The sequence below is a fragment of the Planococcus halocryophilus genome (assembly GCF_022489025.1).
GTDB classification, from domain to species: domain Bacteria; phylum Bacillota; class Bacilli; order Bacillales_A; family Planococcaceae; genus Planococcus; species Planococcus halocryophilus_A.
Genome location: NZ_JAKVTG010000020.1, coordinates 1 through 55,018 on the forward strand (window position 1 = coordinate 1; position 55,018 = coordinate 55,018).

The window sequence follows — 55,018 nt, forward strand, 5'->3', positions numbered from 1 at the left end:
CAATTCGCCTGATAACATGTACAAGAAGTTCGCCGCAAAGCTTAAATCTGTTTTCGGTGCAATCGGTTCTTGGCCGTTACGAATGCGACCGAAAGCCGTTACCAAAGTTGAAATTTTTGCTTGGATTTTGATGGCTTTGCGGTAGTTTGCTTCCGGTTCCATCACTTCAGCTTCTTCGTCAAACAAGCCAAGCATGGATACGGCTGTACGAAGTGCCGCCATTGGGTGCACGTTTTTGATGTCGTATGTTTTAAAGTGATCTAACACAGCTTGTGGAACGGCCATGTTGTCCGCCAATTGTTGCTTCAATTCCGCTAATTCAGCTGCTTTCGGCAAACGTTGATGCCATAACAGGTAAATCACTTCTTCAAAGCTAGCATTTACGGCTAAATCATCGATATCATAGCCGACATATGTAAGTGTGTCATCAATGATCGAACTGATCGCGGATTGTGTTGCTACTACACCTTCTAAACCTTTTGTTGTTGTCAACTAAATCTCTCCTTTTTGAATCTGTAATAGTAAAGCGTTTACATTTTGAAATAAATACTTATGTCCTTATGAAACAAATTATGTAAGAGAAATAAATGTGTCTAATTTGTGCTATTTGTTTACTGTAACTTATATTTGTGGAAATTTTTAAAAAATTGACTGTTATTATATATTCTTTGACTAAAACAGCGAAATTGATGGTTGAAACAGAATATAAATCTTACTCACTGATTTTATTGGCTAAAGAGCGGGATTGAGGTAAATACACTATTTTAAAATTAAAAAAATATTTTTTTAAGGTAATTTCTTCCTAGAGACTACTGGGTTTTTCTCAAGAATTTAGGTTAGATGAATTTTATATTTTCAAAAAACTAATTGTTTTATTTTGGATATGCCTGTATTCTCTTTAGAATCACCTCTGGAATTAGCTGGGGGATTTAGACAAGGGAGGATATACGATGACAAAAACAAAAAACAGGTGGTTGATTGCTCTTGCAGCAATTGCGATCCAATTATCAATCGGAGCAGCTTATGCTTATAGCGTTTACACGACACCAATCAGCAATGAAATGGGTTGGACAGCTAAAGAAATTACATATGCATTTACAATTATGATGGCACTTGGCGGCATTTCGGCTGCGTTTTTCGGAGGCTTTGTCGAAAAGAATGGGCCACGCAAGTCCGCGATTTTAGCTGCGTTTTTATTTGGTTTTGGTCAGGCGGGTGCAGGATTTGCTATTCAACTCGACTCGTTAGTCATGTTTTTACTAACATATGGTTTGCTAAGCGGACTAGGTTTAGGGATAGGCTACATCGCACCAATTTCTACGCTTGTCAAATGGTTCCCAGATCGTAGAGGCTTGGCAACAGGAATGGCTGTAATGGGTTTTGGGGCAGGAGCACTTATTACTGCACCAGTAGCTGCTAATTTAATTGGGTTATTCGGAGTCAGTTCGACTTTTTACATGCTAGGAATTAGTTATTTTATTTTAATTTTAATAGGTGCATCGTATATCGCACCACCTCCAGCAAGCTGGATGCCACAAGGTATGCAACAAGCAATCGATTCTGGGAAAAAAGTAATGAAAAAAGATTTAGCACAATTGACAGCTAAAGAAGCCGTGAAAACTCGTCGCTTCTGGATGGTCTGGTCGATGATGTTAATCAATGTTAGTGCCGGTATTATGATTATTTCTGTGGCATCACCCATGTCACAAGAACTGATTGGTTTATCAGCAGCTGGTGCTGCAACTTTAGTGGGGGTTATGGGGATTTTTAACGGCGGAGGAAGATTAGGATGGGCTGCAATTTCTGATTATATTGGCCGTCCAACCGTTTTTACTATTTTCTTTGGACTCCAAATTATTGCTTTTACGATGCTTCCAAACATCACGAATGTCTTGATTTTCCAAGTGTTAATACTAGTTATTGTAAGTTGTTATGGTGGTGGATTTTCCAATCTACCAGCATTTGTAGGAGATCTTTTTGGAACAAAACAGTTAGGTGCAATTCATGGGTTTCTATTAACGACTTGGTCATTAGGCGGCATTATTGGACCTGCAATCGTATCGCAAATTCGCGAGCGCACCAATAGTTATGAACCAGTGTTTTATGTTTTTATCGTACTAGTATCTATTGCTTTCCTGATATCATTGTTGATCCGTTGGGACATAAAACGAATTGAAGGAAACTTGAAATCTGAGAATGTTAAAGATGTATCTCCAAATGGTTTAAATTTGCAAAGTGACAATAATTAATAGTGAAAAATGAGTGTTTCTATTAGTTGAAAATGATTTAAAAGATACAGCTTATTATTTTTTATTTTGATTCTTTATTCCTGTTTCCATAATGTGATAAAAGGTAATAAGGACCGTTTTTAAAATCGTATAGTAGTGTGCTAAATGAAAAAATCATTCCTTCAATTTTGAGGGAATGATTTTTTTGTGAGAAAACTATTGGTTTTTTGTCATAGCAAAAATCAAATGCCTGCCACATTTTCGATCTTGACGGTAAGAAAATCCATCAGAATTTAAAAACGTACATGTAGAATCAATGCGAATTTGACTAGAAGGAATTCCGGCAAGTTCGCATTGTCTTTTTACAGTAGCCTGGTTGTCGATATGGTATTTATTCGTAGACGAATTAAAATACATAAACTCACTAGCGTATCCTAAATCTTCAAACTTTAAATAAACATCTCGGTCGACTTCAAACTGTTGTTGACTAATAGATGCGCCTATTTGAATCTCTAAATCAGTTGGATTGCATTGTTCTACGGAAATTATGTGCTTAAGAAGTTTAAGTGTAATTTCTTTCACAGTGCCTTGCCATCCGGAATGAATGACACCAATTAATCCCGTTTTTTTATCGTGAATAATAACAGGAGCACAATCGGCTGCAAAGCTACACAACAAAACTCCCGTATCAAAAGTATACAAACCATCCGTATCAGACATGGCGGTTTCGACTGTATATGCGCCACTTCCTTTATGTTGTTTAGTGACGCGTCGGAAGTTAGCGCTATGTGTTTGTTGTGTGCAAATAAAATCACCAAGTGATACATCTAGGGATTCTGCTAATTTTTTTCGGTTTGATAAAATTATCTCTGTGTTTTCGCAAGCATGCAAAGCCATATTATTGTTTTCAGGAGCAGATAGGTCTTTTAATGTCATGCCAGATACAAAATTTTTGTTGTTCCTATAAAGTTTTACTTTCAATGTCATCACCTTTTTAAATATAAAATAAGCTAAAACAGATGTACAGCAATATGAAATAGTTTAAAGATAAAAAAAGACAGCCCAGCTGCACTATAGAGCGGGACTGTCTAGTTGCTATTAAATTGACGTTGTAGACTGTGCAAGAGCTTCAACAGCTGTTATAAATTCAAAGCCTAGATCTTTCGCAACAGCTTCATATGTCACGTAACCATTAGCTGTGTTAACACCAAGCATTAATGCTGGATTTTCTGCAATAGCTTTGTGCACGCCTTTATTAGCCATTTGAAGTGCATATCCAACAGTAACGTTTGTTAACGCAATTGTTGAAGTGCGTGGAACTGCTCCAGGCATATTAGCTACAGCGTAATGAACCACACCGTGTTTAACGTAAGTTGGGTTATCATGAGTCGTAATGCGGTCAGTAGTTTCAAAAATTCCACCTTGATCGATAGCAATATCTACAATGACAGTTCCAGGGTTCATGGCTTTAACCATGTCTTCAGTTACTAGTTTAGGTGCTTTTGCTCCAGGGATTAACACAGCCCCAATAACCAAATCAGACTCTTTGACCGCTTCTGCGATATTGAATGGATTGGAAATCAATGTCGTGACATCATTTCCGAAAATATCATCCAATTGGCGAAGACGCTCAGGACTCAAATCAATGATTGTTACTTGTGCGCCAAGACCAATAGCCATTTTCGCTGCATTTGTTCCAGCAACTCCACCGCCAATAATGGTCACTTTACTGCGTTGTACACCAGGTACGCCGGATAAAAGAACACCTTTTCCGCCGTAAATTTTCTCGAGAAACTGAGCGCCGACTTGTGAAGCCATTCTACCAGCAACCTCACTCATTGGTGTTAATAATGGAAGTGTACGATTAACTGAAACAGTTTCATAAGCAATTGCCGTTACTTTATTGTCTACAAGTGCTTGTGTCAAAGCAGGTTCAGCTGCAAGGTGCAAGTACGTAAACAATAGTAAGTCTTGACGGAAGTATTGGTATTCAGAAGAAACAGGCTCTTTTACTTTCATAACCATTTGAGCAGACCAAGCTTCTGCAGCTGTCTCCACAATTTTAGCGCCTGTAGCTATATAATCAATGTCCGTAAAACTAGATCCAAGACCTGCACCTGTTTCGATGATAACTTGATGACCAGCTCTTACAAAAGCATCGACACCGGCTGGCGTAATGGCCACTCGGTTTTCGTTATTTTTAACTTCTTTAGGAATTCCAATAATCATTGATGTGTCCCCCTTAAAACGAATGTGAAGATATCCATAAGTATAAAGGAAAGCCTACTATACTGCATTGGGTAGAAAGAAGAAAGATGAGCATTCCTTTTGTGAAATTTCACAAAAGGTTATTTATTCTTCATTTTTCGTGCCATTAAATCAAGGTAAATACCTAGTTTTTCGTGAACATTCGTCAAATCAATCTCACCAATTTCTGCTACGCGCTTCATTCTATAATGCAAGGTATTGGTATGGACAAATAATTTCTTCGCTGCCTCGTTCATATTACTGTCTTGTTGAATAAAGACTTCTAATGTCTTTAAGAAATTCGATTTGTGCTGTTTGTCATAAGCTCTAATCTTGCTGATTGCCGGATGTTCATCAGGCAATTGTTGTTGGATCAAATCGATATACAAAAAAGCACCTAGTTGGCTATAATGGAATACATTTTCGAGCTCTTCAGGAAAAACCTTTTTCAGTTCGAGCACTTTTTGCGCTTCTTGATAACTCGTCATAGCTTTGCTGAAGTCACTATACCCTTTGCCAGAACTGCCTTTAACACCCAAAATAGAAAAGCGGTTCGCTATTTCAGAAGTAAAGTATGTGATGAAACTGTCGAAAGCTGTAGCATCAGACTGGGATGGGTGGGGAGAGGCAATTAAAATCAATTCATTGTCCATCAATACAAGAAAATGATTGGTTATTTTTTGGCTAGTCGTAATTAAATAGGAAATTTGCTCTTCCATTGCTTGTGTAATATCTTGTTCAAAATAAAACACAAGTACAGTGAAATGATTTGGTATTTTGAGATGAAGTTCATGAACTTGTTCATAAATTTCATCTCGATTTTTAAATTGACCTGTTAAAAGCTGCCACAAAAACTCTTGATAGTTTTCTTCTTTCCGTTTACGATTTTGTTGAATTTTAGCCATTAAAGGGATCGCGACAACAGCTGCATCTTTCAGATGCTCTAATTGTAGGTGACTTAATTTTTTTGGACCTTCGACTACCCAAATATAGCCTAAAATTTCATTGTTTTTTCGGATGGCTATCGCTACACGATCACGAAGTCCGATATCGTCAATATGCGGAATGCGCAAAGCGCTATCTGATTGTATTAGTTTTGGAATAATGCCTTCTTTCCAAAGGCGATTGATGACTTTCTCAGGAACTCGCTGTGAAATGATGGTTCCGATTCGCGCAGGGTCTGCATCAACCCCATGAGAACTATAAGCATTTAAACGGTGATTAGTATCTTCTATTGTTGCAGGGCATCCTAAATGTTCTTGAATACTGTCAACAAGTTCTTTTAAATCGAAAAATGGTTTTTTAAATGGATTTTTATGCGATATTTCTTCCATAGAGCAGCTCCTTTAGCGATTATGCTGATCTTAACCGTAGTATTGGTTTCTATCACCAGTATAACGAAAAATAGCATCTTCCTCTAGGGTATTATAAGAGGAAGGTGCTATGGATCCGATGGACAAATAAGAAAATCAAAGAGAATCGCTGTATACGTGTAGAAAGAATTATTTTTTTGTAAGGACACCACTTTCTACCAAATTGTTTAAAGCGCTATTATTTTTGAATCTGAAATACACACTCAAGCGATTTAAGTCTTTTTGTGTCCATTTAGAGTAAGAGACATTGAGTTCATATTCTTGTTCAAGTTTCCTAATTAATGTTTTGGCAAACTCAATTTGTTTTAAGGTCAACGGCTTTTCTTCCGTTTTTGCTTTATTAGCTGTTAGCTGCTTAGTTACTTCTAAAGGGGGACTTATCGTTTTATGAATTTTATCCGTATAGTGTCCATTTGTTATCCAAGCAAGATCTTCTCGAGTTAAGTTAAACCATTCACCTTCAAGTTGTTTATCTAAAAAATATTCATGAAAAGCAAGCTCTGTTTGATGATGATCTGCAGACTTAATAAGGAAAATTAGTTTGTTTTCAAAAGGAAGCTTTACATTAAAAACATTCTTCCGTTTGTCGATGTGTTTAGTCTTGCCAATTTTAAAGGAACCAGTCATGTATTCTTGGACGAAATACACATAGCCTGGTGCTTTTCCGGTAAGTGTAGGAAGCTGTATAATATAATCCAATTCTTGTTGGTTGGGTTCGAATAAGAATATTTTATCCGTATTGATTTTTTTAACTGAAGCTTTTGTGGAATGAACATTTGGGGAAGCAACAAATTTACTAAAAATTTTTTTGAACATTTCAAAACCTCCTTATGCTATTTAAAAAATTATTACTTTCTTTTAATTATAGTACAAATCAGATGGAATAAGAGGATAGAAGTTCAAAAAATGTAAATTAAATTCCTAACATGGATGAGGATGGAAATATGTGAGTTAATGTTATTTATTATTTGCGATAAGTTAAATTAAGATAGGAAGGGTTAAATGAATAAACGCTAGGAAATGATAGTTACAAATTCAGTTTTGAAGAATTTCTAACGTAGTCTCATTACTTACTTTTATTTTTGTAATCGTTTTTTGTTTAACTAATTGGATTCGTTACCTGAAAAATATGCAAAGCTAGCCTACAAAAGACCTGAGCATTTTTTCTAATATAAATTAAATAGTAGGCAATTCAATTTTGTCTAGAATCTGATTTATTTGTCTTTCAGTAAATAAACTTCATAAAAAGACTGATTATTCAGATAAAAAGAACAAAATATCTAAAAAATATGATATTATTTTAGTGAAGGGCTTTAAAGAGTGCACAAGCATAGTACGAAAAGAGGTGAGAATAAATTAGTCTGTCACGTTGATATACACATAATTGAGACTGCACTCTTTATTTACTATCTGTTGATAAGTTGATTTTGAAAGTCCTCATGTTAATAAGAAACCTCTACACTCGTCTTGTTGTTTAATACAACTAATTTTGGAAGAGAGGGATTTATATGGCTGAAGGTAGAAATCGCGCACGAATCCAACGTTTTGGAAGTCATTTAAGTGGCATGATCATGCCGAACATTGGCGCATTTATCGCTTGGGGTCTTATCACTGCACTGTTTATTCCTGCTGGTTGGTGGCCTTATGCACCGCTCGCTGCACTTGTTGGGCCGATGATTATTTATCTACTACCATTACTAATCGGTTTTACCGGTGGACGACTTGTTTATGATTTTCGTGGCGGTGTTCTTGGAGCAACGGCCACAATGGGGGTCATCGTTGGATCAGATATTCCAATGTTTCTCGGTGCCATGATTATGGGGCCGCTCGCTGGATATCTCATGAAAAAAATTGACCAACTCTTTTTAGACAAAATTCGTGCTGGATTTGAAATGCTTTATAACACTTTTTCTGCCGGGATATTAGGCGCAATATTGGCAGGGATTGCAGTTCTTGGTGTTGGTCCAATTGTAAATTCATTAGTCAACAGCTTAGCAAATGGAGTAGAATTTACAGTCAATAATGGACTGTTACCATTAGCCAGTATTGTTATCGAACCAGCAAAAATACTGTTCCTTAATAATGCGATCAATCACGGATTTTTAAGCCCGCTTGGTGTAGAACAAGCAGCAACTAACGGAAAATCAATTTTGTTCTTGCTGGAAACGAATCCTGGACCCGGGTTAGGGATTTTGTTAGCCTTTACTATTTTTGGTAAAGGTATTTCTAAAAGTTCAGCACCTGGTGCTATCATCATTCAATTTCTCGGTGGTATTCATGAAATTTACTTCCCGTTCGTTTTGATGAAACCGTTATTAGTATTAGCGGTTATCGGTGGTGGGATGAGCGGAGTTTTCACTTTTGTTTTACTTGATGCCGGCCTCGTTGCAACACCAGCTCCTGGTAGTATCTTTGCCTTGCTCGCGCTAACTCCACAAGGTAACTATTTAGGCGTGGTTCTTGGCGTTTTAATTGCTGCAGCTGTTTCTTTCACCATTGCATCGATTATTTTAAAAACAACAAAAGACGTTGAAGAAGATTTAACGGTCGCAACTGGCAAAATGGAAGAAATGAAAGGTAAAAAAAGCTCTGCTAGTGAATTTTTAACTCCAGGTGCAGCAACAACATCTGATGGTGATGTGTTGCACGAAGCAGGAGTAGTAACATCAGCTCCTGGTATAAAAGCGACTGAAGATGTGCGTCGTGTCGTATTCGCTTGTGATGCAGGAATGGGTTCAAGTGCTATGGGAGCGTCCATATTGAAAAACAAATTCAAGAAAGAAAATATTGATATTCCAGTTACCAATACCGCTATAAGTCAGTTACCCGAAGACGCTGATATTGTAGTCACTCACAAAGATTTGACGCCACGGGCAAAAGAAAAATTGCCACAAGCGGAACATATTTCTGTAGAAAACTTTATGAATAGCCCGGAATACGATAAATTGGCGCAGCGTCTAAAAAAATAAATGCTAAAACGAGCAAAATTTAATAGGGGTGATCGAAATGGCAAAAGCAGTCTTGGACCGTGAAAATATTAAATTAAATGTTTCAATCGCTACGATGGAGGAAGGCATCCGGTTTACTGGTGGGATATTAGTAGACAATGGTTATGTGGATGCAGGTTATATTGACAAAATGTTAGAGCGGGAAGAAATGGCATCTACTTTTATGGGGAATAGCCTAGCTATTCCTCACGGTACAGAAGAAGCGAAAGCTAATGTTCTGCAGACGGGCATTTCAGTAGTCACAGTACCAGAAGGAGTGGATTTCGGTAACGGCAATATGGCAAAAATATTGATCGGCATTGCTGGTAAAAACAATGAACATCTTGATATTCTTTCGAATATTGCTATCGTATGTTCTGAAGAGGAAAATATCGATAAAATCCTTAATGCTCGTACAGAAGAAGAAATTATGGCTTTGTTTAGCGATGTGGGATAAGTTTAATTTATTCTTTTAGTGAAAATAATGACCTCCTTTAACTGAGGCCAAACTTTTTCAGATATTTCGATTTGGTAATAGTTTGTTCACATTTACTTTGTATACTGAAACTACAAAAGTTTATGGAGGATGATGAAGATGAGTGGGACCTTATGTTGTACAGTCGGAAAAATCCAAAAAGCTAGCGAAATCGTTGAAAATCTGAAAAAGCAGGGCATTAAAGCAGAGGTATGCAAAAAATCTAAAATGTTATAAGAATTTAAAAACCTCGTTTGCCAACAAGGCAAACGAGGTTTTTAAATGAAGAGCGATTTAATAACTGAGTGCTTTTTCATACATCCATCTTTTCAAGTTGCCGATTGAGTTAAAAGAGATGGCTTCGCCTGTTTCCTTATGTTCCGCTTTTACGATGACATCGAATTCATTAGGGGTAAACAACCAACCGTCCTCCACTAATGCACGTGTCATCTTTACAATCATGCTTGAGCCTCTTATAGAATTTAGGTTCATTTTGACCATCTCCTTTTCTCGGGGGTTAAAGTATAGTATATTCTATTTGTCTGAATTATCAAACTATATTTCGGAGGTAGAGTTAAACTCCATTGTTTTTCAATTCTATTCCCGTCGATTCAAAAATCCAAACGTTTAAATTTAAATTTTTTAAAAAAAACGTAGCCCCAATTACTGACAACGTTTTAGATGTGTGCCAATAGTAAAGCACTATTTTCATTTTGAAAACTAATTTTTCAATTATCTATACGTGCGAGTATGTCGCTGTTTTTGCCTAATTGATTAACAATAACTCTCACGGCTTTTTCTATATATTCATCTTTGCCGGTTTTTAACGCAGTAGGCGTGAAGCTTCTGCGTTTCATCATTTCATAATAGCCATACATACCTTCTTCTAACGATATGCCTTTTTCTACTAAAAATGAAGAGTTTAAAATTTTTTGCAAAGCAGCTTCATCTTGTTCGATAATTAAAGAAGGAATAAGTGGGTTAAAATCACCATCACTTATGCCATTTTCATAAAATGAATGGAGTATTATGAGTCGCTCATTTGCTACGTTTATTTGCCGTTCATAATAATTTGGACATTCTGACTTTAACTCATTTAAATATATTTCTGAAGCATACACGGTTGAAAAAACGGATTGTTCAAAGACAGCTGGCAATCGTCGAATGTATGGATAGCGCGCGTTATTGATAAATTGATTAGATCTTGTTAAATAGTCAATATAAATTTCAGTTACTTCTTGGATGATGTCTTCTTTAGATGCGAAAAAATTATACAATGATGCACGACTAATGCCCATTAAACGTGCCAAATCTTGAATAGTTAATGAGATAAATCCTTCAGTGCGAACAGTGTCCATGATTTTTTCTGCATAAGAACGTCGCATCATTTGACGTTCTTCAGGTGAAATTTTCCGCATATAAACACCCCCATCTTGTGAAAATTATAACACAAGAAAAGCCTGTAGAGATGGATATTTTCGCTATTTTGTTTAATCTATGAGGTACTTTGGGTAAACAGTTAAGATGTATTTAATAAATGAATACTTTTTAGATAACACACCTCAAATATTGAAATGGAGTTGATCTCAAATGACAAAAACAGCAATTATTACTGGAGCCAGTAGTGGGATTGGACAAGCAACGGCAAAAGAGCTTGCATCAAAAGGGTATCATGTCATGTTAGCCGCTAGACGAGAAGATCGTTTAGTGGAATTAAAAAAAGAAATCGAAGATGCTGGCGGTTCAGCACAATACAAAGTGACGGATGTAACGTCTGCAGATGAGATGAAGTCTCTTGCAGAAGCTGCGTTAGAAAAAACCGGCAATATTGACGTTCTGGTAAATAATGCAGGTTTGATGCCACTGTCGTTTATGAATAAGTTGAAAATAGATGAATGGGATCAAATGGTCGATGTGAATATTAAAGGGGTTCTTTATGGAATTGCTGCTGTTTTACCGATTATGGAAAAGCAGAAGTTCGGTCATATTCTAAACGTTTCTTCTGTAGCTGGTCACCAAGTCTTTAAAGGAAGTGCGGTATACAGTGGTACAAAATATGCTGTTCGTGCTATTTCAGAAGGCTTACGCCAAGAAATCGATCCAGCAAATGAAATCCGCGTGACCATCGTATCACCAGGAGCGGTAGAGACAGAACTGACAAATACCATTACAGATGAAGATGTATTAAATAGCTTTAAAGAAGGTGGCAAGATGACGATGCTACAAGCACAGGATATTGCGAATGCGATTTCTTATGCGGTAGAGCAGCCGTCGCATGTTGATGTCAATGAGATATTAATTCGTCCAAGACAACAGCCTTAAACTATAAAGAATGGAGCGATCAGATGAAAACCGATTATTCGAAAATTTATATAGATGGTGAATGGACTACCGGATCTAGTGATAGTCAGATGAAAAATACCAATCCATTCACAGGGGAAGAGCTAGTTACAACGCAAGCTGCTGATAAAAGCGATTTAGATAAAGCTTATAAAGCAGCAGCAAAAGCACAAGTAGCATGGTCGAAAGAATTGCCACAAAAGAAACAAGAAGTATTGGAAAAAGCATTAGAAGTCATGCAAGAAAACAAAGAATTGATTATCGATTGGCTTGTTAAAGAAGCTGGTAGCACAGTGTTTAAAGCAACTGCTGAATTTGGCGTCTCGGTTAATATTCTCAAAGAAGCAACGACTTTCCCTTTCCGAATGGAAGGCAAAATACTTCCTTCCCGACAAGCAGGTAAAGAAAATCGAGTTTATCGCAATTCGATTGGTGTCATTGGCATCATCAGTCCATGGAATTTCCCATTCCATTTGGCGATTCGTTCGATTGCACCTGCAATTGCAACAGGTAATGCAGTAGTTATCAAACCGGCAACGGATACTCCTGTAACGGGTGGACTGTTATTTGCAAGTATTTTTGAAGCAGCTGGATTGCCTAAAGGCTTATTAAATGTAGTTGTTGGCCGTGGTTCTGAAATAGGCGACGATATTGTAACGCATCCAATTCCCCGATTAATTTCTTTTACTGGTTCAACGCCTGTAGGAAAACACATCGGAGAGTTAGCTGGAGGCGCATTAAAGAAAACTGCGTTAGAGCTTGGCGGTAATAATAACTTTATTGTTCTAGATGACGCTAATGTTGATCAAGCGGTTGATTCTGCTTTATTCGGTAAATTTTATCATCAAGGTCAAATTTGTATGTCTATCAACCGTATTTTCGTACATCGAGATCTGTATGAAGAATTTGCAGAACAATTTACTGCTCGAGCCGGTAAATTGAAATTTGGTAACCCGACTGAAGAAGGTACGCAAGTCGGTCCATTAATCAACCGTGATCAAGTAGACCGAATTCTTAAAGACATCGATGCAACTGTCGAACAAGGTGCCAAAGTTCGTCTTGGTGGCAAGGCAGATGGCAACGTTTTAGAGCCTACTGTATTAACAGAAGTGACAAATGATATGCCGCTTGCTAAAAATGAAATTTTTGGACCTGTAGCAATTTTGATCCCATTTGATAGCGATGAAGAAGTGATTGAAATGGCAAATGCTTATCCATTTGGCTTAAGTGGTGCTGTTCATTCTGCGAATATTGAGCATGGCACGAATATCGCTCATCAAATTCATACAGGCATGATTCACGTTAACGATCAACCAGTCAACGATGAAGCCCATATGCCGTTTGGTGGAGAAAAAGATTCAGGTCTCGGTCGCTTTAACGGAGAATGGGTATTAGAAGAGTTCACAACTTTGAAATGGTTATCCGTTCAACACGGGCGCAGCGAATATGGTCCATTTGTTAATGCTACAAAAAAATAACTACTTGTTGAACCGACAACTTCATATAAGAAGTTGTCGGTTTTTCAATAGATATTTATACAAAGAAATCAGCACTACTAATTTCATAATGATTACCAATAGTTATTAGTTAAAACAAACAGGAGTTGAATGAATATGTCTAAATTATTTCCTGCACTATATGATATCGCAATGAAGCCGTTAGAAAAAACACGATTTGAAAAGGTTCGGGCTAATCTTGTCCGAAAAGCGCAAGGACGTGTGTTAGAAATTGGTTTTGGCACAGGTGCTAATTTTCCTTATTACCGTGATGTTGAAAGAGTAGATGCGATCGAACCAAATCCCGAAATGAGCAAACACGCAGCAAAACGAATTAAAAAAGCGCACGTGCCAATTTATACGTACGACGCAAAAGCAGAAGAACTGCCATTTGAAAACAATAGTTTCGATACAGTTGTTGCGACATTGGTTTTTTGCACAATCCCTTATCCGATAAAAGCACTTGAAGAAATAAAGCGAGCTAGTAAACCAGGCGGGAAAGTGCTTTTTTTTGAACACGTTAAAGTTGACCAAGAAGCCATAGGCAAAACGCAAGAAGTCTTAACGCCGGTCTGGAAAAAGCTATGTGATGGCTGTCATTTAGACCGGGATACGCTTGAACTAGTAAAGCGCTCAGGATTAAAGGTGGAAAAAGTTACCTCCTATTATGGTGGACTATTCTTAACCATTGAATGCTATAATCCAGAATAATAAATAGGTAGATTCGCAGAAGGCTCATTTGGCTTTCTGCTTTTTTATTATATGAAAATTATTCATTTAATAATAGATGATTGTGATTTTCTAAGAATAGTGAACTAAATTGTCGTTCTATACGTAGTATAAGTAAGAAAACAAAAGAAACTAGCGACAGTTGTTTCTTTATCTCTATTTATATAAGCGTTGTAAAAAGAAAAGATTTTCCTGTAGCGGGAAGTATAGTAAGGTAGTAATACGAAATAAGTAAAAAAGGAGACAGGGGATGGAAAAAAGTACCGATACAAGCTTGTATTTGCGTGTAAGTGAACAAGATAAAGATGCACTAGAACAATTGTACGACCGCTATGAAAAAATCCTTTTCTCTTTTCTTTATAAAATGCTCGAAGACCGAGGATTGGCTGAAGAAGCATTACAAGAAGTGTTTATCAAGATTTGGCGTGGTAAAGGGGTATACGACGAAAGTAAAGGGAAATTCTCTTCTTGGCTTTTCAGGATGGCGCAAAATACGGCCATTGATTTGATAAGAAAAAGAAAAAAACCTACTGTTCCAATTGAAGAGGCAAGTCAAATGGTTAGCAACGATGAACCAGTTGAAGAACAAGTAGTGTGGCAGGAAAAGAAAACTCAGATTGAAATGGCTGTTCAGCATTTGTCAGCAGAACAACAAAAAATGATTGATTTGTTTTATTTTAAAGGACATACACATGAAACAATTGCAGATATGTGTGATATTCCACTGGGAACTGTTAAGAGTCGAATACGACTAGCTCTAAAAAAATTAAAAACATCACTGCATGGGATGCAGGAAAGGGGGGCTTATGATGACTAATATAGATTGTGATTATTTAGTAGATTACTTAAATGGAACATTAACAGAAGAAGAAAACCAGCAATTTGAACACCATTTAAAAACATGTACGGAATGCCAGGAAATAATAGAAGCAACTGGTCAGCTCCCTTATCTTGCAGATCCGGTGGAACCACCAACAGATATGAAAGCACGTATTTTGTCTAATGTATTTGATGAGAAAGTAGAACAAAATAATCACTTGAAAGATCAACCAATAGATCAACCGAAAGCATTGAAACCAGCAATGTCTCCAATACCAATTCATAAAAAGAGACGTAAAGAAAATGTCTGGAAACCGCTTCTTGCAGCTGTTTTGTTAATGTCGTTATTAGGTAATGGCTATGCCTTTTACCAGCTGTCAGACCAAACCGCAGAAACTGAAACTGCGATTCAATCCATTGAACTCCAACCAAATGCAACATTTACAGGAACTGCAACGGCAGCGATGATTGAAGAAGAAGGTTTGTTAAATCTAGTCGTTCAAGCAGACCGATTAGCTGAGTTAGAAACGAGTCAAGTGTACCAAGTATGGCTGATCAAAGATGGCAAGCCGATACCAGCAGGTGCATTTTCACCTAATCCAAACGGAGAAGGCGCAAGTTATTATCAACTAGAAACCACTTCAGATGAGTGGGATACTATTGCAATTACACTAGAACCTAAAACAGGAAATGAGTTACCTGAAGGTGAAATTGTATTAAGTTCAGAAATTTAACTGACCGCATGATGCGGTCAGTTTTTTTATGTCTAAAAAATTATCGTATTGAATTCAGTAAAGCAAGACTATTTATTCATTTGAATAACTGCTAATATGTAGAAAAGATTAGTGGCTTATCTATCTAATGTACGTAATGCCCCTATATAGAAAATTTTCGGAGGAAGCAATGAAAAAATTACTTAAACAATTTATTTTACTAGTTATATGTTCGTATATGGCGTTTTTCCTCGTATTTAATCAGGGGTTACTTGGGGGGATAGTAATTTCAGGTATATTCCTAGTGGTTTGTACGTTTCTTTTTGTCGCCAGTATTATTGGCGTAGTTAAAGGGAAATTGGATTTGATAAAACTTACTACTGTTGCTGAAGCTGCGTTCTTAATGACTTTTTCTATACTCCTCGGACTTGTGATAACAACTATTGCCCTTATTAATTCATTTGCGGTGTATACAACGGGTGATGAAAGTCAAAGTTCCGATAAGAAAATTAGAGTGTTTGCATCACGAATATTTGATGTTCCTTCCCAAGCGGCTCTTTTAAAAACCGAAAAAAATGGTGTTACTTACTTTTATCCAGAAAACAATAAAGATGAGATTGAAAAAATGGATGAGTTGTTGCAACTAGAGCGAGAAAAGTTCAATTCGACTCTTGGAACACAGGATGACGGAGGCTTAACAATAGAGTTTCACGAAGATTATGCTTCATTAGAATCAGGCTATGGTTCGGAAGAAGTCGCCGGGTATTACGATTTAAGCAATAAAAGAATTCACTTAGTTCCAACAGATGAAAATTGGGAGCTAATTTTAGTGCACGAATACTCGCATTACCAAAATCATCTTTTTTCCGATCAGCATTTGTTGTCAATAACACGAATTCCTTCATGGTTTGAAGAAGGAGTTGCTGATTATTTTGCAGGTGAATCAAGCATGTGGTATGACTTAGAAAGTATTGAAACAATTGATTTTCACGCGCTCGACAATCAAGAAGACTATGACAAAGCAAGTACGGATACATACGATCCATATGCTCAAAGTTTTTTGGCAGTGGAATCTATAGTTGATGCTCATGGCGAAGCGATTATTCCTGAATTATTAAAGTCTCAATCGACTGGTGGATTTTACAAAAACTTAGAAAAGACCATTAATATGGATATAGAAGAATATGAAGAAATTTTCCTCCAACAACTATTAGCGAATCAGCAACAAATAGCCGATTGGTTTGACTTGGGCTATCAACAATTAGAGATGAAAAATTATGAAGCGGCTATTAAAACGGTTGAAAACATTCGAGAAACTGGAGACATTTACGATATAGATGCAGCCGATTGGTTACTAGTAGATATAATGCTTGCTCAAGAAAAAGTTGACCTTGCAGTTGACTTGCTGAACAAAAAGATAGAAGTGGATCAGGAAGAATTTCTAGTCGATGATTTATTGTTATTAGCAGAAGTATACCTTCTTGTTGATCCAAAGCTGTCACTCGAAACGGCGAAAAAAGCAGAAACAAGTGAACTTTATTTTTACGAAGAAGATATTATATCGGTTTACGAACAAGTTAATTCCGACGATGAACTCGCAGGCTATAAACGGTTAATAGCAGATGAATGGCTTTATAATCCATACGTGATATACCAATTAATAGGTAAGCTTAGTAATGATTATCCAGGTGAATTTTAAAACTACATGTAAAAACAACTTTAGTTCTTTGACATCACTACATAAATCAAGTACATTATCATATGGACGAACATTTTTAAGTTATTCGAGTATATCATTCGGTTATAGGGGTGTAATTTATGGAAAATGTATTTGATTACGAAGATATTCAACTTGTTCCTGCAAAAGCGGTGGTAAATAGTCGTTCAGAATGCGATACATCAATTGAATTTGGTGGGCGTACTTTTAAATTGCCTGTTGTTCCAGCTAATATGCAAACAATAGTAGATGAAAAACTTGCAGGCTATTTAGCCGAAAATAATTATTTTTATATTATGCACCGCTTTGAACCCGAAAAACGGATTGCCTTTACAAAAGATATGCAGCAACGCGGACTTTTTGCTTCGATTAGCGTCGGTGTAAAAGCGGAAGAATATAATTTTGTTCAACAATTAGCAGATGAAAAAATCATTCCTGAATATATTACAATTGATGTAGCTCACGGACACTCAAATGCTGTGATCAACATGATTCAACATATTAAGAAATTGGTACCAGACAGCTTTTTGATCGCAGGGAACGTTGGAACGCCTGAAGCTGTGCGTGAACTCGAACATGCTGGAGCGGACGCGACAAAAGTTGGTATCGGACCAGGGAAAGTTTGCATTACGAAGATTAAAACAGGTTTTGGTACTGGCGGCTGGCAGTTGGCAGCACTTCGTTGGTGTGCAAAAGCAGCAAGTAAGCCAATTATTGCAGATGGTGGTATTCGTACGCATGGAGATATTGCGAAATCTGTTCGCTTCGGAGCGTCAATGGTTATGATAGGGTCGCTATTTGCTGGTCACGAAGAATCACCGGGTCAAACGATTGAACAAGACGGCAAAGTATTAAAAGAGTATTTTGGATCGGCTTCAGAGTTCCAAAAAGGTGAAAAGAAAAACGTTGAAGGCAAAAAAATGTATGTAGAGTATAAAGGATCGTTGAAAGATACATTAGTAGAAATGGAACAAGACCTTCAATCTGCCATTTCATATGCTGGTGGAGACCAATTGCTAGCAATTCGAAATGTAGACTATGTCATTGTCAAAAACTCGATTTTCAATGGTGATAAAGTATATTAAAGAGCAAACCCCTTCAATCAGCTGATTGAAGGGGTTTTTTCTGCTTTATCGACTTTAGCCATAGTGCTATTGAAACTAGTAACACGAGGCCAAACAGCGCATACTGAACGTTTTTAGGTGCTATTTGTGTAACACCGTACACTGCAGCCAATTCTAAAATCACCGCTGGAATTTTGCCGATCGTACTAGCAAACCAAAAAGCCTTTCCGCTAATTTGGGTTAGCGCTGCACCAGCCGTAACAAGCCCAGAAGGCATAAAAGGAAGAAGTCGTAACAAAATGACCATGCTATAAACTTGTTTCGTGGATTGTAGTTGGAATTTTTGCCAGAACCGGTGACGCATCCATTTCGGATCAGCTTTGGAAAAGCCAAAGCGGTAAAGATAAAACCCGATTAATGCACCGACTATTTCACCTGTAAAGGTTAAAATAGCACCGCCGTATAGACCATAGGATTGAATGTTTACAGCCGTTATTAAAACACTTGGTATAAAACCGACCGTGCCAACCGCTAAATTGACTAGTAGAAGAAAAAGGTATTCAAATATCATAAGCAAATTATCGATAAACGTGGCCTCCATTTCTATTCCTATGTAAATTGATTTTACCACTTTGAGGCAGTTTTTAGGAAAATAGTTAACATGGTTAATTCGCTAGAACAAGCAGAAAACTCTTCATCAACCACATTGCTAGTTGTATGATAGTGGAAAGCTCTTATACATAAATGATTTGAAATTAAAAGACAAGGAGTGGGGATTTGAAAAACCAAAAACGAATTCGAGATTATGGTGTGGAAATCGGCACATTGAAGACAGGAGAGTTGAATGCAATAACAGATGTAGCAGGTGTTACGGTAGGGCAGGTTACGTTAAGTGGAGGCAATATGCAAACAGGTGTAACCGCCATCAAACCGCACCAAGGAGATCTGTTTCATGAAAAATTAATTGCTTCGAGTCATGTCATAAATGGTTTTGGAAAAACGATGGGAACTATTCAACTGGCAGAACTAGGAGTGCTCGAAACACCAATAGTGTTAACAAATACATTAAACGTTGGAACAGCAGCCAATGCAGTCATTGAGTATATGCTAGAGAAAAATGAGGATATTGGAAGGACTACGGGAACTGTCAATCCGATTGTTGGAGAATGCAATGATATGTTCTTAAACGATGTACGAGGTCGCTTTGTTAAAGAAGAGCATGTGCGGCGTGCGCTTGATGAGACTGGTGAAGAGTTTGAGGAAGGAGCAGTCGGCGCAGGGAGAGGCATGTTGTGTTATTCACTTAAAGGCGGAATAGGTTCAGCTTCTCGAATGATCGAACTAACGAATGCACGTTATACAATAGGGGTACTCGTACTATCTAACTTTGGTATGTTAAGTGACTTAACGGTTGGTGGAAAACCCATCGGCAAAAAACTTAAAATACAAATTTTGCAATCGCTTGAAGAGCAAGATAAAGGATCAGTTATGATCGTAGTTGCTACGGATTTACCTGTGTCAGAGCGTCAACTAAATCGGATTTTGAAACGTTCTGTTACAGGGTTATCACGAACAGGTTCAATTATTACGAATGGCAGCGGTGAAATTGTACTTGGTTTTTCAACAGCTAACAAAATTCCTCACAACAAACCGTCTCAAGCTTTAACGATTGAAACCATACATGAAGAAGATATAGACGAAGCTTTTAGGGCGGTTGGGGAAGCTACAGAAGAAGCTGTGTTAAATTCGTTAATAACAGCAGAAGCTGTTGTTGGACGTGATGGCAATAGTAGACCCGCTTTAAAAGAGTTAATAGAGAAATTCAACTTAACACTTTAGAACCCATTTAGGGTTCTTTTTTGCCCTTTTTATATAGAGGCAGTGAAAAGAATATATAGCTATATGAAACACAATAAAATATCAAATTAGTATTTTTGTGTTTACAAATAGTAGGAATGATTGTAGTCTAATAGTGATAGATGATAACTAAATTTTCTTTTAATAAGCCATTTATATAGGTTTAAAGACATTTTTTGAATTATACAAACTATTTTTAAATTTTTTACCGTATTTTCTTAGTGAAATATAGATTTCAAGCAGTTCTTAAACAACGCGTTGCGTACAGATTTGTGGTTTTCATCTTAAATAAGCTAAAAATTTTCAACTGTCGATGCCATGGCAATAAGAATGAACAGTTAAAGGTGGTGTTCTTATGAATGAGAAGTGCTTTTCATGCATTTCCGCAAGTATTTGTCTCCTGACTTTGTTACCGCTAACTTTAGCAGCGATTCATTGGTTTCAGGGACCGCTTGAGTTTTTGTTAAATGTTCATTTGTATTTGCCTAGCTTGTTGAGTGTTTTAGGAGTAGGAGCGGCATTAATCGGTATAAAAGGTGATTTGAAATTGAACCTGGTGCTGTTCAACGTACTTAGCTTAAGTCTTTATGTTATTTTAACGATCAACTTAACTTCTCTTTAAAAACAAGGCCGTCACGTTATCTGCGTGATGGCCTTGTTTTCGCTAGTTTTTAACAGGACGAACCCATAACTTAGAGAAATCAACATAGCCAAAATGACTAATGTTGATGTTCATCACATCAATAGAAAAAGGGATGTGCCGTTTTTCATAATAAAGTGGCAACATAATCGATGAAGCGATTAAATCTTGTTCCATTTTTAGGTTTAACACTGTCCATTCATTAAAAGGCGTAGCCGCATATTGCTCTAAATAATTGTTGAACAGTGGTTGAGACTTCATAATAGTCGCTAAAGGAGAATGGCCATTGGCTAGGAAATAAAAAAATGAGAAATTTTGATTCATTTCAAACACTTCGCCGTGTATAAAAAGATCAGCTTTTTGATCCACCTTTGTATCTGTTAATTTATCTTGGAAAGACATCCATTGAATCTCAACCCAAATCCCTTCACTTTCAAGTGATTCTTTTAGCCACCGCGTGGCACCGTCCGTATAGTTTGCAGCTTTAATGATTAGTGGCTGTTCTAGGTGTGGCCGTTTCGGACAAGGCAATGTTATGGGTTGTTGCTGTTGTCCAATTAAGCAACTGTGATGATTGGCCATAGCACGAGTATGAAACTGTCCTATTTTATGCCGATGTTTTGCAATGGCGTAATGAACATAATCACGAACTTCTTTTTGATTGATTGGTGAATCTTTGAATGCATTTAAAATTACAACGCCGAACCCTGAATCACTTTCTACTTGGAAAGTTTCTTCTATCCTCTCGCATGAAGAGCGATAGGCAACATCAAAGTCCCCGGATACTTGGATGAATTCAACGAGGTCGATTAAGGGACGTTGTTGAAAATAGTTACCAAATGCTTGTAGTGTTGTTTTACTTTCATTATTTTCTGAGACATAAAAGCTACCAGAACCGATTGTTTGATGGGATGATTCTTTATAAATACTGGCATTGATCATGCCAAGCATATGCAAACAATAACTACAACCTCCCGGAAAGGTGATATCAACAATATGGGGGCTACTAGACATAATCGATACAATTGGCTTCCACAAATCAGCAAAGGATGAATCGTTGCGTAGCCGATTCAAACAATCGACAACATCAGCTGCAGTTAAAAAAGATCCATCGTGAAAATATACTTCTTTTCTCAAATACAAGCGAAGGTGGGTGCTTGATGCATCCCAGCTGTGTGCAAGTTCAGGGGTTATATAGCCGCTTTCATCTACAGATACGAGGCGGCTATATACATTAGCGACCATATTAGCGCTATGAATATCTGCAGCGTATAACGGATGAAGTGTTAATAATGGATATTTTCTAGGAATGATTAGTTTATCGTTATGATCTGTACTATTTTGTACGTAACCAAAATTAGAACGAAATTGATGCAACAGCCGCTGCTTAACTTCCGGCGACCAATCAAATAATAAATATTTACTGGCAGTTTCAATTGATTTTTCTTCTATTAGTTGAGCCATTTGTTTTTCATACTGTTCTTCTACATTAATATGCCATTGAATATGAGAAGAATTTCCTCTACCGCGGCCAGAAGTAAAAGTAAACCAGCCTTCATCTGACCATTTACGAAGAAGGCGTGCTGTTTGCTTGCGGCTTAATTCGAGCCAATCTGCCAACTGAGATTGCTTAATGTACCCAGTGGGTACAGCTTGCCATAAAGATAAAAGAATACGTTCCATAAAGCCTCCTCCTAAAAGTGGACATAATTATAAAAATTGTCTATTTTTAGTATTTTCCGTCTAGTTTAATATACATAAGACAAAGGGGGCTGACAAGATGAAATGGAAAGACTATCCACAAAATATTAAAGTACGTTTAATCACATCATTTTTTAACCGAGCTGTAGCCTCAGCTGTCATGCCATTTATGGCGTTGTTTTTTGCGCAAGAGATGAGCAAAGTATGGGCAGGTTCTTTTTTGATCCTTACTGTGTTTATTGGATTTTTTGTTAATATGATTGGAGGCTATATATCCGATCGTTTCCCTCGAAAAAAAGTTCTTGTAACGACGTCTTCACTAAGTGCCGTCATGTTTTTGCTCATGTCCATCAGCTTGGTACCGAACGATCGGTGGATTAGTCTTTTTGCACTGGCTTATGTCATGTTCATTGTTACTAGTAGCCTTGGGCGTCCTGCAATGCACGCCATCATTATCGATTCGACAACACCAGAAAATCGTAAGGCGATTTACGCCATCGATTATTGGATGGTCAATTTATCCATGGCCATTGGTGCAGCACTCGGAGGACTATTATATCTTAATCATCAAATCGAATTATTTATGGTGTTGACTGTAACGGCTGGAAGTTTGCCAATTGCATATCACATGTGGCTAAAAGACGAACGAGTGCAAAGCTTAAAAAAACAACACCACAATGTTGTTATTGATTTGCTTCAAAATTACAAAGTTGCATTTCAAGATCGTCCTTTTGTTAAAGTAGTGATTGGGTCTATGTTTATTTTTTCAGCAGAATTTTCTTTGAACAGTTATATTGGTGTTCGGCTGGCTGAAAGCTTTGAGGCATTCACTATAGGTGATTTTGAAGTTGCAGGTGTGCGCATGTTAAGCTTGTTAAATATTCAAAACATGTTGCTTGTTGTCTGCTTGACGTTTCTAGTCAATAAATTTACAGATCGTTTTGCTAAACAACATGTCTTGTTAACAGGACTTTTACTTTACAGCATAGGCTATATTACAATCACTTCAGCAAATAGCTGGTACTTATTAATTTTGTTTAATTTTATCGGAACAATCGGTGAATTGGTTTACTCACCTGTTCGCAATGCAGAAATGGCGAACATGATTCCAGAAGATAAAAGAGGATCATATTCCGCTTTTTCCAATGTTTCATTTAGCGGTGCAGATTTGTTGGCGCGGTCGACTATTATTATCGGCGCTTTTCTCATTCCTACCATGATGTCTGTTTATATCGGCGTCTTATTAATGATTGGTACACTACTTGTCTACACAGGTTTGTTTGTGAGAAAATCCGGAAAAGAACAAGTAGTTGAGCCAGAAATCATTTAAAAATGCTAGGAGAGTAGCCATGATAATCAGAAAAGCAGTTTCAACTGACGCGAAGCAATTGGCAGCTCTTATGAAACATGTTGAAGAGTCCAATCTCATGCTGTTTGAACCGGGAGAACGTAAAACAACTAGTGAGCAACTTCAGAAACGCCTACTTGCGATGGATGAAAAATCGACTGTGTTCGTAGCGGAAGAAAACAATGAGTTAACAGGTTACGTATTTGCAATTGGAGAAGATGTGAAACGAAAACAACATTCTGTCTATATTGTAATAGGTGTTCAACAATACGTGCGGGGTAGAGGGACAGGTACTGAACTATTACGCGCTATGGAAAAGTGGGCTATCGATAAGGCACTTCGTCGTATTGAACTGACGGTGATTGCACATAATAAGACAGCCGTTGTCTTGTATGAAAAAATGGGGTTTGACATTGAAGGAGTAAAACGAGATTCACTTTATATAAGAGGTGAATATGTCGATGAACTATACATGTCAAAACTACTTTAAAGTTCATAAAATTGGTGAAACTCTTTAGTTAGTCACGTAAAGTGGCTACTAAAGAGTTTTTTAGTAATAAATTTCTTGTATAATATTGTAATTCATCTATATTTATTGACATAGTAATTGTAAACTAATACTATTAGAGGTTTTATAGGAGTTGTTTAGATGGCCACATTGCTTTTTTTCTTTCTCGAAAATATGGCATTAATTATTGCGTTATTGTATGTCGCATTAAAAGTGAAAGAATTTTGGTTTCCGGATTTAATGGAATCGAAGCGACTAGTGTTTTTCAGTATCATATTTATTAGTTTTTTGACTTTTTCTGTTATGCAAAAACCTTATTTTTACATGGGGATGAGACTAGATTTGCGAGAAGTCGTGCTTTTTTTTATTTCTTATGTTGGTGGCTGGAAACTAGGTTTATTATCTTCCATATTTCCGTCCGTTTTTCGCTATTCTTTAGGCGGACCGACAGTTATCATGGGGATTTTGCAAGCAATACTATTACCGGTAGTAATCGGCAGTTTTTTTCGCAATAAGCAAAAAGCTAATAAGTTTTTTTCGTTAATCGACCTTAAAAGAATGATGATTGGGCTACTGGTTTTTGAAGCCATTAAATCAACTTTAATGCTAGTTACTACACCGGCAGATTTGTCTATTATTATCCCAATGGCTATTTTTGCTGGAATTGCGGTACTGGTAATGGGCTTAATGACAAATGGCGAAAACTATCATGTTTTGTTGCGAAAAGAACTTGAGGTTCATTCAAATCAGGACCCATTGACACAACTGGCCAATATGCGGTTTTTTAGAAAAGAAATTCAAACGCTAATTTCTAAAAATATTCCTATCGCCATTATTATGTTAGATGTTGATTATTTTAAATCCTATAATGATGCGCATGGTCATCAAAAAGGAGACGCGGTGCTGCGATCAATCGGTCAGTTGATGAAAGATAATACTCGACCAAACGATTTTGTAGCACGCTATGGTGGAGAAGAATTTGTTATTTGTATCGCCGAACCGTTTGATGGACACAAAGCTTTAGAAATTGCTGAAAAAGTTCGGACAGAAATTGAAAAATATCCGTTTGACGGACAAGAATTACAACCAAAAGGAAATTTAACCGTTTCATTAGGAGTTAGCTTAGGCTCAACCGATAAAACTTTAGAACAACTGATCGGAGAAGCAGACCAAGCACTTTTCCAGTCCAAGCGGAGCGGGAGAAATCAGGTTACGATTTATAGTGAATTCCCCCATGCAGAAGCGATTGGAGCTTTATAGTTCGGTAAAACAGCCACTTACTTAAGTGGTTGTTTTTTTATGCCGATGGTATCTTGAAAGCATAAGTTGTAGATTTAGGTTAAAATAGAGAAAGTAATTTATTTAAGTATAAGTGGCTTCACTACATAAAAAACAATTAGAGTATGACCATTATTAGGAGGCAGTTATGAATAGTTTTATCGTTATGCAAGGAGAGACTTATCACGCTGAACAGAGTGCAGGGGTACTTTGGACGCCTCAAATAGATAAGTCAGGTATGGTGCCACATTCATGGAAGCGGATGAATGAAGTGAAAAAAGGCGATATTGTTTTTCATTATGTAAAAGGATATGTCGTGGCTATCAGTCGCGTACGTGAGGATTGTGAAAAAGGTAAAAAGCCAAAAAATCTTGAAGATCAGTCAAAAGGCTATGAAAAGGCGTTCGTGGCTTACACGGTTTACCGGGAATTAGAAAATCCCTTACCGATTAAAGAGTTTTTTCAAGAAATCGAACCATTATTGCCGGTGAAGTATTCGGCTTTTCAAGAAGATGCTAATGGAAATTCAGGTTATTTGTATCCATGTAACGAAGAATTGGCGATAAAATTTTTAGAATTGATTAGTTCGTTAAATATTTTCACTATAGAAGTAGAACAACTTGAATTGTCGATGGAAGTGATAAAGAAAACTGAGCATAATCCGTTACTCAGCTTAATCGCAGAAGCCGAACTAGAAATTAAAACGAAAATGCGCAGAGGCAAAGAGCAGTTCAGAGAAAGTTTACTGCCACTTTGGAACGGCGAATGCCCACTTTGCGGGATAAGCATTAGCGATGTGTTAAGAGCAACGCATGCTAAACCATGGAAAGACAGCTCAAATGCGGAACGATTAGACCCTTTCAATGGTGTATTGCTCTGTGCTAATCACAGCGCATTGTATTCAGCGGGACATATTGCTTTTACCGGGGGTGGACGTCTTCATATCTCAAGTAAGATTCTAGAAGAACACTATCCAATCTATCGCTTAAAAAAAGGCATGAAAATATCGGTATCACCTGAACATGCCACCTATTTAAGATGGCATAAACGAATTGTTTTTGCAGAACCGAGAAAAGTAAAACTACTGATGGATCAGGAATAACCAATTTTTTAGTATGTCTTTTGTCTTATGAACTATGATACACTGATAACAAGTGAATAATCATGCAGAAAAAAGGTGCTGATTCGTCAGCGTAACAGGGAACTCGGTTAAATTCCGGGGCTGTTTCCGCAACTGTAAGTGCGTATGAAATAAGAAAATACCACTGTTTAGTGCAAGCAACTAAACGGGAAGGTTCTTAAAGTAAATCGATGCACAAGCCAGGAGACCTACCTTTTTTTGAACGTATTTTTACTCTTCGGAAGATAAGGGAATCATACGGCAACGTTGCTATTTTTGACTGCTGGAGTATGTCTCTAAATAGCTATGCCGCCGCCCTTTATTGAGGGCGGCTTTTTGTTGTTTTCGAGAGCGTTCAATGCAGTGATTTTCACCAAACTAAGTGAGGTGGAATGATGAAAAAAGACATGAGGTATCTGTGTTATCCATTTATGCGTGAAGCAGCGTCTACAGTAGATTTTGAAATCAGAACGGATTCATTGACCACACGTATTGGGGAAGCTTTGTCTTTAACTAGAGACATAGAAGTAGTACAGCGAGATTTACACATTCTTCAGCCGAAAGTTTATCATTTAAATGGCTCTGTACGTGGCAAAGTTGCCATTCAAGAAGAAGATTTAATCGAACTAAGTGACATGTACGATTATTATGTAAACTTCACAAAAGATAAAATCGGCAATTTTGTCTTGCCGCAAGGCACACATGCGGCTTGTGTTTTGCATGTTTGTCGAAGTGAAGCGAAAAAATCAGTTCGTGCATTACATAAAGTAAGTCTCGAACGGGATGTACCGGAAATCTTATTCGACTATACTCATCTTTTAGCCAATATACTCTTTACGATGGCTGTTTATGTCAATCAACATCATGGGGTTGAAGAAATTCCATTTGTTAGTAAATCGTATCCAACAAGACCTAAAAAGAAAGAAGTGGCCAATAAAATATGAAAATATCATTTTATAAATACTTAACGATTGGAACAATCGCTTTAACTTTAGGGGCGTGTCAGTCTGATGTATCGGAAGAAGTTAAAACAGATTCGGCAACTGAAAATGAAAAACAAACTAGTTACACTGTTATCGATGACTTAAATAAAGAATTAACTTTTGATACAATACCAGAAACGGTTGTCTCGTTAATTCCGAGTAATACAGAAATTTTATATGAAATTGGTGCGGGTGAAAAAGTGATAGGCGCTACCGATTATGATAATTACCCAGCAGAAGCTGCAGAAGTTGAACGAGTTTCTGACTCTGTTGTGTTTAACGCAGAACGCATTATTGAATTAGATCCAGATGTTGTGATTGGTTATTCGACAGGTGCACCTACTGGTTATGAAGAATTAGAAGCTGCAGGAATACCCGTGTTTGTGATAGAATCTGCTCAATCTTTTGATGATGTTTACGGAGATATTGAACAAATCGCAACGGTTATGGGCCTTGAAGATAAAGGAGAAGAGATAAACCGTTCCATTCAGCAGAAAATTGATGACGTACAAGAAAAAGTAGCAGCTATTGAAGAAACCAAAGAATTATATTTTGAAATAAGTCCTTCTCCAGAACTTTATACAACCGGTCAAAAAACGTTCCAACAAGAAATTTTAAATCACGCCAAAGTGGAAAACCTATTTGGCGACCTTGAAGGATGGCCAAAAATTTCGGAAGAAGAAGTGATTAAGCGTAATCCAGAAATTATAACGACGTCTGTGTCTTATACGGAAGATCCAATCGCAGAAATAAAAGAGCGCGAAGGATGGGGAGATATAGAAGCTATTAAAAACGAACAAGTCTTTTTCTTAGATTCTGATATTACATCACGCCCTGGACCGAGAATTGGAGAAGCAGTTGAACTTGTAGCTAAAGTTGTCTATCCAAAAGCATTTGAATAAAGATCTAAAAACCCTCGCATATTAAGCGGGGGTTTTTAAAATCTTTATTAGGCAGATAAAGGTTTGGAAAATAATATTTCAGTTTTCAAAGGCTTGTTTTATTGAGCTGATGAAACCTACAATCCTGAAAATGAATAGCAATGAATGGCATTACGTAATATAACACAATAGAATGAATTAGGTACATTTCATTATTTATGAATAATTACACTTAGTCTTTTTTGAATAATATATTCAGAAAGAATTTATTGTGAATTGAATGGATTTGTTGGTGCTTCATCTAGTGATTCATGCTATACTGAATGGGTGAATATAGTATGAATATTTTTTTATTAAATAGAGAGTAGGGTGATGAATATGGTGTCAACCACTGATGTAGCAAAGTATGCGGGTGTCTCACAAACAACTGTTTCACGTGTTTTGAATAAACCGGATCAAGTGAAAAAAGAAACCTATGATAAAGTCATGAATGCAGTTAATGAATTAAATTATTCATCTGTAGAAGCCGAAAAGATTAATTCTCCAATGGTTAAAACGAAAACCATTAGCTTAATTGTAGGTGCTTTGAGTGACTCGATTTATATGAATGCAGTTCCTACAATCATTAGTACAGCGCAAGAACAAGGCTATCAAGTGAATATTCATTTCATTGCTGAATCTCGTGAACTTGAAACTTATGAAACTGTGCTTTCAAACAAACCAAATGGCATCATAGTTATTTCTACTTTACTCGATAAAACAGTACATGATAAATTAATTGATTCAACTATTCCTTTTGTTGCACTAAACTCAAGTGGTGTAGCGAGCCAACATTCAATTGGGTTGAACGATGTTGAAGCTGGTTATTTGGCTGTTAAACACTTAATGAACGCTAATCATTTTGAAATCGCGTGGGTAGGGGGTACGTTAAGCAGCCCACCTACGAAAGATCGCTTACTTGGGTTTGTCCAGTCTTTGCAAGAAGCCCAGTTTAAAATTCGCAAAAAACGATTAGTGGTTACAGACTTAGATAAGTTTTCTTTGTTTGAAGCATTTGAAAATTTGCAAGCTTTAAAGAAAAAGCCAACTGCAATAGTGGCGGCTACAGACGAAATCGCTATACAAATGATGGATTTTTATAAAGAAGCAGGCTATCAAGTTCCGGAAGATATCAGCATTGTCGGAATTGGAAATTCAGAAATGGGTCAACATTCAGCGCTTGCTCTGACGTCAGTCGGGACATCAGATAGTTTGGCAAACTTAGGCCAAGAAACCGTAAAGCGATTATTTGATTTAGTTATCCATAACCAAGACGAAGCATTTCACGTAAATAGAGAAGTCGTGCTGTATGAGCGAGCTACAACAAAAGCTTTGCAATTATAAAGTTCACAGCTACTCAAATCGTTACAAAAGAGCCTTACCGTTTTAAATGGTAAGGCTCTTTTGTATGTTAAGTAATAACATTATTTCATTTCTTTATGTGAAAATGGACATTTTCCTTTGAGCGGTTCACTATCGTCACCGATGAAAAACTGCTTCCATTCATTATGATTTGGATCACCAAAATGGCTAATATCGGGATGTGTCGGTAAATGATCCCATGCTTCTACACGTTGCCGAACTTTTTCGCGGGACATGACGCCACCCTTTTCAGTGCCTTTTAACCCTTCGAAGATACGACGGGGCTGAAACCCTAGAACCATTGCGTTGCCGAGATCCCGCGTTTTGCGTTGCTTATAAGCAGGCGTGTTGCCGAAAATAAAGATTGGTTCTCCTTTAAATGTGAAGTCCCATAAATAATGATCTGGGTCCCGAGGTGCGTCTTTTGGCCAGTCCATATTATCTGAGTCATGTAAGTATTGAAGAATGTCCCAGAACTGTTTACGGTAAACGTCAAGCGTTGCTTCTTCTTTGAACGGTTCTACAAAGACAAATAAACCGTGACGTTTATGTTTTGGATCGTCGAATAATGTTAGAAATGACTCAACAGCAGAAGGCAAGTTGCTCCAATCTTCTTGTGTAATATACGCATAACGTAATTCACCTTTTAACTCCCCATTCATTCCGAAATAACAAGGGAAGGTTTTATCGGTCACGGTTTCGTGAAAGGTTTTGTATTCAGCTAAAAGCCATTGGGGTAAGTCGTTACGTACTGAAAAATCGTCTTTCGTTAGTAAAGTTGAGTGTTTTGTCAACATCGGATAATTCCTCCATTTGTAAAAAGATCTTTTGAATTCTAGTTCCCTAAGATCTTTAAAGCAAAACAAAAACGGCTAAGAAAAATCTCAGCCGCTCAAGTTTACTGATTAAAATGCACCAGAGCCACCACCGCCGCCTCCTACACCACCGCCACCACCAAAAGAATCAGTAGTACTAGCAGAAACTGTAGTGTTGGCATTAGCAGCTATGAATAACCCAGTCAGTAGGACAGGGTTATAAAACAAGCCGAAGTTTGCAAAAGCCGCATCGCTATAGGCATTCGTAAAGCTTTGCGTTTTTGGGTTTATGGACTTTTCTTCTGCACCTAACAAGTAGCTATAGGCGCGCATTTTTTCATCTTGTGATAACGAACTCCACTCGGATTGATCCAAGTTTTCCATTTTCATTTGCATTTGTTTCCATTCTTCTCGAATAACATGTCCCTCAAAAGTAATCGGAGAATAGAAACAAAAAGCAAGTAAGAAAATGCCGGTGATAATGGAAACAATCATTAACGAGATGAGGTCTAAAAGACCGAAATAGATTGAAGCTCCAAATAACGCTGTTCCAATAAATCCAGTAGTTCCGCGAAGAAAAAGCTGCTTGTCGTGTAAGTTGTTGTCACGTACTTCTTCAACGACACCATTTCGCCAAGCGGTAATTGAATCGTTATAAGAAGAGTGGTTTAACTCATTTTTTGTGTAATTCTCGAGATCTGTTGTCTCGAAATATTCACCGTCTCCTGTTTTATCAAATAACAATTCCACTAATTTTTCTTCATGTATATAGTCGGTTTGACGGCTAATTAATTTGAATTTTTCTTCCGACAATTGTTCAATGTTCTTTTTGCGTACCAATTCCATTAAAGCCGCAGCTGTAACAGCAGGTGTTAAAATGGAGGATTTTGTGAAATACAATGTCGCTGGAATGCTCATCTTTTGTTTAGGTACATAAAAGCCAGTAGCTTTAGGCTTTGCTTGGAGCTTCATTTGGCGAGCTTGATTCCTTGCCCTAGCGACTAGTGCTAATAACAATGCGCCTGCAGCTGCTACAAGACCATTTCCCCAAAAACGACTCGTGTTTTGTTTTACCGAAAAAGCAAGCGCATCCGCTTCTAAACGTTCTTTTTCATCGGTTAATTCTGAGCGAATACTTCCGTTTTGTTGAGCTATGGTCGGAAACAATTCTTCATCAAAAATGACGCGGACATCGCCGTTAGATCCAGCAGAAACTGTGCCCATATCAAAGCGAACTGCGCCGCCTGCTTGCAAGCTACCTGTCTGATAGGCTTGATCATAGCCCACGAAATCTACATTTTTTGCAGGAGCGGGTGGGAGGACGGTAATCGCTAATTGTTCGTAATCACTGTCATTGCGGTCATCAAAAAATGGCCAGTAAAATTGAGCACCATCTTCGAACTTTTCGATAGCCTCTTGAATCTCATAGCGAATTTCGATGGTGATGGTTTCGTCTTCACCTGAACGAAAGATTTTGTACAAATTTTCTTGGCGTTCAACCTTTAATTTACGATTGCCATCGGTGGCACTAAATTGTTGAACTAAGGTTCCGTCTTTTGGAATAATTTCTCGTGTGATGCCATTAAATTCACCTTCAAACCTATACGTATGATTTTCGGTAACATCTACTGTTCCATCGGCATTTACTTGGGCTTCAATTGTCACGTTAGAAATTGAATACTCGACAGCTAAAGCTTGTATGGGAAACAATGCGAAAATCAACAATACCCATAGTGCAATGGTGGATTTTTTCTTGTACATCGTCAACACCTCTTCCTCTATTTACGGGAAGCCCCACAAAAAGTTTCAGAAAGATTCATTAGCGTAGTACGCCGTGAGGCAAGATGGCGTGGACGCCCTTAACATCATTAACAACTTGTGTAACATGTAGGTCAACCGCCACACTCGATAGGGCAGTCGCTTCTGTACGTGTGATGCCATAAAACTCTTCCATGAACGACACCATTTCAGCCAAAGCAACAGCTGCTGCTTCGTTAAGATCTTCATTAAAACCGAACGTAATCCATCCAGCAGGCGTATTGGCTCGAGGCATCGATAAATTCATGTCTTTATGCAAAATTAACGTAACATCCACTAAATCCATGGGGCATTCAATCGCTGTACCTGAACTTTCACCGTCTCCTTGCAAAGCATGACCATCACCTAATGAAAAATTGGCACCTTCTACAGAAATCGGTAAAAATAAACTGCTCCCAGCTACTAGCTCTTTACAGTCAATGTTTCCACCAAAGTAGCTTGGTGGTTTTGTTGAGAAAGTCCCAGCTTCGCCTGGTGCAACAGCCATGAGTCCAAGAAAAGGAGATAAACCGACCCGGAATTCTTGTTCGCCGAGCTTGCAACTCCCAGTCATTCGAGCAGCATCTAATGTCCAATCGAGTTGGATACGAGCGCTTTTTGTGATACCGAGTTTGTCATTTTGCCAAGAAGGTAATCCTCCTGCCCAGTTTCGACCGTACCAACCCGGTACCAATTTATTTGTGCGAACTTCTAACACCATACCGGGTTTGGCGCCATCTATCGCAATCGGACCAATGATTGGGTGAATAAGTTTATCTTCATGTTCTCTAGAAGTGAAAATTGTTCGTTCTTCGTCAGGAGTTGCTGAATAGCCCCATTCAATGTCGATTGTTTTTAATTGAATCGTATCTCCTGAATGGATTGTTAAAATCGGTTGATAGTCACGATTAAACGATGAATGAAAATGAGTTGAGTTGAGTAATATAGAATGAATCAAAAGAGTTCCCCTTCCAGATGCAAGAATTTTCTGTTTTTATTACAATTATACCAATTAATTCATTCAGATAACAAAATTTATGCCGAAAATCGAAAGCGGCCGCAAATAAAGGCTGCGACCGCTTTAATTAGTTTGTATCAGTTGGCCAAGGACGACCATCTGCTTCTAAACCACCGAGTAATTTTTTTCGGCGGGTTTCTATTTTCTTATATGCTGATGTGTATTCTTTTTCCGGTATTAATGGAACGCCTTCTTCACGTAGGGAATTGAAATCTGGAAGAGAAGGAACTTGTTCAGATGGTTTGAAAAAAGATGGATTGAGCGTTTCTAAATATTGATCTACACTAGAACGCATTTCTTTTAACAGTAATTGGTTCGGGTGATGTTTTTCTGGAACTGCAAACTTAATAATGCTCAAGCTTTCATCTAACACCGTAATGGCTGTTGGCATAGCGGTTGTATTGCTTGTCGCATGATAATAATGCAAGACAGGATAGGCGGCATGTTGAGCAGCGAGAGAACCTAAATTTTCCGAAAAGCTAGCTAATAAAAGATTTAGGTCATGAAAATCTTCGCCATTCCAAGCACTTCTTGCAATTTCTTCAGCAGACTCGCCAAGGCCATGAACACTAACCGCGAAAGAACGTTTCATCGTCACGGCGCTTAAAATGGAGATTAAATACGTTACACCAAATGTGATAAACAACATTCCGGTAGCTGTTGCAATGACTGATATGATTTGTGCGGTTCCTTCCATTGGGCTGAAATCGCCATTTCCTAATGTGAAAATTAAATAACCAGCAAAGTAAAAGCGGTCATACCATGAAATTGGATCTGTGCCGTGAGAAGGAGATATGGATTGTTCTAAACCTGCAAATGTTAACGTCCAACCAATCCACAATAAGCCTATCCACATGAGTAATGTGGCACTTAAAACGAGCGGGCCAGCTAAGCTCAATTGTCTTGAATGTTTTCCGCCGGTTATTCTCATGAATTTCCAGATCGAAGAGGATAAGCGTTTGGTCACTGGTCCTGCTCCGCCATCAATCCATAAAGTAGTCCATGTAAAATCGATAATGCATAAAATAAGTACTATTATTCCAGCAATCAAATATAAAATCTCCAAAAAATCAGTCCTTTCATCTAGTAGTTAGTCGAATAACAATCGCGTGCAGTCTTTTTTAATGATAATGCTTTATCACGTGAATTCATAAAAAAATGACAATAATAAGCTATTCATACTTCGTAGAATAGCGGTATAAAGTGCTTACTTAAAGAAAGGTCAAGATTGAGATGAAACGTTTCTTTGTTTTCGCTATCCTAGTAATGCCGCTTATCATCTTGATACAAGGCTGCACATAAGAAAAGGTAGTAGACAATGAAGAGGAGGAAAACCAAATGGGTAAAATAGCAGGAAATTGGCAAGGCATAATACAAATACCAAGTCAGAGCTTGCCGATAAAAATAAGGTTCAGTGAACAATCAGCTAGTATTTCTATACCCGAGCAAGGCATTACAAATCATCCACTTACAAATATTCGTTTTGATGAAACTTCCCTTTATTTTAAGATGAATATTCAAAATCAGCAATTACTGGCAGCAGGCTAATGCAGTCTGCTTTTTTCTACGAAAATGTATGCAAAAATTTTAGATTGAAAATAAAATAAAAAAACTATTTATTAATCTTATTTTTTTGCTAAAATAAGAAGTCGAGTTGATTAGAAGCTTTCAAAGATAAAGTCGGTCACTTGGAAAAAGGGAGGAAGCGTCAATTTCTAATAATTGGTTATGGTTGCCGGTATTGATTCTTACGTTAAACTGTATCCGCTATACAGAAACAATGATGCAGCAAAGTTTGACTTCGTACCAAGTCATCTCATTTTCGTTAAGTATCGTCGGCATCCTATATGTGCTGTGGGTCATTTACAAAGGAAAGCTAGTACGCAATAAACCAACCGGCAAAAGACATTTTAAAATCTAACTGCCGGTATAAAACAGCTTGTCTCATTTGATGGGACAAGCTGTTTTATTTTGTTGGGAAGAGTTAAGAGAGAGTCAGACTCTTAGTATCTACGTCTATAATTCTGATGTTATAATGAAAAAAATGATAAGGGGGAATCCTAATGATTCGCGTATTATTTGTCTGCTTGGGGAATATTTGCCGGTCTCCCATGGCAGAAGCTGTCTTTAAAGAACTCGTGAACAAAGACTACTTATCTACAAAAATAAAAGTGGAATCGGCTGGAACTGGAAACTGGCATATCGGCGACGATCCGCATCCGGGAACATTAGAAATTTTGGACAAGCATGATATTTCAGCAGAAGGCTTAAAAGGGCGGCAGCTCCAACAAAATGATTTTGAGCGATTTGACTATATTGTTGGGATGGACGAAAATAATATAGCAGATATCCGTTCGATGTTAAGTCAGCCGGTTCATCCGAAAATTTTTCGCTTTTTAGATTTAACCTATCATGCTAAGGACGTTCCCGATCCTTATTTCACAGGTGACTTTAACGAAACTTATGAGTTAGTTACGGAAGGTTGCACTGCTTTACTTCAGAAAATTAAAGAAGAGCAAGTTGTTTAGTGGAATAAAAAAATAAGGGTTTTAAAACTGTCGGTTAGTTGGTTAATACAACTAAGCGGCAGTTTATTTGGTTATTTCTCAAATCTCCCCCACACGACCGGCAATAAGTCGCTTATTTCATGTGCGAGCATCGTATGCGCGGAGCGAGTATTTATCCATTCATCTGCACAAGCTCCGTGAAGGTATACGGCGTTAAGTACGGCATGGCGCCAATTTGGATGACAACATAACATCCCAAGTATCATACCTGTAAGCGTGTCACCGGTACCGCCTTTAGCAAGTGCGCTATTGCCGGTTGGGTTTATCCACGTTTCGCCGTCCGGAAAAGATATAACAGTGTTAGCACCTTTCAATACAATCGTTGCTCCTAATCTTTTGGACCAGCTCGCCGCATAATATGTTCGGTTTTTTTGCAAATCGTCCACTTCTACACCTATAATACGAGAAAATTCAGCGAGGTGAGGTGTCAAAATAATGGGGGACTGTCTAAATGGATAAGACCGTTCACTTAATGCACCGGCATCTAAAACCACTGGCATATGGCTTTCTAGAAGGACCTGAACGGCCTTTTCTGTTAGATCGTCCGGTTCTGTACCTGGACCAATCGCTGCTGCGCGGAAAGTATCGACGGAACTTTGCCGTTGTGCGATTTGCTGTAAGCCGTCTGGTAAAAATGTAGCTTCAGGTAGTCGAGGGACAATCATCGCAACCGCTTCAGTTTCGGTGGCAATGACTAGCTTGCCAACACCGCTACGCATAGCGCCTAATCCTGCAAGTAAGGCAGCACCAGGCATATCTTTAGTACCAGCAATTAATAAAGCGGTGCCATAGCTTCCTTTATGGCTCGTTGCATCTCTTTTTGGAAGTTTCGCCTTGACATGCTTTTCTGTCCATATGAGCTTTTCCTCATTTACTCCAACCATTTCGCTTTTCCTCCTATTCGTAACGCCAACTTATTTAGTTACTTTAACAGTACGCATTGTTTTTAAAAATTGCAAAATCAGATATTATTCTATCTCAGCATCGCTTTTGCTAATGAGGTTAAAACACAGAAATTCCGGAAATCAACGTTAAAAAAAGTCCTTAAACCTTAAAAGGAATGGTAGAATATTCTATCAATGGGTAAGGATTCTGATTATCGTCTATCTACTGGTCCATATAAAAAAAGGGGATGAATAGCGTGGAAGTAAAGCAACCAATTCGTTTATCTGATCGGCTGCATTTAATCGATGGGTTTGATTTGGGATTGCCAGAGCGTACCGGTACTTATGTCATAAGCGAAAAAGAATTAACATTAGTTGACACTGGTCCAAGTTCTTCGATTAAGCATGTCAAAAAAGGATTAGCTCATTTAGGATTTTCTCTTGAAGACGTTAAATACATAATTGTTACCCATGTTCATTTGGATCATTCAGGAGGAGCGGGACTATTACTGCAAGATTGTCCGAACGCAAAAGTCGTTGTTCATCCAAAAGGCGCTAGACATTTAAGCGACCCGAGCCGTTTAATTGCGGGTGCGAAAATGGTGTACGGAGACCAATTTGATCAATTGTTCAATCCGATACTAGCGATTCCAGAAGACCGCTTGCTCATAAAAAATGAAGGGGATCAATTGGAAATTGGACCAACTTGTCGACTTACCTTCTGGGATACACCGGGACACGCTAACCACCATTTCAGTATTTACGATCCTGTTAGTAGCGGACTATTTGCGGGAGATACAGTAGGAATTCGTTACGATCAATTGGTGAGAGAAGGCATTGATTTGTATTTGCCATCAACTTCACCTAACCAATTCAATCCAGAAAAAATGCACGAAGCGATAGAGCGTATGACTAAAGCCGATTTGGATGCTATATACTATGGACATTTCGGCAAAACAAATCAACCTGAAATAGCATTACGACAAGTCGCAGAGTGGCTAAAGATTTTTGTTGAAGAAGGAAACGCTGCAATTGCTTCTAATCTAAATGCGGATCAATTAGCAAAACGATTATTTGAGCGAGTTCAACAGTATTTAAAATCACAAAATGTATTGGATGACCATGAAGTATATGCTTATATTCAAGTAGATATGCAAGTAAGCGCTATGGGGATTCTACATGCCTTGTCAAAATAAACCGCAGCCTGTGCAAATGCACAGGTTTTTTATTGACTTTTTTTGAATAACGAAATGGATAACTAATCAATGCGGAAATAGAGAGTCTTTTTATTCACTTTATGTATAGTGAATGATTTTCCGTGAATATTCATACTGATGCAACCATGTGGAGTTGAATAAAATTATTCATAAGTTGGGGAAGTAAAGCATTCACACAAATACGCAAGTTCTGTTTACACACTAGCCTCTTTAGGGTAAATAAAAAAATAGACAACATCCCAATGAATTTGTTCAACATAACTAAATTAAACAAACTGGGAGAATTTAGCGAGAGGTGGACATAAAAATGCAAATATTAACAGAGAAAACAGCTTTTATTACAGGAGCGGGTAAAGGAATCGGGCGCGCAACAGCACTAGCTTTAGCAAACGAAGGAGTCAATGTTGGGTTGATTGCACGAACCGAGTCGGATTTAGTAAAGCTTGCCGCAGAAATTAAGTCATTGCGGGGGCGTGTAGCTTATGCAGTGGCAGATGTATCTGATTTGGCCCAAGTAGAAGCAGCTATTGAGAAACTGACTAACGAAATTGGTACAGCCGATATATTAATCAATAACGCAGGAATCGGTAAATATGCACCATTTTTGGAGTTGCAACCAGAAGAGTGGAAACGGATGATTGATGTCAATTTGATGGGTATGTACTATGTTACTCGAACAGTATTACCACAACTGATTGAAAAAAATGGCGGAGACATCATTAATATTTCTTCAAGTTCAGGATTGCGAGGGACGGCTGGATCGAGTGCGTATAGCGCTTCGAAGTTTGGGGTTCTTGGTATGACTGAATCGTTATCTCAAGAAGTTCGTAAACACAATATCCGTGTATTTGCTTTAACACCAAGTCGGGTAGTAACTGATTTAACGTATAAAGAAGGAGAAACTGAACAAGAAAAAGAGAAATTCATGCAGCCAGAAGATTTGGCTGAATATATGGTGGCGCAATTAAAACTGCATCCGCGTATTTTCATCCCAACTTCGAGTCAATGGGCGACAAATCCTTTTTAATATATAGGTCTATTGCTCGTTAATCTTATAGGTCAGCAAGATATTTAATCTGAAATTCCTTTATTTCACACGGTGTGTGGAGGAGTTTCAGATTTTTCATTCGTAATATTTAAATTGTAATTTTAGTCGTTAGATATTACAATATATGTAAGTTTGTTAAATAAACAAAACATTTTTGTGAAAACTGTTAGAACATAATGCAGAAGAATGGGGTTATATTAAAAAGATTTAAATTTGTTTATCTATCAAAACAGCAATAAGGAGGAGAAAGATGGGGGATTTCTTTTTGGTGTTGTTAATTGTATCAATTACAATGTTTTTTATAGGGCTAGTTAAGCCCACATTTGTATTAAGGTGGATACCTGAATCTAATAGAAACCGAATGAAAGTTGTATCTTCTTTCGGTCCTATCATCTTAATATCTTTTATTTTGTTTGGCATAACGATAGAATCGCCATAAAAAAACGAGCAAGGGAAATGATCCCAAGCTCGTTTTTTTAATTAGTTGGTAGTTGTTTAACGTAGTCTTCAACTTCCTGAGAATTGCTTAGCGCTAGAATACGATCTGTGTGTTGTGCCATTTCAGCTTTTGAAAGTTTACTAATTTGCGCACGAGCTTTTAAGATAGATGAAGCGCTCATCGAGAACTCATCTAGGCCAAGACCAAGTAGAATTGGAATCGCAATTTCATCTCCAGCCATTTCGCCACACATACCTGTCCATTTGCCTTCACGATGGGAAGCATCGATAACCATTTTGACTAAACGCAAAATGGCTGGATTAAATGGCTGATACAAATACGACACGCTTTCGTTCATGCGATCTGCGGCCATTGTATATTGGATCAAGTCATTTGTCCCAATCGAGAAGAAATCGACTTCTTTTGCGAAAGTATCAGCCATCACTGCAGTTGAAGGAATCTCAACCATGATGCCAACTTCGATTGTTTCGCTTACTTCGACGCCTTCAGCTTGAAGCTTCGCTTTTTCTTCCAATAATAACGCTTTAGCTTCGCGGAATTCGTCAAGTGTTGCAATCATAGGGAACATGATTTTCAAGTTGCCGTGTACGCTTGCACGTAAAAGTGCGCGCAATTGAGTTCTAAACATATCCGGCATTTCTAAGCAAAGACGGATTGCACGTAAGCCAAGAAATGGGTTTAGTTCTTTTGGCAAATCAAGGTAAGACAATTCTTTGTCGCCACCAATATCTAGTGTGCGAACAACAGTTGGTTTGCCTTGCATGCCTTTTAATACAGCAGCGTATGCTTCTACTTGTTCGTCTTCTGTTGGGAATGAGTCACGTCCCATGTAAAGAAACTCTGTACGGTATAAGCCAATCGCTTCGCCGCCGTTATCAACAACACCTGTAATATCTTTTGGTGTTCCAATATTGGCACCCAGTTCGACAGCTTGCCCGTCAGCGGTAACTGTTGCTTCGTTTTTCAATACAGCCCATTCAGCTTTTTGCTCGTCATAAGCCAATTGTTTGTTTTTGTATTCTTCAATGACACTTTCATCTGGATCGATTAAAATCGTTCCATCTAATCCGTCAACAATAACAATCATGCCATTTTGGATATCTGCCATTGCTTTTTTAGCCCCAACGACTGCTGGAATTTCCAACGTACGCGCTAAAATCGCAGAGTGAGAAGTACGTCCACCAATGTCAGTGATAAAGCCTTTTACGAATTGTGCATTTAACTGTACCGTGTCAGAAGGTGTTAAATCTTCCGCAATGATGATGACTTCATCTGAAATCATACTTGGGCTTTGGATTGTTACACCTAATAGGTGACCTAGCACACGTTTTCTAACGTCACGAATGTCCGCAGCGCGTTCTTTCATGTACTCGTTGTCCATCGCTTCAAACATTGCGATAAACATATCCGTTGCTTCTTGCAAAGCAAATTCGGCATTAACGTTTTCAGTTTTGATTTTTTCAGTAATAGGTCCTACAAGTTCAGGATCGCTTAATACGAGAAGGTGAGCACCAAAGATAGCTGCTTCTTTTTCGCTAATTTGTTCAGCTGTTTTTTTCTGAATCACTTCTAGTTCTGCGATTGATGTTTCTAATGCAGAAGTTAATCGTGCCAATTCACTGTCAGTATCCGAAATTGTGCGCTTATCAACATTCAATTCCGGATTTTCCAAGCGAAAAGCTTTCGCAATGGCAATTCCATTTGAGGCCGCTATTCCGGACATTGTTTGGGTCATTGGTTTGAAATCCCTTCTTTTTCCATAACTGCTCCTGCTTGTTCAATGGCTTCGTTTTCGTCTGCACCATCTGCTGCGATTGTTACAACTGAACCGCTTGGAATACCTAAAGACATAACGCCTAAAATTGATTTTAAGTTAACTTTTTTGCCATTGTGTTCAAGTGTGATGTCCGAAGTGAATTTTGACACCGCTCCTACTAATGCTGATGCTGGACGTGCGTGCATACCTGCTTCATCTGTAATTGTGAATTGTTTTTCGACCATGATTAAATTCCTCCTTATAAGTAGCGTCATTTTAAACAAATCGGTGACCGTTTTTGACGGTTTTCGAATGCTTTTAAAAAATAAATGACTTTTTTTGATTGCTTATGAATGATTATGATTGATTTTGGAAGCGATTTCAAGTAATATCTTTTTAACAGAACTTTTAAACTATTGAAAAGAGGGTGATAGCTTGCTGACCAACGAACGACATCTCTTTATTATGCAACTACTAGAAGAAAAACAGACAGTCAAAATTCAAGAACTTGTTGAATCGACTGGCGCATCCGAATCAACGATCCGCAGAGATTTAGTCGACCTTGAACATGCCGGAAAGTTGGAACGTGTTTTCGGCGGCGCGACATTAACCGGAAAAAATTTGCTAGAACCGAGCATTTCAGACAAATCAACGCAATTATTAGATGAAAAAATAAAAATTGCAAAATTCGCTGCTTCTTTTGTGCAACAGGGCGATAGCGTTTATTTGGACGCCGGTACCACGACCTTTCAAATGATTCCATTTTTGAAAGACAAAGATCTTGTTGTTGTGACAAATGGTTTGACACTTGTCGAGGCACTGAATAACCAAGGCATTACCACTTATTTAACAGGTGGATTGATGAAACCTCGTACCGGTGCTTTTGTTGGTTCTCAGACGATTCAAGCTTTGCAAAACTATCGTTTTGATATCTGTTTTCTTGGCATCAATGGTTTCCACCCAGAATATGGTTATACCACACCAGACCCCGAGGAAGCCGCCGTTAAACAAATGGCAAGTTCTTTATCACGAAAGACATATGCACTCGCTGATCATTCCAAAATCAATAAAATCAGTTTCGCAAAAATTATGGATCTAGAACGTGCCACCTTAATTGTAGATGAAATATCCAAAGATGCCAATGCTGTACTTGAAAAAAAGACAATTGTAAAGGTGGTGAAACCATGATTTACACGTGCACCATTGCGCCGTCCATTGATTATACCGTGTATCTCTCTGAATTTGACAGTGGAAAGCTAAATCGCACAAACGATGTGTATTACTATCCGGGTGGAAAAGGTATTAATGTTTCTCGCGTATTAAAACGTCTAGGCGTGTCTAACAAAGCACTCGGATTTGCTGGCGGCTTTACAGGACGTTATATAGAAGAATACTTGAAAAATGAAGATGTGGAAACAGATTTTATTGAAACAGCAGAAGTTACCCGTATTAACGTCAAGATTAAATCAGAAACTGAAACAGAGTTAAATGGTCCAGGTCCTGAGTTAACTGCAGATCAGTTAGGCGCTTTAACGAAAAAGGTTCAAGATATGAATGAAGGTGACTGGTTTGTATTGGCTGGTAGCTTACCAAGTACGATTTCGCCAGACTATTTTCTAGAGCTCGCTACACTCTGTCATACCAAAAGCATTCGGTTTGTACTTGATACTTCCGGTCCCATGCTTAAGAGCATATTGACAGCTCATGTTTTTTTGGTCAAACCCAATCAACAAGAACTTGGTGAATTGTTCGGAGTGGACATCACTAATCTGACTGACGTTTATCATTATGCCCATAAATTGGTCGCCAGTGGTACTGAACATGTAGTCGTTTCTATGGGGGGCGACGGTGCCATGCTTGTTACTAAAGACATCGCACTTATCGCCAACGCACCAACAGGAACCGTTGTGAATACAGTCGGAGCTGGAGATTCACTGGTCTCTGGATTTATTGCTTCTTACGCAACTAATGGAGATGCTGCACAAGCTTTCCGTTTGGGTGTGGCAAGTGGCAGTGCAACGGCTTTTCGATCTGATTTATGTGAAAAAGAAGATGTGGAAACATTGCTTGACCAAATAGAAGTTCACCCATTCGAAGAAAAGGATGTGACACAATGAAAATCACACAGCTTTTAACTGAACAAACCATCATTTTGGACTTATCTGCTACTACAAAACAACAGGTATTAGAAGAACTGGCAAACCAATTAGACCAAGCCGGTAAACTATCGGATAAACAAGCCTTCATGAAAGCCATTTTAGAACGTGAAAGTCAAAGTACCACCGGAATTGGTGATGGCATTGCCATTCCTCATGCTAAGTCCGCTGCAGTCGAGTTTCCGGCGATAGCGTTTGGTCGTTCACAAGAAGGTCTTGATTTTGAATCGCTTGACGGTCAGCCTAGTAACTTATTTTTTATGATCGCAGCGAGCGAAGGCGCAAATGATGATCATCTTGAAGCGTTGTCACGTCTTGCTACTTTTTTAATGGATGAAAAGTTCCGCACAAACATTTTGGCAGCGCAATCAAAACAAGAAATACTAGAAATTGTTACTGCGAAAGAAGCAGCTGTCGACCAACCACAAGCAGCTGCTGAACAGACGCCCGTTGATGGCACACAAAAGAAAATTTTAGCCGTTACGGCGTGTCCAACAGGGATAGCGCATACGTATATGGCCGCTGAAAAATTAAATGAACGCGCTAAGGAACTGGGTATTTCAATAAAAGTGGAAACAAACGGTTCGAGTGGTGTGAAAAATCGATTGACCGCTGAAGACATTGCCGGAGCGGATGCCATTATTGTGGCGGCTGATACGAAAGTCGAAATGAGTCGTTTTGACGGTAAGCCGGTTATTCAAACGGCGGTTGGCAAAGCAATTTATGAAACAGACAATTTGTTAAACCGGGCAGTGACGGGAGACGCACCAAATTACACACATGTTCAGTCGAAAGATGAAGCAGATACGGGTGAGACAAAAGGTGGCTTTTATAAACATTTAATGAATGGTGTATCCAACATGTTGCCATTTGTTGTTGGTGGCGGTATCCTCATTGCCATATCGTTTTTCTGGGGCATTAATGCAGGTAATCCCGATAGCCCTGAATACAATGAATTTGCAGCGATGTTAAGTACCATTGGTGGCGGCAAAGCGTTCTTCTTAATGGTGCCTGTTCTCGCTGGCTTTATCGCCATGAGTATTGCTGATCGTCCCGGCTTTGCACCAGGTATGATCGGTGGATTGATTGCCATTACGGTGACTGGTGTAGAAGGTGCAAGTGGTGGGTCTGGTTTCCTAGGTGGATTGATCGCCGGATTCTTAGCAGGATATGTGACGCTACTCGTTAAGAAACTGTTTTCTGGATTACCTAACTCTTTAGAAGGATTAAAACCGGTGTTGTTTTTCCCAGTCTTTGCGATTGCCATTACTGGCATCATCATGATGCTTGTCAATCCGCAGCTGACAAAGGTATATACAGCAATTTCTTCTTTCCTTGAAAGTTTAGGAGGAACTAACTTAGTATTAGTTGGGTTATTGCTTGGCGGTATGATGGCGATAGATATGGGTGGTCCTATTAACAAGGCTGCTTATACATTTGGTCTGGCCATGCTAGATGCACAAAACTTCAACTTTATGGCAGCCGTTATGGCAGCGGGTATGGTTCCGCCTTTAGGTTTAGCAATTTCGACAAGTTTGTTTAAAAACAAATTCACAAAGCCAGAACGTGAAGCAGGAAAAACCGCTTATGTTCTCGGTGCTTGCTTTATAACAGAAGGCGTTATCCCGTTTGCTGCCGCTGACCCGGCGCGTGTCATTCCTGCAACTGTTGCAGGAGCATCGGTGACGGGCGCGCTCGTTATGTTGTTTGATATTGGATTACGCGCACCACATGGCGGGATATTCGTTATTGGTTTAGTAGACGGCGGTGTACCGAACATCTTATTGTACATTGCTGCTATTTTAATCGGTTCTGTTGTTACGGCACTTGTTGCAGGAACGTTGAAAAAAAGAATCGTCGCGTAATGAAAACCGCTCCAAGGTCAAACCTTGGAGCGGTTTTTATATTGGTGTTTTACTGCTAATAAATGGGTATTGATTAATATGGATACTTCAGGACCGGGACATTTAAATCAACAGCATAGGAAGAGGTGAACATGTAAGTTAGTAGCATGAAAAATTTACGAAAGGAGCAACTAACAATGGAAACCGCAAAAAATGCGGATTTTTTCCGTCAGTTTAATCATGGTTTTTTTCAAGGAGACCGTGAGTTTATCGAAAACAATATAACCGAAGATGTTGTATGGAAAATGGTGGGTTCCGAATCGATTGTAGGGAAGCAAGCTTTTCTCGATACCGCATTTGGGTTAGAGGAAGGGTATTCAGATCTTGAATACTCGATTGATTTTTCGGTAATGAATGATAATAAAGCAGCACTTAAAGGTAAAATGATTCGAAAAGGAACAGATGACAAACCCAAGGTATATGCATTTTGCGACTTTTATGAGTTAAATGGCGAGAGTGAATGCAAAGTAAAAGAATTAACGACGTTTCTCATAGCGATTGAAGAATAATAAAAAAGTCTCAAATGGGAGTGCACCCCAAAAGTTAGAGTTCAAATCCAACTTTTGGGGTGTTTTTTTATATGAATAGCAATTTAAGGAGTTAATGTAGCTTCTTACATAAGGACATATACATAAGTTCACAATCTATAAGTAAATAGAAGCAAAATTTAGGGAATGATGAAAAAGTTAATTTGTTATGTTTTAAATGGTTATCAAGTGAGTCTATTTCGTATTTATGCTAAACTAGTCGAATCAATTCGCATGAATACAGAGGTGAAGTAGATGACGACGATATGTTTAGTCCGCCACGGCGAAACGGACTGGAATGTACAAGGAAAAATTCAAGGGAAAACCGATATCCCTTTAAATGCTGAAGGCAAGAAACAAGCTGCACGTTGTGCTCATAGTTTGACCAATTCTGATTGGGACGTCATTATTACAAGCCCTCTTAAACGCGCCAAACGAACGGCTGAACTTATTAATGAAACCTTACAATTGCCACTTATTGAAATGCCAGAGTTTGAAGAAAAACATTTTGGCGATGCAGAAGGGATGACATACGAGGAGCGGGCTTTAACGTTTCCAGATCGTCATTATCCAAACCAAGAAGATAACTACTTGTTTGCTGAACGTTTGTCCTCGGGACTGCAAATCATTAATGAACGCTACCAAAACAAACGTGTATTGCTTGTTTCACATGGTGGGGTTATTAATGCTTTACTCGGCACTTTATCAAATGGAGAAATCGGTTCTGGCAAAACGAGGTTGTTGAATGCTTGTTTTAGTCATATTCAGTTTGATCAAACCAATTGGGTTATTGAAAATTATAACCAAGTTAGTCATCTTGAAAAAGTGGTGAGCGGGACGTAAATAGAAATGCAGCTAGACCAAATTTATAAGTCTAAACTAATGCCAATATTCAACTAAAGAACATGATAGCACCCCAACTCGCATGGTTTTAAAAAACCTGAATTGCGTAGCGGAGGTGCTATTTTTATTAATCTTTTAATTGAAGGTCCATATACTTTTTATATTTTCCTGGTGAGACTTCAGCGTATATTCTCACAACTGAAACTTTAAATGTTGGATAGGGACTAAGTTCTTTTTCAGCGAGAGCTTTCATCTCAATAAGGTCATTTTTTGATAGTCCATAATAAACTTTCCCTAACGTTATATGAGGAATAAAATCTTTTAGTTCATAATATTTTTTTATTAATTCTTCGCTAGGAGATACAACATGGATTATTGTTTCATGAAGTTTTAATAGTTCTGGTGATTTAACACTTAAATATAAAATATCTTCACCGAAAAATTCAGGCTTACTTATTGTCACACTAAAAGAAGGGAAGGTTTTACATACTTTCTTTATTTCATCAATCCATTTTTTATCTGGAGCTAATCCACCTTGAGCTTTTAATGTGAGGTGTGGTTCAACAGCATTCATGATTCGATGATTTTTCCATTTTTGTTGAAATTTCATAATACTATGTTTATATTCTTCTGGTGGCACGATACCGATGAAAAATTGCACATGAATCCCTCTTCAACGTAGATTAAAGTTCTCTTTCTACCTTTAAATTTATTAACACTTCATGATTTTAAATAGCCTTATGTCAGAATTTACACTTAAAGTAAATAGATAAAAATCAAGTCACTATAAGAAAGAGAATTAGTCTGTGAGAAGAAATCCAAAGCTGTTCATTTCATTATTACTACTAGTTATAATGTCACCGATATTAGCTACAGGGTAGATAGTACTTAATAAAGAAAAAGAAATGAAATCATTATGAATTTATACGCTTAACCTTTATAGTAAAGCAGAGCGCGAACCTTTAAATTATAACGAGTATCTTTAGTTTGGCTGATTTGTGCGCAAAAGCCCTGTTTTTGGCTCAGCCAAACCGTCAGTAGAAGTTGGCGTAATTTAATGAATCCGCCAGCTAGCTCTCTTTCCGTGGGAGACATGTCCCATCTGACAGCGGATAGCGAATTTTAATCGCTCCTAAATGTTAGAAAAGAAGAAGTAGTTGTATATTAATTGGAGGAAAATATGAATAAAGAATTTCACTCTTTTGGCTGGTATGCGTCTAAAGTATCGCCGCATCTGCCCAAAAAAGCATTTAAACCGGTTCCAGGACGTTTACTTGGTGGTCTGGCTTATTTAATTATTTCAATCGCAGGAATGTTTGCTATTGGAATATATGAACTACCTTTTCTTGCGAACATAGCCATTTCATTTGTAATTGGAACAAGTTTTGCCGCAATGGGATTTTTAGGACATGAAATCTTACATGGAACGGTAGTGAAAAAAGCTAAATTGCGTAATTTACTCGGAGCAGTTTTCTTTTTCCCTCTTCTTACGGGACCACTACTATGGCGTAAGTGGCATAATATGACCCATCATGTTCATACTCAAAATGAAGAGAAAGATCCTGATACGTGGTTGTCAAAAGAAGATTTAGACAAAAAGCCTGCAATGAAAATTATCTATCGATTACCATTTTCAGTCCGTGCATTTCTAGAGTTTTTCGCTTTGTGTTTTACTTTCACATTGCACTCGACTAAAATATTTTTCGCTTATATTAAGGAGTTTAAACCTGAAAAGCGTGGGGCAGTTTGGATCCAGTTTTTATTGCCGTGGTTTGCTTGGTTAGGTTTGATTTTCTTTATAGGAATAATAAACTGGTTATTTATATTTTTAATCCCTCATTTAATTGCGAATGCAATTGTAATGGGATATATTTCGACTAATCACCGGTTGAATCCACTCGTTCCTGTGAATGATCCACTAGCAAATACCTTATCGGTGACGGTTCCTCGGTGGATTGACGTTTTGCATTTCAACTTTTCTTATCATACAGAGCACCATATATTTCCAAGTATGAGCTCGAAGTATTATCCTTTAGTAAAAGAACTTATAAAGGATAGCTGGCCAAGTCGCTATCATGAGATGCCAATGTCGAGTGCTTTAATAGCATTATGGAAGACTCCTAGAGTTTATTACAATGGGAAAGATTTAATTGATCCTCAGGCCCAGTTGTTATATGGATCTCTTGGGAATGGTCTAAATCCCGAAGCAATTGAGCCGCGGCCGATGAATAACAGCGATACAAACTAGAGAATAAAACAAGCTTAAAGTTCTAAAGGGCGTATCTTGATAAAAGATACGCTTTTTTCACGAAGCTAAAGGGAGTGTCCCTTTAGCATTACGAAACGGAAAACCTTGCAGATGCAACTAGTTTAAGTTTTGTTGATCAAAGCACGAATAAAGATATTGACACACATGTATTCCGATAAAAACGAGCCCTCTAAGTGCATCATTCATTAGAGGGCTCGTTTTATACTAGTAGTTTGCGATTATTTGTTTTTATCAGGTGATTTGTCTTTATCCATTCGGTATATATATACAGCTAATGCGGCCATAAATAAAGCTGAATTAAACCAAAATACAAGATCTCCGAGCACTCCATCAAAAATCAACGCATTTGCTGCAAGAATGGCTTGCATGGCAAGGATAAATAAAAGCAATATAGTTGCAGTTTTCATTCTCTCACTCCGTTCCATTCCTTATTATAAAGATGAGCCCGATTAATACAAGGGACGTGAATGTTCTTAGCGCAAGTGAGATACTACTAACAAATACATATTCCGAGGTGGTCTACTAATGGTTAAATGGAAAGAAGAAATGACGATAGACGTCAACATCGAAAAAGTATGGCGTTTATTTCAAGACGAAAACATAAAATTAGTGATGCCGAAAATTGAAGAACATATTTTACTTGAAAAAGATAACAATGAACTTGGCGCAAAACACGCACAAAGTTATCATGAAGGCGGGCAACTGCAAACGTATATTGTGGAGACTGTAGGTTATGAAGATTTGCCGGACAAAAAGCTTAAACAAACACAGTTTGAAATGGGACAAAGCTTTGATGTGTTTTATTCGTTTACGTTAGTAAAAGAAAATGACAACCAAACTAGGATTGTTTACGAAGGTTTTAATAAAGGCAAAGGTTTGATGGGGAAGGCGATGTTATTATCCGGCAGTAAAAAGACGCGGCAGCAGACTGTAACAACGTTTATGGAGCGGGTAAGAGAAGAAGCGTTGAAATTATAGAAGGAGAGTGAGGGTACGATGGTTGAGTGGAAAGAACAACAAATAATCAACGCATCAATTGAACAAGTTTGGGCATTGTTTTCAGACGACAGGTTGCAAACCATCATGCCTCAACTTGAAAAGCATCAATTAATAGAAGGGCATCCCAATCAAGTAGGATCGAAGTACGCTCAGCAAAACCGCATAAAAGGCCGTGTGGTGAGTTATGTAATGGAAGTTACGGCTTATGAAAATTCACCTGATTACAAACAGAAAGACCTTTATTTTGTTCCTGCCGGCTTGTTTCACATTACATTAAGCTTTGTACTAAGAAAGCTAAGTAGCGATCAGACTTTATTTGTTTACAGTGGTACGAATCGAGGAGCGAACCTGATTGGCCGGACCTTGCTCAAGCTTGACGCGCAAAATAGCAGTAAGCAAGAAGTTGAGGAATTGATGGAGCGGGTAAAGGAGGCGGCAGAATCGTGAAGATTTACATCATTGGCTATGTCGGGAGCGGCAAGACGACGCTAGCGCGTCGATTGTCTGTAAGTTTAAGTATTCCACATTTTGAAACGGATAATTTTGTTTGGCAACGTCAAAAAGAAGGCGATGTTCGAAATCCGGAATCTGTAAGAGACGCCCAGTTTTCGCAAGCCCTCGAGCAGTCTAGTTGGATTATAGAAGGGGTACATCTTGGCTGGACAGATTACGCGATGGATATGGCAGACAAGGTAATCTTTTTAGATATTCCGTATCACACAAGAACATTTAGAGTTATTTTTCGCTACATCAACCAACGAGTGGGGAAAGAACAAGCCAATTATCAACCGAGCTTTGTTATGCTGCGGAAAATGTTCCAATGGAATCGCTATTTTGAAGACAGGATGAAACCTGAATTATTAACGAAACTCGGAGCGGCGTCAGAAAAAGTGGTGGTCGTAAACAACCGAAAACAATTAGATGATTTGCTAATAGAATTTGCGAAATAGAGAGAGTCTGTGTTTTTTATTTAATATGTAACAAACTACTTAAGGATTTATCAAATAAAATCAAAAACGTCAACAAGAAAAGAAAGAAATGTCTAAAGTACAAACGCTAAGCTATAGCAGACATCTCGCAAAGTCTGTATCATATTAGAAAAGCATGGAGCTGGAGGACGTTAGGGGGGACTGGACATGCTAAAGGTTTATGAACATGAACAAGTTGTATGTATAGAAGGAGTTTTAGAAGAAACTCGTAGTAAAGTATTTATCTTTTTAGTGGATGGTATGTTGATTGATACTGGAGCCGAGAAAATGCAGGATGAACTTAAAGATGCGTTATCAAAGCTATCGTTTGATCAAGTCGTATTGACGCATCATCACGAAGACCATACCGGAAATGCCGCTTGGATTCAGCAAAATTATCAAGTACCATTTTTTATTCATTCAATTGGTCAAAAAATTACAGATGAAGACGGCGTATACCCGGCTTATCGACAATTTACATGGGGGAACCGTGCTGCTTTTCATACACAAACTTTAGGTGAACAAGTAAATTCACGCACACTTCAATGGCAAGTAATCCATACACCAGGTCATGCAGACGATCATGTAGCATTGTATCATCCGGAATCGGGTCGTTTGTTTACTGGTGATTTATTTGTTTCACCAAAAACACGTGTTGTGATGAAAAATGAGTCGATCTCGCGTATTAAAACATCTTTAAGCAAATTATTGGCGTTGCCATTCCAATCTGTATTTTGCAGTCATGCCGGTTATCTTGAGAATGGTCGTGCTTTATTGGAACAAAAACTACATTATTTAGAAGCTTTACAAGAAAAGATTATTCAACTTTACGAGGATGGCTTAAGTCAACAGGATATTCATTGTCAGCTCTTCCCAAAAGCATACCCAATAGTTCAGTTTTCAAATGGAGAATGGGATTCATTGCACATTGTTACATCTACTTTAGCTGACTACTTAGAAAAAAAGAGTCGACATTTGCGACCAAGAGCTAACACGTTAGGCATTTTAAGAAAAGGTCAATCTATTTTATTGGAGCAACAATTTGCGCGTCATTCGGCAGGAGAAGGTCCATTTTACCGACCAATTGGCGGAACCATTGAACTGGGTGAACCCTCTACTAAGACATTAATAAGAGAATTTAAAGAAGAAATTGGTGCGGATATTAATATTGTTCGTTACGTGGACGTGATAGAAAATATTTATACGCTAAAAAATCAAGTTTATCACGAAATTTCGTTGGTTTATGAAGTGGGATTTGAACAGCATAACCTTTATGATCAAGATACTTTTGACGTTTTCGAAGATGGCAAAACGACAAAAGCGAAATGGGTATCACTCGAAGAGTTAGAAAAAAGTGAAACCGTTCTTTATCCGAATGGCTTGCTCGAACTACTTCAGAAAATGCCAAGTCCAGTTGCTAATAAGCTGTAGAGATTTACTAAACAGCCATTTGGCCATACCTATATTAGATTCGTTTTAAAGCTAACAATGAAAGGAGAATCTCTTCCATGATTTACTTCATTATGCTGCTGGAATTATTGGTCATTGCATTATTCATTTATTATGTAAGTGGGCGTTTAATGGGTTCGAAAGTCAATTTTACAAAGAGAATCCTTTCTGTGTTGTTAGGTGTTAGTTTAACAACTTTTGTTTATTGGTATTCTTATTTGCGTCATACGGACTTTTTGAACGAAGGGATTGGATTTGCTGTCGCTGACGCTAGCGCCATCATTTGGATCGGCAGTATGTTGCTCATTTCCATGTTGTTTTACTTGTTTTTCGAGTTGTTTGATCCAATGGAACTTGGAGAGCGCGGAGAACGGATTACAGGTCGAAAATTCATCGTTCAACGATTGAGACATCGCTGGCGACGCCAAAAACGGCTGAGTCAAGTACTAGAAATCGCCGTCAGAAACGGGTTTTCACGCACGATACGTTATGCGCGTCACCGTGAAAACAACCGCGATTTCGCTATTGCTTTTCGCGATACATTAGAACAAAGTGGTGGCATTTTCATCAAGTTCGGCCAAGTGCTATCTACACGGACCGAGTTGTTTTCACCGGTATTTATCGAAGAACTAGAGACCTTGCAGCAAGATGTGAAACCGTTAACGAGTGAGCAAGTAACAGCGATTTTAAAGAAATCATTAGCTGCTGGAGTGGAAGATGTTTTCTCAGAATTCAATATGGATCCATTAGCTGCAGGTTCAATCGGACAAGTCCATCAAGCTGTGTTGAAATCAACGCAAGAAAAAGTTGTCGTCAAGCTGCTACGTCCCGAAGTAAAAGGCGTTATGCGTAACGATTTGGATATTCTTGTTGAGTTTGCAGAATGGGTGACGAGTAAATCTACTTGGGCTGAGAACATCGGTTTTCGTGAGTTAGCGATTGGCTTTGCGAACGGTTTGCGTGAAGAAATCAACTTTGAAATTGAAACACGTAATACCATTCAAGTCGCAAATGCCTTAAGAAAAAGTGATTATCCTGTGAAAATTCCGCATATTTTTCAGGAGTATTGCAATGATAATTTGATCGTCATGCAGTATTTTAAAGGAAAAAGCATTTCGCGCGGACAAGCTGTTTTTGATCATTTTGCTATCGATCAAAAAGAGTTTGGACGTACAGTGTTGTTTTCGTTTTTTGAGCAAATGCTGTTTTCAGGTATTTTTCATGCCGATCCGCATCCTGGCAATATTTTTATTGATGAACAAGATGGAAAGCCTATTCTACTCGATTTTGGAGCTGTTGGACGTCTCGCAGCTCAGCAGCAAGACGGATTAAACCTCTTTATCATCGGTGTGCAACAAAACGACGCAGAAGTTATTTGTGACGCGATTAACGTGCTGGTAGAAGACAATAGTCATATTGATCGTCAAAAACTTGAACAATCAGTTGGTCAATTGCTGTTGAAAATTGCCTATGTCGATAAGATCCAAACTGAGGAACTGATTCATGCGATGTTTGATATTGTCCGTGAATTCGGGTTATCGTTTTATCCATCAGTCGGAATGGCACTTCGGTCATTAATCAGCCTGGACGGCACTTTACACACGATAGATCCGAAATTTGATATGTTCACGGAAGCTAAAGTGTTTGCGAAAAAATACAAAACGGCTGTCTTGAAAAAACCTTTTAAAGAACCGCGTGAAACGAAACAAAGAGTAGAAGAAGAATTAGCTTTATTAATCCCAGAATTGATGAAGTTGCCTAAACGTGCCGATCAGCTGATCCAGCGCATAGAAGGTGGCAAAATGATTCTCCATCATGATGTCTTTTCTGATAAACATAATGCCAATTTTATCTTGCAGCTGTTTTCGCGGTTTGTGTTATTGTTCTCAGGTATAACATTTGGACTGATTTCAGCCGCATTACTAGCCATTGCGCAATTTATCAATAATGCTTACGCCGTTTACTTGAATACAGCCGCCTATACTGGACTGTTTCTTTGTGTCATATTGCTTGTTAGACTATCGATTCAAGCAATACGTGATATGAAACGCAGTAATACGTGAGTAAACCTGCATCCTTTAGAGGGTGTGGGTTTATTTTTTATTATTCATAAATAATAGCAGAAGGTTTAATACAGTTAATTTATAAAAGGTGGAGTCATTTAAGTGATGATGTAAAACTTGATGCTACGATTTCTTCATATATGGCAAAAGATATTATCATCAGTAGACCTAAGTAAGTTGGAGATAATTCCTGGAAAATGGACTCAACATATTATTAAATTCAAGCATTTAGAGAGACTGCAAATATTTTACCAATTGATGAAGAATTAACAGGAGAAAACGAATCGCTCTGACGGATGAATTTGAAACTCAATTAGATAATTTGTATATAGATAATCTAAATACAAATTAATATAAAAAACTGCAACCTAAG

General features: G+C 38.1%; 53 protein-coding genes and 1 riboswitch. Of the genes, 35 read left to right on the top strand and 18 right to left on the bottom strand.

Annotated features, from left to right (window positions below; all coding sequences use genetic code 11):
* The coding region (locus MLE13_RS16205) for a citrate/2-methylcitrate synthase (protein WP_276323974.1) at positions 1 to 492 on the bottom strand (492 nt) is incomplete at its 3' end.
* Between the two features lie 458 nt (positions 493 to 950).
* Between MLE13_RS16205 and MLE13_RS16210 the strand changes: the two genes are divergently transcribed.
* Positions 951 to 2,249, top strand: a complete 1,299-nt coding sequence (locus MLE13_RS16210; RefSeq protein WP_240750777.1) for an L-lactate MFS transporter — start codon at positions 951 to 953, stop codon at positions 2,247 to 2,249.
* Between the two features lie 195 nt (positions 2,250 to 2,444).
* Here the strand turns inward: MLE13_RS16210 and pgeF are convergent, their stop codons facing one another.
* The 4 genes from pgeF to MLE13_RS16230 form a co-directional block, all read right to left on the bottom strand.
* Positions 2,445 to 3,209: a peptidoglycan editing factor PgeF gene (pgeF, locus tag MLE13_RS16215; RefSeq protein ID WP_240750778.1), complete on the bottom strand. Its 765-nt coding sequence runs from the start codon at positions 3,207 to 3,209 to the stop codon at positions 2,445 to 2,447.
* A 117-nt stretch (positions 3,210 to 3,326) separates the two neighbouring features.
* Positions 3,327 to 4,457, bottom strand: coding sequence for an alanine dehydrogenase (gene ald, locus MLE13_RS16220; RefSeq protein ID WP_240750780.1), 1,131 nt, complete (start codon positions 4,455 to 4,457; stop codon positions 3,327 to 3,329).
* A gap of 119 nt (positions 4,458 to 4,576) precedes the next feature.
* A complete protein-coding gene (locus MLE13_RS16225) occupies positions 4,577 to 5,809 on the bottom strand; it encodes a PucR family transcriptional regulator (protein WP_240750781.1) in 1,233 nt (410 codons plus the stop codon).
* Between the two features lie 168 nt (positions 5,810 to 5,977).
* Positions 5,978 to 6,664 carry a GIY-YIG nuclease family protein gene (locus tag MLE13_RS16230; RefSeq protein ID WP_240750782.1) on the bottom strand — a complete coding sequence of 229 codons (687 nt, stop codon included), beginning with the start codon at positions 6,662 to 6,664 and terminating at the stop codon, positions 5,978 to 5,980.
* Between the two features lie 692 nt (positions 6,665 to 7,356).
* Between MLE13_RS16230 and MLE13_RS16235 the strand changes: the two genes are divergently transcribed.
* Entirely contained in the window at positions 7,357 to 8,817 is a 1,461-nt protein-coding gene (locus tag MLE13_RS16235; protein ID WP_240750783.1) for a PTS mannitol transporter subunit IICB, read from the top strand.
* Positions 8,818 to 8,854: 37 nt separating this feature from the next.
* On the top strand, positions 8,855 to 9,292 hold the full coding sequence (locus MLE13_RS16240; RefSeq protein WP_240750785.1) for a PTS sugar transporter subunit IIA: 438 nt from the start codon (positions 8,855 to 8,857) through the stop codon (positions 9,290 to 9,292).
* Between the two features lie 312 nt (positions 9,293 to 9,604).
* On the opposite strand, the gene MLE13_RS16245 is transcribed toward MLE13_RS16240, so the two are convergent.
* Together MLE13_RS16245 and MLE13_RS16250 are read right to left on the bottom strand one after the other, a co-directional pair.
* Positions 9,605 to 9,772, bottom strand: coding sequence for a hypothetical protein (locus tag MLE13_RS16245; RefSeq protein WP_240750786.1), 168 nt, complete (start codon positions 9,770 to 9,772; stop codon positions 9,605 to 9,607).
* A 266-nt stretch (positions 9,773 to 10,038) separates the two neighbouring features.
* Positions 10,039 to 10,728, bottom strand: a complete 690-nt coding sequence (locus MLE13_RS16250) for a TetR/AcrR family transcriptional regulator (protein WP_240750787.1) — start codon at positions 10,726 to 10,728, stop codon at positions 10,039 to 10,041.
* A 172-nt stretch (positions 10,729 to 10,900) separates the two neighbouring features.
* Here MLE13_RS16250 and MLE13_RS16255 point away from each other — a divergent pair, with 172 nt between their 5' ends.
* The 7 genes from MLE13_RS16255 to guaC all read left to right on the top strand — a co-directional run bounded on the left by MLE13_RS16255 (position 10,901) and on the right by guaC (position 18,209).
* Complete coding sequence (locus MLE13_RS16255; protein WP_240750789.1) at positions 10,901 to 11,632, top strand: SDR family oxidoreductase; 732 nt, start codon at positions 10,901 to 10,903, stop codon at positions 11,630 to 11,632.
* A gap of 23 nt (positions 11,633 to 11,655) precedes the next feature.
* Entirely contained in the window at positions 11,656 to 13,128 is a 1,473-nt protein-coding gene (locus tag MLE13_RS16260) for an aldehyde dehydrogenase family protein (RefSeq protein WP_240750790.1), read from the top strand.
* Between the two features lie 135 nt (positions 13,129 to 13,263).
* Complete coding sequence (locus MLE13_RS16265) at positions 13,264 to 13,857, top strand: class I SAM-dependent methyltransferase (protein WP_240750791.1); 594 nt, start codon at positions 13,264 to 13,266, stop codon at positions 13,855 to 13,857.
* Between the two features lie 268 nt (positions 13,858 to 14,125).
* Positions 14,126 to 14,692, top strand: coding sequence for an RNA polymerase sigma factor (locus tag MLE13_RS16270; protein ID WP_240750792.1), 567 nt, complete (start codon positions 14,126 to 14,128; stop codon positions 14,690 to 14,692).
* Complete coding sequence (locus MLE13_RS16275) at positions 14,685 to 15,428, top strand: anti-sigma factor (RefSeq protein WP_240750794.1); 744 nt, start codon at positions 14,685 to 14,687, stop codon at positions 15,426 to 15,428. Before MLE13_RS16270 ends, MLE13_RS16275 begins: the two co-directional genes overlap by 8 nt.
* A gap of 169 nt (positions 15,429 to 15,597) precedes the next feature.
* Positions 15,598 to 17,106 carry a collagenase gene (locus MLE13_RS16280; protein ID WP_240750795.1) on the top strand — a complete coding sequence of 503 codons (1,509 nt, stop codon included), beginning with the start codon at positions 15,598 to 15,600 and terminating at the stop codon, positions 17,104 to 17,106.
* Between the two features lie 119 nt (positions 17,107 to 17,225).
* A complete protein-coding gene (guaC, locus tag MLE13_RS16285) occupies positions 17,226 to 18,209 on the top strand; it encodes a GMP reductase (protein ID WP_240750796.1) in 984 nt (327 codons plus the stop codon).
* Positions 18,210 to 18,222: 13 nt separating this feature from the next.
* Here the strand turns inward: guaC and MLE13_RS16290 are convergent, their stop codons facing one another.
* On the bottom strand, positions 18,223 to 18,789 hold the full coding sequence (locus MLE13_RS16290) for a TVP38/TMEM64 family protein (protein WP_240750798.1): 567 nt from the start codon (positions 18,787 to 18,789) through the stop codon (positions 18,223 to 18,225).
* A 176-nt stretch (positions 18,790 to 18,965) separates the two neighbouring features.
* Between MLE13_RS16290 and MLE13_RS16295 the strand changes: the two genes are divergently transcribed.
* Both MLE13_RS16295 and MLE13_RS16300 read left to right on the top strand, forming a co-directional pair.
* Positions 18,966 to 20,027 (top strand): P1 family peptidase, encoded by a 1,062-nt coding sequence (locus tag MLE13_RS16295; protein WP_240750799.1) that lies wholly within the window; start codon positions 18,966 to 18,968, stop codon positions 20,025 to 20,027.
* Positions 20,028 to 20,400: 373 nt separating this feature from the next.
* Positions 20,401 to 20,667, top strand: a complete 267-nt coding sequence (locus MLE13_RS16300; RefSeq protein ID WP_240750800.1) for a hypothetical protein — start codon at positions 20,401 to 20,403, stop codon at positions 20,665 to 20,667.
* A 42-nt stretch (positions 20,668 to 20,709) separates the two neighbouring features.
* Here MLE13_RS16300 and MLE13_RS16305 read toward each other — a convergent pair whose 3' ends face one another.
* On the bottom strand, positions 20,710 to 22,368 hold the full coding sequence (locus tag MLE13_RS16305) for an ABC transporter substrate-binding protein (protein ID WP_240750801.1): 1,659 nt from the start codon (positions 22,366 to 22,368) through the stop codon (positions 20,710 to 20,712).
* A gap of 97 nt (positions 22,369 to 22,465) precedes the next feature.
* Here MLE13_RS16305 and MLE13_RS16310 point away from each other — a divergent pair, with 97 nt between their 5' ends.
* From MLE13_RS16310 to MLE13_RS16340, 7 genes are all read left to right on the top strand, one after another.
* The gene (locus MLE13_RS16310) at positions 22,466 to 23,716 is read left to right on the top strand and encodes an MDR family MFS transporter (RefSeq protein WP_240750803.1); all 1,251 of its coding nucleotides are present in this window, start codon (positions 22,466 to 22,468) and stop codon (positions 23,714 to 23,716) included.
* Between the two features lie 19 nt (positions 23,717 to 23,735).
* On the top strand, positions 23,736 to 24,224 hold the full coding sequence (locus MLE13_RS16315; RefSeq protein ID WP_240750804.1) for a GNAT family N-acetyltransferase: 489 nt from the start codon (positions 23,736 to 23,738) through the stop codon (positions 24,222 to 24,224).
* Positions 24,225 to 24,383: 159 nt separating this feature from the next.
* On the top strand, positions 24,384 to 25,502 hold the full coding sequence (locus tag MLE13_RS16320; protein WP_240750805.1) for a GGDEF domain-containing protein: 1,119 nt from the start codon (positions 24,384 to 24,386) through the stop codon (positions 25,500 to 25,502).
* 166 nt (positions 25,503 to 25,668) lie between these two features.
* Entirely contained in the window at positions 25,669 to 26,622 is a 954-nt protein-coding gene (locus MLE13_RS16325; RefSeq protein WP_240750806.1) for an HNH endonuclease, read from the top strand.
* Between the two features lie 55 nt (positions 26,623 to 26,677).
* Positions 26,678 to 26,871, top strand: a riboswitch (cobalamin riboswitch).
* 164 nt (positions 26,872 to 27,035) lie between these two features.
* Positions 27,036 to 27,584, top strand: a complete 549-nt coding sequence (locus MLE13_RS16330; protein ID WP_240750808.1) for a hypothetical protein — start codon at positions 27,036 to 27,038, stop codon at positions 27,582 to 27,584.
* A complete protein-coding gene (locus MLE13_RS16335) occupies positions 27,581 to 28,525 on the top strand; it encodes an ABC transporter substrate-binding protein (RefSeq protein ID WP_240750809.1) in 945 nt (314 codons plus the stop codon). The genes MLE13_RS16330 and MLE13_RS16335 overlap by 4 nt, the downstream gene beginning before the upstream one ends.
* 357 nt (positions 28,526 to 28,882) lie before the next feature.
* The gene (locus MLE13_RS16340; protein WP_240750811.1) at positions 28,883 to 29,887 is read left to right on the top strand and encodes a LacI family DNA-binding transcriptional regulator; all 1,005 of its coding nucleotides are present in this window, start codon (positions 28,883 to 28,885) and stop codon (positions 29,885 to 29,887) included.
* A gap of 80 nt (positions 29,888 to 29,967) precedes the next feature.
* On the opposite strand, the gene MLE13_RS16345 is transcribed toward MLE13_RS16340, so the two are convergent.
* The 4 genes from MLE13_RS16345 to MLE13_RS16360 form a co-directional block, all read right to left on the bottom strand.
* On the bottom strand, positions 29,968 to 30,702 hold the full coding sequence (locus MLE13_RS16345) for a YqcI/YcgG family protein (protein ID WP_240750812.1): 735 nt from the start codon (positions 30,700 to 30,702) through the stop codon (positions 29,968 to 29,970).
* Positions 30,703 to 30,810: 108 nt separating this feature from the next.
* The gene (locus MLE13_RS16350) at positions 30,811 to 32,481 is read right to left on the bottom strand and encodes a DUF2207 domain-containing protein (RefSeq protein WP_240750813.1); all 1,671 of its coding nucleotides are present in this window, start codon (positions 32,479 to 32,481) and stop codon (positions 30,811 to 30,813) included.
* Positions 32,482 to 32,539: 58 nt separating this feature from the next.
* Positions 32,540 to 33,475: an acetamidase/formamidase family protein gene (locus MLE13_RS16355; protein WP_240750814.1), complete on the bottom strand. Its 936-nt coding sequence runs from the start codon at positions 33,473 to 33,475 to the stop codon at positions 32,540 to 32,542.
* A 127-nt stretch (positions 33,476 to 33,602) separates the two neighbouring features.
* Entirely contained in the window at positions 33,603 to 34,601 is a 999-nt protein-coding gene (locus tag MLE13_RS16360) for a potassium channel family protein (RefSeq protein ID WP_240750815.1), read from the bottom strand.
* A gap of 272 nt (positions 34,602 to 34,873) precedes the next feature.
* On the opposite strand from MLE13_RS16360, the gene MLE13_RS16365 reads away from it, so the two are divergent.
* From MLE13_RS16365 to MLE13_RS16375, 3 genes are all read left to right on the top strand, one after another.
* Positions 34,874 to 35,083 carry a hypothetical protein gene (locus MLE13_RS16365; protein ID WP_240750816.1) on the top strand — a complete coding sequence of 70 codons (210 nt, stop codon included), beginning with the start codon at positions 34,874 to 34,876 and terminating at the stop codon, positions 35,081 to 35,083.
* Positions 35,084 to 35,276: 193 nt separating this feature from the next.
* Positions 35,277 to 35,456, top strand: a complete 180-nt coding sequence (locus tag MLE13_RS16370; RefSeq protein WP_240750817.1) for a hypothetical protein — start codon at positions 35,277 to 35,279, stop codon at positions 35,454 to 35,456.
* A gap of 142 nt (positions 35,457 to 35,598) precedes the next feature.
* A complete protein-coding gene (locus MLE13_RS16375; protein WP_240750818.1) occupies positions 35,599 to 36,063 on the top strand; it encodes a low molecular weight protein-tyrosine-phosphatase in 465 nt (154 codons plus the stop codon).
* Positions 36,064 to 36,134: 71 nt separating this feature from the next.
* Here the strand turns inward: MLE13_RS16375 and MLE13_RS16380 are convergent, their stop codons facing one another.
* Positions 36,135 to 36,986: an NAD(P)H-hydrate dehydratase gene (locus MLE13_RS16380; RefSeq protein WP_240750820.1), complete on the bottom strand. Its 852-nt coding sequence runs from the start codon at positions 36,984 to 36,986 to the stop codon at positions 36,135 to 36,137.
* A 257-nt stretch (positions 36,987 to 37,243) separates the two neighbouring features.
* Here MLE13_RS16380 and MLE13_RS16385 point away from each other — a divergent pair, with 257 nt between their 5' ends.
* Entirely contained in the window at positions 37,244 to 38,182 is a 939-nt protein-coding gene (locus MLE13_RS16385; protein WP_240750821.1) for an MBL fold metallo-hydrolase, read from the top strand.
* A gap of 328 nt (positions 38,183 to 38,510) precedes the next feature.
* The gene (locus MLE13_RS16390) at positions 38,511 to 39,230 is read left to right on the top strand and encodes a 3-ketoacyl-ACP reductase (protein WP_240750822.1); all 720 of its coding nucleotides are present in this window, start codon (positions 38,511 to 38,513) and stop codon (positions 39,228 to 39,230) included.
* Positions 39,231 to 39,727: 497 nt separating this feature from the next.
* On the opposite strand, the gene ptsP is transcribed toward MLE13_RS16390, so the two are convergent.
* Both ptsP and MLE13_RS16400 read right to left on the bottom strand, forming a co-directional pair.
* Entirely contained in the window at positions 39,728 to 41,446 is a 1,719-nt protein-coding gene (ptsP, locus tag MLE13_RS16395; protein ID WP_240750824.1) for a phosphoenolpyruvate--protein phosphotransferase, read from the bottom strand.
* A complete protein-coding gene (locus MLE13_RS16400; RefSeq protein ID WP_008496420.1) occupies positions 41,443 to 41,712 on the bottom strand; it encodes a phosphocarrier protein HPr in 270 nt (89 codons plus the stop codon). Before MLE13_RS16400 ends, ptsP begins: the two co-directional genes overlap by 4 nt.
* A gap of 190 nt (positions 41,713 to 41,902) precedes the next feature.
* Here MLE13_RS16400 and MLE13_RS16405 point away from each other — a divergent pair, with 190 nt between their 5' ends.
* From MLE13_RS16405 to MLE13_RS16425, 5 genes are all read left to right on the top strand, one after another.
* On the top strand, positions 41,903 to 42,655 hold the full coding sequence (locus tag MLE13_RS16405; RefSeq protein WP_240750825.1) for a DeoR/GlpR family DNA-binding transcription regulator: 753 nt from the start codon (positions 41,903 to 41,905) through the stop codon (positions 42,653 to 42,655).
* Complete coding sequence (gene pfkB / locus MLE13_RS16410; protein ID WP_240750826.1) at positions 42,652 to 43,584, top strand: 1-phosphofructokinase; 933 nt, start codon at positions 42,652 to 42,654, stop codon at positions 43,582 to 43,584. The genes MLE13_RS16405 and pfkB overlap by 4 nt, the downstream gene beginning before the upstream one ends.
* Positions 43,581 to 45,488 (top strand): PTS fructose transporter subunit IIABC, encoded by a 1,908-nt coding sequence (locus tag MLE13_RS16415; protein ID WP_240750827.1) that lies wholly within the window; start codon positions 43,581 to 43,583, stop codon positions 45,486 to 45,488. The genes pfkB and MLE13_RS16415 overlap by 4 nt, the downstream gene beginning before the upstream one ends.
* Before the next feature lie 176 nt (positions 45,489 to 45,664).
* The gene (locus MLE13_RS16420; RefSeq protein ID WP_240750829.1) at positions 45,665 to 46,036 is read left to right on the top strand and encodes a nuclear transport factor 2 family protein; all 372 of its coding nucleotides are present in this window, start codon (positions 45,665 to 45,667) and stop codon (positions 46,034 to 46,036) included.
* Between the two features lie 273 nt (positions 46,037 to 46,309).
* On the top strand, positions 46,310 to 46,897 hold the full coding sequence (locus MLE13_RS16425; RefSeq protein ID WP_240750830.1) for a histidine phosphatase family protein: 588 nt from the start codon (positions 46,310 to 46,312) through the stop codon (positions 46,895 to 46,897).
* A 127-nt stretch (positions 46,898 to 47,024) separates the two neighbouring features.
* Here the strand turns inward: MLE13_RS16425 and MLE13_RS16430 are convergent, their stop codons facing one another.
* On the bottom strand, positions 47,025 to 47,558 hold the full coding sequence (locus tag MLE13_RS16430) for a 2'-5' RNA ligase family protein (protein ID WP_240750831.1): 534 nt from the start codon (positions 47,556 to 47,558) through the stop codon (positions 47,025 to 47,027).
* A 519-nt stretch (positions 47,559 to 48,077) separates the two neighbouring features.
* Between MLE13_RS16430 and MLE13_RS16435 the strand changes: the two genes are divergently transcribed.
* Positions 48,078 to 49,145: a fatty acid desaturase family protein gene (locus MLE13_RS16435; protein WP_240750832.1), complete on the top strand. Its 1,068-nt coding sequence runs from the start codon at positions 48,078 to 48,080 to the stop codon at positions 49,143 to 49,145.
* A gap of 239 nt (positions 49,146 to 49,384) precedes the next feature.
* On the opposite strand, the gene MLE13_RS16440 is transcribed toward MLE13_RS16435, so the two are convergent.
* Complete coding sequence (locus MLE13_RS16440) at positions 49,385 to 49,573, bottom strand: hypothetical protein (protein ID WP_240750833.1); 189 nt, start codon at positions 49,571 to 49,573, stop codon at positions 49,385 to 49,387.
* A gap of 118 nt (positions 49,574 to 49,691) precedes the next feature.
* On the opposite strand from MLE13_RS16440, the gene MLE13_RS16445 reads away from it, so the two are divergent.
* The 5 genes from MLE13_RS16445 (at position 49,692) to MLE13_RS16465 (ending at position 54,645) form a co-directional block, all read left to right on the top strand.
* Positions 49,692 to 50,144 carry an SRPBCC family protein gene (locus MLE13_RS16445; RefSeq protein ID WP_240750834.1) on the top strand — a complete coding sequence of 151 codons (453 nt, stop codon included), beginning with the start codon at positions 49,692 to 49,694 and terminating at the stop codon, positions 50,142 to 50,144.
* An 18-nt stretch (positions 50,145 to 50,162) separates the two neighbouring features.
* Complete coding sequence (locus MLE13_RS16450) at positions 50,163 to 50,612, top strand: SRPBCC family protein (protein WP_240750836.1); 450 nt, start codon at positions 50,163 to 50,165, stop codon at positions 50,610 to 50,612.
* On the top strand, positions 50,609 to 51,115 hold the full coding sequence (locus tag MLE13_RS16455) for an AAA family ATPase (protein WP_240750837.1): 507 nt from the start codon (positions 50,609 to 50,611) through the stop codon (positions 51,113 to 51,115). Before MLE13_RS16450 ends, MLE13_RS16455 begins: the two co-directional genes overlap by 4 nt.
* A 186-nt stretch (positions 51,116 to 51,301) precedes the next feature.
* A complete protein-coding gene (locus MLE13_RS16460; RefSeq protein ID WP_240750838.1) occupies positions 51,302 to 52,564 on the top strand; it encodes an MBL fold metallo-hydrolase in 1,263 nt (420 codons plus the stop codon).
* 77 nt (positions 52,565 to 52,641) lie between these two features.
* Positions 52,642 to 54,645 carry an ABC1 kinase family protein gene (locus MLE13_RS16465; RefSeq protein ID WP_240750840.1) on the top strand — a complete coding sequence of 668 codons (2,004 nt, stop codon included), beginning with the start codon at positions 52,642 to 52,644 and terminating at the stop codon, positions 54,643 to 54,645.
* Positions 54,646 to 55,018 lie beyond the last annotated feature (373 nt).

Bases quoted from the DNA above. Each gene is read 5' to 3' on its own strand.
- MLE13_RS16350 (WP_240750813.1), bottom strand. From the start codon at position 32,481: ATGTACAAGAAAAAATCCACCATTGCACTATGGGTATTGTTGATTTTC.
- MLE13_RS16365 (WP_240750816.1), top strand. From the start codon at position 34,874: ATGGGTAAAATAGCAGGAAATTGGCAAGGCATAATACAAATACCAAGT.
- MLE13_RS16330 (WP_240750808.1), top strand. From the start codon at position 27,036: ATGAAAAAAGACATGAGGTATCTGTGTTATCCATTTATGCGTGAAGCA.
- pfkB (WP_240750826.1), top strand. From the start codon at position 42,652: ATGATTTACACGTGCACCATTGCGCCGTCCATTGATTATACCGTGTAT.
- MLE13_RS16325 (WP_240750806.1), top strand. From the start codon at position 25,669: ATGAATAGTTTTATCGTTATGCAAGGAGAGACTTATCACGCTGAACAG.
- MLE13_RS16420 (WP_240750829.1), top strand. From the start codon at position 45,665: ATGGAAACCGCAAAAAATGCGGATTTTTTCCGTCAGTTTAATCATGGT.
- MLE13_RS16250 (WP_240750787.1), bottom strand. From the start codon at position 10,728: ATGCGGAAAATTTCACCTGAAGAACGTCAAATGATGCGACGTTCTTAT.
- MLE13_RS16390 (WP_240750822.1), top strand. From the start codon at position 38,511: ATGCAAATATTAACAGAGAAAACAGCTTTTATTACAGGAGCGGGTAAA.
- MLE13_RS16320 (WP_240750805.1), top strand. From the start codon at position 24,384: ATGGCCACATTGCTTTTTTTCTTTCTCGAAAATATGGCATTAATTATT.
- MLE13_RS16415 (WP_240750827.1), top strand. From the start codon at position 43,581: ATGAAAATCACACAGCTTTTAACTGAACAAACCATCATTTTGGACTTA.
- MLE13_RS16290 (WP_240750798.1), bottom strand. From the start codon at position 18,789: ATGGAGGCCACGTTTATCGATAATTTGCTTATGATATTTGAATACCTT.
- MLE13_RS16270 (WP_240750792.1), top strand. From the start codon at position 14,126: ATGGAAAAAAGTACCGATACAAGCTTGTATTTGCGTGTAAGTGAACAA.
- MLE13_RS16235 (WP_240750783.1), top strand. From the start codon at position 7,357: ATGGCTGAAGGTAGAAATCGCGCACGAATCCAACGTTTTGGAAGTCAT.
- MLE13_RS16440 (WP_240750833.1), bottom strand. From the start codon at position 49,573: ATGAAAACTGCAACTATATTGCTTTTATTTATCCTTGCCATGCAAGCC.
- ptsP (WP_240750824.1), bottom strand. From the start codon at position 41,446: ATGACCCAAACAATGTCCGGAATAGCGGCCTCAAATGGAATTGCCATT.
- MLE13_RS16230 (WP_240750782.1), bottom strand. From the start codon at position 6,664: ATGTTCAAAAAAATTTTTAGTAAATTTGTTGCTTCCCCAAATGTTCAT.
- MLE13_RS16275 (WP_240750794.1), top strand. From the start codon at position 14,685: ATGACTAATATAGATTGTGATTATTTAGTAGATTACTTAAATGGAACA.
- MLE13_RS16460 (WP_240750838.1), top strand. From the start codon at position 51,302: ATGCTAAAGGTTTATGAACATGAACAAGTTGTATGTATAGAAGGAGTT.
- MLE13_RS16345 (WP_240750812.1), bottom strand. From the start codon at position 30,702: ATGTTGACAAAACACTCAACTTTACTAACGAAAGACGATTTTTCAGTA.
- MLE13_RS16445 (WP_240750834.1), top strand. From the start codon at position 49,692: ATGGTTAAATGGAAAGAAGAAATGACGATAGACGTCAACATCGAAAAA.
- MLE13_RS16400 (WP_008496420.1), bottom strand. From the start codon at position 41,712: ATGGTCGAAAAACAATTCACAATTACAGATGAAGCAGGTATGCACGCA.
- MLE13_RS16305 (WP_240750801.1), bottom strand. From the start codon at position 22,368: ATGGAACGTATTCTTTTATCTTTATGGCAAGCTGTACCCACTGGGTAC.
- MLE13_RS16340 (WP_240750811.1), top strand. From the start codon at position 28,883: ATGGTGTCAACCACTGATGTAGCAAAGTATGCGGGTGTCTCACAAACA.
- MLE13_RS16435 (WP_240750832.1), top strand. From the start codon at position 48,078: ATGAATAAAGAATTTCACTCTTTTGGCTGGTATGCGTCTAAAGTATCG.
- ald (WP_240750780.1), bottom strand. From the start codon at position 4,457: ATGATTATTGGAATTCCTAAAGAAGTTAAAAATAACGAAAACCGAGTG.
- MLE13_RS16225 (WP_240750781.1), bottom strand. From the start codon at position 5,809: ATGGAAGAAATATCGCATAAAAATCCATTTAAAAAACCATTTTTCGAT.
- MLE13_RS16255 (WP_240750789.1), top strand. From the start codon at position 10,901: ATGACAAAAACAGCAATTATTACTGGAGCCAGTAGTGGGATTGGACAA.
- MLE13_RS16265 (WP_240750791.1), top strand. From the start codon at position 13,264: ATGTCTAAATTATTTCCTGCACTATATGATATCGCAATGAAGCCGTTA.
- guaC (WP_240750796.1), top strand. From the start codon at position 17,226: ATGGAAAATGTATTTGATTACGAAGATATTCAACTTGTTCCTGCAAAA.
- MLE13_RS16280 (WP_240750795.1), top strand. From the start codon at position 15,598: ATGAAAAAATTACTTAAACAATTTATTTTACTAGTTATATGTTCGTAT.
- MLE13_RS16240 (WP_240750785.1), top strand. From the start codon at position 8,855: ATGGCAAAAGCAGTCTTGGACCGTGAAAATATTAAATTAAATGTTTCA.
- MLE13_RS16300 (WP_240750800.1), top strand. From the start codon at position 20,401: ATGAATGAGAAGTGCTTTTCATGCATTTCCGCAAGTATTTGTCTCCTG.
- MLE13_RS16210 (WP_240750777.1), top strand. From the start codon at position 951: ATGACAAAAACAAAAAACAGGTGGTTGATTGCTCTTGCAGCAATTGCG.
- MLE13_RS16245 (WP_240750786.1), bottom strand. From the start codon at position 9,772: ATGATTGTAAAGATGACACGTGCATTAGTGGAGGACGGTTGGTTGTTT.
- MLE13_RS16425 (WP_240750830.1), top strand. From the start codon at position 46,310: ATGACGACGATATGTTTAGTCCGCCACGGCGAAACGGACTGGAATGTA.
- MLE13_RS16315 (WP_240750804.1), top strand. From the start codon at position 23,736: ATGATAATCAGAAAAGCAGTTTCAACTGACGCGAAGCAATTGGCAGCT.
- MLE13_RS16465 (WP_240750840.1), top strand. From the start codon at position 52,642: ATGATTTACTTCATTATGCTGCTGGAATTATTGGTCATTGCATTATTC.
- MLE13_RS16450 (WP_240750836.1), top strand. From the start codon at position 50,163: ATGGTTGAGTGGAAAGAACAACAAATAATCAACGCATCAATTGAACAA.
- MLE13_RS16335 (WP_240750809.1), top strand. From the start codon at position 27,581: ATGAAAATATCATTTTATAAATACTTAACGATTGGAACAATCGCTTTA.
- MLE13_RS16375 (WP_240750818.1), top strand. From the start codon at position 35,599: ATGATTCGCGTATTATTTGTCTGCTTGGGGAATATTTGCCGGTCTCCC.
- MLE13_RS16310 (WP_240750803.1), top strand. From the start codon at position 22,466: ATGAAATGGAAAGACTATCCACAAAATATTAAAGTACGTTTAATCACA.
- MLE13_RS16260 (WP_240750790.1), top strand. From the start codon at position 11,656: ATGAAAACCGATTATTCGAAAATTTATATAGATGGTGAATGGACTACC.
- MLE13_RS16380 (WP_240750820.1), bottom strand. From the start codon at position 36,986: ATGGTTGGAGTAAATGAGGAAAAGCTCATATGGACAGAAAAGCATGTC.